Origin of the sequence: Mycobacterium yunnanensis (assembly GCF_025823185.1) — a bacterium.
GTDB lineage: Bacteria > Actinomycetota > Actinomycetes > Mycobacteriales > Mycobacteriaceae > Mycobacterium > Mycobacterium yunnanensis.
In genome coordinates this window covers 785,655-840,304 of sequence record NZ_JACKVK010000008.1, presented here as the reverse complement: position 1 = coordinate 840,304, position 54,650 = coordinate 785,655, and the positions used below count along the sequence as shown (strand labels likewise).

Below are 54,650 nucleotides of genomic sequence, written 5' to 3'. Positions count from 1 at the left end.
GCGTGACGCCGCGGCACCGACGTTGGCCGACGTTCTGGCTGCGGGCCTGCTGCCCACGTGGGACGAGGCGCAAGCCTTCGTGTCGGGTCTGCGCTCGCGTTCCTAGCCCTTTTGCCCGCGTCGAGTGTGCGCACAGATCGCATTCTGTCGCCAGAACGCGATCTCTCAGCGCACGCGACTCCGGCGACCCTTGCGGATGCCCATCCCCATTACTAGGATCTCCTAGTAATCGATTTTCCGTCGGAGGGCAAGGCCATGACCACACAGATTTCGCACTTCGTCGACGGCCGCCGGGTCGACGGCCACTCCGGCCGCACCGCCGACGTGCTCAACCCCAGCACCGGCGAGGTTCAGGCGCAGGTCCCGATGGCCTCGGCCGACGAAGTCGACGCCGCCGTCCAGGTCGCCGTGGCCGCCCAGCGGGAGTGGGCCGCCTGGAACCCACAGCGCCGCGCCCGGGTGATGATGAAGTTCGTCGAGCTGGTCAACGCCAACGCCGACGAACTGGCCGAACTGCTGTCCTTGGAGCACGGCAAGACCGTCGCCGACTCGCGCGGTGACATTCAGCGCGGTGTCGAGGTCATCGAGTTCGCCATCGGCATCCCGCACCTTCTCAAGGGCGAGTACACCGAGGGCGCCGGCGGCGGCATCGACGTCTACTCGTTGCGTCAGCCCCTCGGCGTGGTCGCCGGGATCACGCCGTTCAACTTCCCCGCGATGATCCCGTTGTGGAAGGCCGGTCCGGCGCTGGCCTGTGGCAACGCCTTCATCCTCAAGCCGAGCGAGCGTGATCCGTCGGTGCCGGTGCGCCTGGCCGAGCTGTTCATCGAAGCCGGCCTGCCCGCGGGCGTCTTCCAGGTGGTGCACGGCGACAAGGAGGCCGTCGACGCGATCCTGCACCACCCGGACATTCAGGCCGTCGGCTTCGTCGGCAGCTCCGACATCGCGCAGTACATCTACTCGACCGCCGCGGCCAACGGCAAGCGCGCGCAGTGCTTCGGCGGCGCGAAGAACCACATGATCGTCATGCCCGACGCGGATCTGGACCAAGCCGTCGACGCGCTGATTGGGGCGGGTTACGGCAGCGCGGGCGAACGCTGCATGGCGATCAGCGTCGCGGTGCCCGTCGGCGAAGAGACGGCGAACCGGCTGCGCGCCAGGCTCGTCGAGCGCGTCAACCAACTGCGGGTCGGTCACAGCCTCGACCCGAAGGCCGACTACGGCCCATTGGTCACCGCCGCCGCGCTGGCCCGGGTGAAGGATTACATCACCCAGGGCGTCGACGCCGGTGCCGAGATCGTCGTCGACGGCCGGGAGCGTGCCAGCGACGACCTCACCTTTGGCGACGCCAGCCTGGAGGGCGGCTACTTCATCGGGCCGACGTTGTTCGACCACGTGACGCCCGACATGTCGATCTACACCGACGAGATCTTCGGACCGGTGCTCTGCATCGTGCGCGCCGAGACCTACGAGGAGGCCCTGGCGCTGCCCTCGGAGCACGAGTACGGCAACGGCGTCGCGATCTTCACCCGCGACGGCGACACCGCCCGCGACTTCGTCTCCCGCGTGCAGGTCGGGATGGTCGGCGTCAACGTGCCGATCCCGGTTCCGGTGGCCTACCACACCTTTGGCGGGTGGAAGCGCTCCGGGTTCGGCGACCTCAACCAGCACGGCCCGGCCTCGATCGTCTTCTACACCAAGGTCAAGACCGTCACGCAGCGGTGGCCCTCCGGCATCAAGGATGGCGCCGAGTTCTCCATCCCGACGATGAAGTAGCGCCGCTCGATGGACTACTTCGGTCTCGACGACGACGAACGCGTCATCACCGAGGCGGCCGCGGAATTCGCCGCGAAACGCCTTGCGCCCCATGCCCTCGCCTGGGACGAGGAGAAGCACTTCCCGGTCGACGTCATGCGTGACGCCGCCGAGATGGGCATGGCGGCGGTGTACTGCTCCGAGGACGTCGGCGGCAGCGGGCTGCGCCGAATCGACGGGGTGCGCATCTTCGAGCAGCTCGCGTCGGCCGACCCGACGATCGCCGCCTTCATGTCCATTCACAACATGTGCACGTGGATGGTCGACACCTACGGCACGGCCGAACAACGCAAGTCGCTGGTGCCGCGACTGGCGTCGATGGAGTTGGTCGCCAGCTACTGCCTCACCGAACCCGGTGCGGGATCGGACGCAGCGGCGTTGCGCACCAAGGCAATTCGCGACGGTGACCACTACGTGCTCGACGGGGTCAAGCAGTTCATCTCCGGCGCCGGCGTGTCCGACGTCTACGTCGTGATGGCCCGCACTGGCGGCGAAGGGCCCCGCGGCATCTCGGCGTTCGTGGTCGACAAGGACACCCCTGGCGTCAGCTTTGGTGCCGACGAGGTCAAGATGGGGTGGAACGCCCAGCCCACCGCACAGGTGATATTCGAAGGCGCGCGGGTTCCGGCCACGGCGATGCTCGGCGGCGCCGACGGCGAGGGCACCGGTTTCGGCATCGCGATGAACGGGCTGAACGGCGGCCGCATCAACATCGCCGCCTGCTCGCTCGGCGGCGCACGGACGGCGTACGACAAGGCCATCGCCTACCTGTCCAGCCGCGAGGCATTCGGAATGACCCTGCTCGACGAACCCACGATCCGGTTCACCGTGGCCGACATGGCCACCAAACTGGAGACGTCGCGAAACCTGTTGTGGCGGGCGGCATCCGCGCTGGACGCCGACCACCCGGACAAAGTGGAGCTGTGCGCCATGGCCAAGCTCTACGTCACCGACACCTGCTTCGAGGTGGCCGACCAAGCGTTGCAGTTGCACGGCGGGTACGGATACCTGCGGGAGTACGGCGTCGAGAAGATCGTCCGCGATCTGCGGGTGCACCGGATACTCGAGGGAACCAACGAGATCATGCGTGTGGTGATCGGCAGGGCCGAAGCTGCCAGTCGCCGCGCGTCGTGACCACCAACGGCGACGGGAGACACACGATGGCGACGATCGCGTTCTTGGGACTGGGCAACATGGGTGGCCCCATGGCAGCCAACCTGGTGGCCGCGGGGCACGTCGTCCGCGGCTTCGACCTCGTCGACGCACTGCGTGACGCCGCAGAGGCCTCGGGCGTCACCGTCGTCACGAGCGGCGCAGAGGCGGTCGACGGAGCGGACGTGGTGATCACCTCGCTGCCCAACGGCGCGATCGTCAGGGCTTGCTACGACGACGTGCTCTCGGCCGCCAAGCCCGGCACGCTGTTCGTCGACACGTCGACCATCTCCGTGGACGACGCACGCGCTCTGAACGCCCTGGCCGTGGCGCACGGACACGATCACGTCGACGCGCCCGTCTCCGGCGGGGTCAAGGGTGCGACGGCGGGCACGCTGGCGTTCATGGTCGGCGGCACCGACGCCGCCGTCGAACGCGCCAGGCCCGTCCTGGAACCCATGGCGGGCAAGATCATTCACTGCGGCGGCTCCGGGAACGGCCAGGCCGCCAAGGTGTGCAACAACATGGTGCTGGCCGTGCAGCAGATCGCCGTCGGCGAGGCCTTCGTCCTGGCCGAGAAGCTCGGCCTGTCGGCCCAGTCGCTGTTCGACGTGGTCACCGGGGCGACGGGCAACTGCTGGTCGGTGCACACCAATTGCCCCGTGCCGGGACCGGTTCCGACGTCACCGGCCAACCACGACTTCAAGCCGGGGTTCGCGACCGCGCTGATGAACAAGGACCTGGGGCTGGCGATGGCCGCCGTCGCGTCGACGGGGTCCGCGGCGCCGCTGGGCACGCACGCCGCGCAGATCTACTCGGAGTTCACCGAAGCCAACGCCGACAAGGACTTCAGCGCCGTCATCGAGCTGCTACGCGGCAGCTGACCGACCTCCGCGTACCCACGAGGCGGCGTGCAGGCGCTGACAGTCGGTGATCGTCAGCCCGTCGAAGTCCGCGCGGGCGCCGACGGCCTCGGGGTCGACGAGCACACCGACCGCACCGGCGGCGGCCGCCGCGCGCAGCCCGGCCGGCGATCCGGTGAACACCAGCGCGTCGTGCGGCGGGGCGCCGATCTCGGCGAGAGCCGCCCGCAACCCCGCACCGTGCGACGCGGCGACGGGTAGGTCGTCGGCAGTCACGATCGTCTGGATCAGGCCGTCGCCGACCAGTTGGCGCACCAGTGGGTCGACCCACCGTCGACGGCCCGTGCTGACCACCCCGACGGCGACGCCCGCGGTGAACGCGTCGGTGACCAGGTCGACGAGACCTCGCCGGGCGTCGATGTTGGCGGCCAGGATGACGTCGTCGAGCAGTCGGGCCTTGGTCGCACAGATCCGTTCGACGAGCAGTCGGAGCAGCACGTCGCACTCGGTGGAGATGCCCCGGGCCCGCAGCTCTGCGGCGACGCGCTGCCGTTCGTCGGGCAGCGCGAGCAGCTTGCGGTAGCGAGCCGCCGACCAGGTCAGGCTCAATCCGTGGGCGGCGAAGGCCGCGTTGAACGCCAGCCGGTGGCCTCCGCACTCGACCTCGGCGAGCGAGTCGAGGTCGAAGATCACCGCGCGCACCGGGTGCGCGCCCGACTCGCCCGGACGGGACGAATCCCACCAGAACCGGCCTGCCCGCCACGCGCCCTGCACCGTCTGCACCATGCCACCCAGGGTGGCGCACGTCACACGTCGGGCACCTCCCCCATCCGGGGGATTGAACGGGTCAACATGGGCTGCCTGCCACCGGAGCGGCCCTATGCTTCCTGCCATGCCGCCCGCCGCACGCCCCCCGGTGCGGCTCGTCCTCGTCGACGACCACGAAATGGTCATCGAGGGACTCAAGGCCATGCTGACCGCGTACGTCGACCGCGTAGAGGTCGTCGGCCAGGCCGTCGGCGCCGAACGGGCGATGGCGGTGGTGGCCGAACTCGACCCCGACATCGTGCTGTGCGACGTGCGGATGCAGGGCTCCAGCGGCCTCGACCTGTGCGCCGCCATCAAGGAGCGCGAACCGCACCGCAAGGTGGTCATGCTGTCGGTCTACGACGACGAGCAATACCTCTTCCAGGCGCTCCGGGTCGGAGCGTCGGGTTATCTGTTGAAGAGCATCGGCAGCGACGAGCTGGTCCGCCAGCTCGAGTTCGCCCACACCGGCGAGACCGCCATCGATCCGGGCATGGCGGCACGAGCCGTCGACACGGCCGCCCGGCTGCAACGCGACGAGTTCTGGCCGGGAGCCCGGCAGGGGTTGACCCAACGGGAGAGCGAAATCCTGTCCTACGTCGTCAACGGCCTGTCCAACCGCGGCATCGCGACGAAGCTGGTGATCGGCGAGGAGACCGTGAAGACCCACTTGCGCGCCATCTACCGCAAGCTCGACGTCGCCGATCGCACCGGCGCGGTCGCCACGGCGTTGCGCGAGGGGATCTACCGGTGAGGCCGGGGCGACCGTCGGCCCGGCGCGGCACGAACGCCGTCCACGACCTGGTCGACGCCGACCGCGAGCTGGCCCTGCTGCGTGAACTGATCCAAGCCGCGTCCAGCGGCCCTGGCGTGGAGCCGTTGGCCGAGGCCGCCGCGCGAATGATCACCGCCGCGACGGGCACCGACGTGTGCTTCGTCCACGTGCTCGACGACGCCGAACGGTCCCTGACCCTGACGGGAGCCACCCCGCCCTTCGACGCCGAGGTCGGCAAGATCCGGCTGCCGTTGGGTCACGGCGTCTCGGGGTGGGTGGCCAGCCACCGCGAGCCGGTGGTGATCGTCGACGACAAGGAGTCCGATCCCCGGTATCTCCCGTTCGAATCGTTGCGCGGCTCGGACTTCACCTCGATGGTGTCGGTGCCGATGGAGACCGATCCCGGCGGTCTGGTGGGCGTGTTGAACGTGCACACCGTCACCCGGCGCGACTTCACCGCGCGCGACGTCGAGACGCTCACCGTGATCGGCCGGCTGATCGCCGGTGCGATGCACCAGGCGCGGCTGCACCGGCGACTCGTCGCCCGCGAACGCGCGCACGAGAACTTCGTCGAGCAGGTCATCGAAGCCCAGGAGATGGAGCGCCGCCGCCTCGCCGGTGACATCCACGACGGCATCTCCCAGCGCCTGGTGACGCTGTCCTACCGGTTGGATGCGGCGACGCAGGCGGTGGGCGTGAACGCTGCCGCGGCCGCCGAGCAGCTGGGCATGGCACGCGAGCTGGTGGATCTGACGCTGCAGGAGGCGCGCGCGGCGATCGGCGGGTTGCGGCCGCCCGTGCTCGACGACCTGGGCCTCGCCGGCGGGCTCGCCAGCTTGGCGCGGTCCATCCCGCAGGTGGAGATCGGTGTCGACCTGGCCGACACCCGGCTGCCCGACCACGTCGAGATCGCGATCTACCGAATCGCCCAGGAGTGTCTGCAGAACGTGGTCAAGCACGCCCACGCCGCCCACGCCAGCCTGACCTTCTCGGTCAGTGACGACGTCGCGCGCCTGGAGATCGTCGACGACGGCCGTGGTTTCGACACCTTCGAGAACCCGCTGGGCGGTGACGAGATGGGCGGCTACGGGTTGTTGTCGATGGCCGAGCGCGCCGAGATCGTCGGCGGCCGGTTGCACATCCGGTCGCGGCCCGGCGCCGGTACGGCGGTCACCGCGACCATTCCACTCCCGCCCGCGACCGCGCGGGAGGGCTAGAAGTCCCCGGCCTTGCGGCGCAGCGTCTGGATGGCCGAGGCCAGCGCGGCCGATTCCTCGTCGGACATCCCGATGTCGGCGAACACCTCGTCGTTGAGGGTCCTCGTGGCGTCCTCGACCGTGGAGCGGCCCAAATCGGTGAGCCGGACCAGGGTGGTGCGCCCGTCGGTGGGGTGGGGCGTGCGCTCGACGAGGCCGTCGCCCTCCAACCGCCGGATCGCGTGCGTGACGCTGGTGACGTGGACCTGAAGCCGGTCCGACGCCTTGGTGATGGGCAGCGCGCCGCTGCTGCTGAACGCTAGCAGCCGGAGCAGTTCATAGCGCGAGAAGCTCAGGTCGTAGGGGCGCAGCGCCGCCTCGACGCGGGCCAGCAGGATCTGATGGGCTCGCATCACCGAGGTGACGGCGACCATCCCGTCGGCGACGGCACCCCAGCCCGCGTGCTCCCAGTTCGCGCGGGCCAGCGCAATGGGGTCACGCTGCGTCGGCGGCTCCGTCGGCTGTGAGGACACGCCCCTTCATACCGCACCGACGCCGGGATCTGCTCACGTCCGGCGCTCGAGCAACACCTGACCGGTGTCGACGGAGACCACCTGCACTGACGCGATCTGGTCCTTGGGCATCGGGGTGTTGCCGCTGGGCAGCGCGGTGGCGCCGGACAGACCGAGCCAGGTGGCGACCTGGGTGCGGCTGCCGTCACGACCGACGACGACCATGCCCAGGTTGCTCGGCTTGGTGTCCGGGCTGCCGGACCACTCGCCGTAGAAGCAGGCCATGTCGATGCGGGTGCCCCAGGCGAAGCCCGTCAGCCCGACGGTCGCGGCGTAGGACGTCGGCGCCAGCTTGGTCATCTGCTGCTGGGCGACGGGTTCCTCGGTGTCACTGCTGCGGAGCCCCATCAGATCGGGTCGGACGACGACGACGAGCCCGACGGCGATCAGGGCGGCCGCGACGGCGACCGACGTCGTCGTCAACCATCTGGACCGGCGCCTGCGCCACCGCACCTTGTCGAGCACCGACGCCCGCACCTCCTCGCGCAGCGGCGGCGGCTCGGGTTGATCGCCGTCGAGGCCGCGGACCTCGTCCTCGTCGAGGAGACCGAGCAGGGCGGGCATCCCGCTGAGTTCGGCGACGGCGTCGCGGCATCGGTCACACCGTTGAAGATGAGTCTCGAATTCGCGTCGCTCGGCGCTGGACAGCGCACCAAGCACGTAGGCGGCGTCCCACGTCGAGTAGGAGTCCCCGTCGGCCGAGTCGGGACCGTGGCATCCCGTGCAGTCGATCATCGTGTCACCCCCATCTCTTGCAAGTTGAGCCGCAGCGCTCGCATCGCATAATGCAGCCGGGACTTGACGGTGCCCTCGGCGATGTCCAAGTCGGCGGCGGTCTGCGCCACGCTCCAGCCCTGGTAGTACGCCCGCTGGATCACGGCGCGGTGGTCGTCGGAGAGTTGGCTCAGCGCGGTGCCCAGAAGCAGCTTGTCCAGTGCCGTGTCGACCTCGTCGGGCCCGGCGCGGTCGGCGACGGCCTCCACGTCGGGTGTACCCGCCTCGTGGCGAAATCTCGCGCTGCGGCGTTCGTCGATGACGAGATTGCGCGCGACGGTGAAGAGCCAGGCCCTTGCCGAGCGTTCGGCGTCGTCGGTTACTTCTGGGTGCCGCCACGCGCGCAGCAGTGTTTCCTGGACGACGTCCTCGGCGCGCGCCTGGTCACCGGTCAGGCGCAGGGCATACCGCCACAGCGCAGCGGCGTGCTCGTCGTACAGCACCCGCATCATCGCGGCCTCCGGATCGTCCACGAGCACCTCCACTACTTACACGTAGCGGACGTCCGTCCGGTTCAGAGCGTGAGGATCCGTGGCCCGTCGTCGGTGGCGGCGACCGTGTGTTCCCAGTGTGCGGCGCGGGTGCCGTCGGCGGTGATCACGGTCCACTCGTCCTCCAGCACGACGGTCTTCGTGGTGCCGAGGGTCAGCATCGGTTCGATGGCGAGCACCGAGCCGGCGACGAGGTGGGGACCGCGTCCGGGTGAGCCCTCGTTGGGCAGGAACGGGTCCATGTGCATGCTCCGGCCGATGGCGTGCCCGCCGTAGCCCTCGACGATCCCGTAGGTGCGGTCGTGGCGCGCCTCGGCGGCGTGCGTCCCCACCTCGATGGCGTGGGAGACGTCGGTGAGGCGGTTGCCGGGCACCATGGCGGCGATGCCGGCCTCCATGGCCGAGCGGGTCGCCTCCGAGAGTGCCTCGTCGGCCGGGATGAGGGGGCCCACGCCGAAGGTGACCGCGGAATCGCCGTGCCAGTCGTCGAGGATCGCGCCGCAGTCGATGGACACCAGATCGCCGGCGGCCAGCAGCTCATCGGCCGACGGGATGCCGTGCACGACGCGGTCGTTGACCGACGAGCAGATGCTGCCGGGAAAGCCGTGGTACCCCAGGAACGACGGGATGCCGCCACCGTCGCCGATGACCGCCTCGGCGATGGCGTCCAGTTCGAGGGTGGAGACGCCCGGTTGGGCGGCCTGGCGCACGGCGCGTAGTGCGGCGGCGACCAGCGCCCCGGCCGCGGCCATCGAGTCGAGTTCACCGGCGGTGCGGTGCGGCACGACCTTGCGGCCGCGCAGGCCGGGCAATCCGATCATGGGGCTACTTGCCGAGGGCGCGCAGAGCGCGGGCGAACACCTCGTCGGGATCGCCGACGGCGTCGACGGTCTTGAGCTCGTCGGCGTAGTAGTCGAGCAGTGGCGCCGTCTCGGCCCGGTAGACGTTCATCCGGTTGAGGATGACCTCTTCGGTGTCGTCGGCACGTCCCCGGCTCTTGAGCCGCTTGAGCAGTTCGTCCTCGGAGACCCGGAACTCCAGGACCGCGTCGAGCTGCAGGTCACGCTTGGCCAGCATTTCGCGCAGCGCCTCGGCCTGCTCGACCGACCGGGGAAACCCGTCGAGGATGAAGCCGTCGGCCACGTCCTCGTCGTCGAGTCGGTCGTCGACCAGCGCGTTGGTGAGGGTGGCGGGGACCAGATCGCCGGCGTCGAGGTACTTCTTGGCCTCCACGCCCAGCTCGGTGCCGGTGGTGATGTTGTGCCGGAAGAGGTCGCCGGTGGAGACCTGCGGGATGCCGAGCTTGTCGACCAGCTTCTCGGCTTGCGTGCCCTTGCCTGCGCCGGGGGGTCCAAGCAACACGATTCTCACTTGAGGAACCCTTCGTAGTTGCGCTGCATCAGCTGGCTCTCGATCTGCTTGACGGTGTCCAGACCGACACCGATCATGATCAGAACCGCAGTGCCACCGAAGGGCAGGTTCTGCACGCTACCGGTGTTGCCGATCTCCAAGAACAAGTTGGGCAGAACGGCGATCACACCGAGATAGATCGAGCCGGGCAGGGTGATTCGGCTCAGAACGTATCGCAAGTAGTCGGCCGTCGGTTTGCCAGGTCGGATGCCGGGGATGAAGCCACCGAACTTCTTCATCTCGTCGGCGCGCTCGTCGGGGTTGAACGTGATCGACACGTAGAAGTACGTGAAGAACACGATCAGACCGAAGTAGATGCCGATGTAGACGGGGCTCGCGGGATTGCTCAGGTAGTCCGCGACGAACTTGTCCCACCAGCCGGTGCCGGGGTTCGAACTGCCGCTCTGGACGAGCTGCGTGATCAGGTGCGGGATGTAGATCAGCGACGAGGCGAAGATGACCGGGATGACGCCGGCCTGGTTGACCTTCAGCGGCAGGTACGTCGACGTGCCGCCGTACATCCGCCGCCCGACCATGCGCTTGGCGTACTGGACGGGGATGCGTCGCTGACCCTGTTCGACGAAGACGACGCCCACGATGATGATCAGGGCGGCGATGCAGACCATCGTGAACACGGTCGGTCCGCGACCGTCGAGGATCATCTTGCCCTCCGACGGGATGCGGGCGGCGATGCCCGCGAAGATCAGCAGCGACATGCCGTTGCCGATGCCACGCTCGGTGACCAGCTCGCCCATCCACATGACCAGCGAGGCGCCCGCGGTCAGCACCAGCACGATGACGACGAGGGTGAAGATCGACGAGTTGGAGATGATGTCGAGGCTGCAGCCCTGCAGCAGGCCGCCGTTGGCCGCCAGCGCGACGATCGAGGTGCCCTGCAGCAGCGCCAAGGCCACCGCGAGGTACCGCGTGTACTGCGTCATCTTGGCCTGGCCGGACTGGCCTTCCTTGCGCAGCTGTTCGAACCGCGGAATCACCACGGTGAGCAGCTGCACGATGATGCTGGCGGTGATGTAGGGCATCACGCCGACGGCGAAGACCGACAGCTGAAGCAACGCGCCGCCCGAGAACAGGTTGATCAGCGAGTAGATCTGCGCCGAGTCACCACCCTGAACCTGCTCGATGCACTTCTGCACGTTGGGGTAGTTGACGCCGGGAGACGGCAGCGTGGCGCCGACCCGGTAGAGGATGACGATGCCGAGGGTGAAGAGAATCTTCCGTCGGAGGTCGGCCGTCCGCAGTGACGAGATGAAAGCCGAAAGCACTCTTCCTCCTGCGCAGCCGGACTTCCGTCGCGGCGTGCCGATGGGGCTGGTCCAACCAGCACGTTATGGGTAAGTCCCGAGCGATCCGTCAGGCCGACGCGCAGGCATGCCTGCAGCCAGCGCAATCGCGCGTTGGAACAGTCTACGAGGGTAACAGTTGCCGTCGGTCGGACCCTCATCCGATCGACGTGGCCGCAGCCCGGTGGGCGTATCAGCTTCGAAGCGTACAGTCGGCTCCGGCTCATTACATCAGCTAACTAATCGTTGGAGCACCGATGTCAGATAGCTTGCGTCACGACGGAGACGAATGGGACCTCGCGTCGAGCGTGGGGGCCACGGCCACCATGGTCGCGGCCGCGCGTGCCATCGCCTCGAAGGAATCCGACCCCATCATCGACGACCCCTACGCCGATCCCCTGGTTCGTGCGGTCGGCGTCGACTTCTTCGTCAAACTGGTCGACGGCACCCTTCCACTCGACGACGAGGAAGCCGACGCGGGCAAGATGCTGGCCGACGTGATGGCGGTCCGGACGCGCTTCTTCGACGACTTCTTCCTCGACGCGGGCCGGGCAGGCATACGGCAGGCCGTGATCCTGGCCTCGGGCCTGGACTCGAGGGCCTACCGGCTGCCGTGGCCGACGGGCACGTCGGTGTTCGAGATCGACCAACCCGCGGTGCTCGGCGCGAAGTCCGCGGCGCTGGCCGATCTGGGCGCCACCCCCACCGCCGAGCGGCACGCCGTCGCCGTCGACCTTCGCGACGACTGGCCGGCGGCGCTCGTGGCCGCCGGATTCGACGCCGGGGTGCCGACGGCCTGGAGCGCGGAGGGTCTCCTGGTCTATCTGCCGCCGGAGGCCCAGGACCGCCTCTTCGACGACATCACCGCCGTGTCGGCGCCGGGCAGTCGTCTGGCCACCGAGTACCACCCCGACGGCGGCGCGGCACTGGGCGGCCGTGCGACCGGCCTCGCCGACAAGTGGCGCGCGCACGGCTTCGACGTCGACGTGGCCTCCCTGGCCTACGGCGGCGAGCGCACGCCCGTCGCCGACTACCTCACCGGCAAGGGGTGGCACGTGTCGGCTCGTCCCCGGCCCGACGTCTTCGCCGACTACGGCCGGCAGTTCCCCGACTCCGAGGCCCTCGAAGCCCTGCGCAATTCCCTGTCGGTCATCGCCACCTTCGAAGGAGAACGTTCATGACACGCACTGCCGACGACAGCTGGGACCTGGCCTCCAGCGTCGGCGCCACCGCCACGGCGGTCGCCGCGATGCGAGCCATCGCATCCCAAGGTCCCGACCCCCTCTTGGACGACCCGTGGGCCGAGCCGCTCGTGCGGGCCGTCGGGATGGACGCCTTCGTCAAGGTCGTCGACGGCGAGTCCTTCGGCGCCGACGACGACCCGCTGCTGGGCCGGCGGGCCATCACCGAGCAGATCGCCGTCCGCACCCGGTTCTTCGACGATTTCTTCACCGCGGCCACCGCGGCCGGCATCCGCCAGGCGGTCATCCTGGCCTCGGGTCTGGACACCCGCGCCTACCGACTGGCGTGGCCCGACGGCACCGTGGTCTACGAGATCGACCAGCCTGAGGTGGTCGCGTTCAAGACCCAAACCCTCGCCGATCTGGGTGCCGAACCCGCCGCCCGGCGAAGCGCCGTGGCGATCGACCTGCGCAACGACTGGCCGGCGGCACTGCGAGAGGCCGGGTTCGACGCAGGAGCGCCCACCGCGTGGGCCGCCGAGGGCCTGCTGGTGTACCTGCCCCCCGAGGCTCAGGACCGGTTGTTCGACCACATCACCGAGCTGTCGGCACCGGGCAGCCGCATCGCCACCGAGCACATGGACCTCGCCGCGATGCCCGACGACTGGGCGCAGCGGCTCACCGAGCGCACCAAACGGACGGGGTCCGAGATCGATCTCGCCGACCTGTTCTTCGACGGCGAGCGCAACACCGCGGCGGACTACCTCGCCGGGCTCGGCTGGACCAACGAGATTCGCCCGACCGCAGAGGCCTACGCCGCCAACGGATTCGAGTTGCCCGACGACGACCTGGCGACGTTCGGCGGCACCTCCGGTTACCTGACGTCGACGTTGAAGTAGAGGAGAGATTCCGTGGCGAGAACCGATGGCGATTCGTGGGACCTGGCCTCCAGCGTGGGCGCCACGGCGACGATGGTGGCCGCGCAGCGCGCGCTGGGACACCGCGAGAAGCTGATCGAGGATCCCTACGCCGAACCACTGGTGCGGGCCGTCGGCGTCGACCTCTTCACCCGGATGCTCGACGGCGACGTCGACTTCACCGCCATCGATCCGGCCTACACACCGCGGCGGGCCGCGGAGGGCATGGTGGTCCGCACCCGGTTCTTCGACCAGATGTTCCTCGACGGCGCGGCCGACGGGGTGCGTCAGGCCGTGATCCTGGCCGCCGGCCTCGACGCCCGCGGCTACCGGCTGCCGTGGCCGGACGGCACGGTCGTCTACGAAGTCGACCAGCCCGAGGTGATCGCGTTCAAGACCACGACGCTGGGCGACATCGGCGCCGAGCCGACCGCCACCCACCGGACGGTCGCTGTCGACCTCCGCGACGATTGGCCAAAGGCCTTGCAAGACAATGGCTTCGACTCGACACAGCCGACGTCCTGGAGCGCGGAGGGCCTGCTCATCTACCTGCCGCCCGAGGCGCAGGACAAGCTGTTCGACCACATCACCGCGCTGTCGGCACCGGGGAGCCGGCTGGCCACCGAGCACGTGCCGGATCTCGCGGCGTTCACCGACGACCGCTCACAGGTGCTGCGTGACCGCATCAAGCAGTTGGGCTCCGATCTGGAGATGGCCGATCTGGTCTACCAGGGCGAGCGCAGCGACCCCGTCGACTACCTGACCGAACGGGGTTGGGACGTCACCGTGGCGCCCATCCGAGAGGCGCACGCGGCCAACGACTTCGAGTACCCCGACGACGAGATGTCGCAGATGATGAGCGATCTGCGCTACGTCAGCGCGGTGTTTCGGGGCTGACCCTCGATCAGAAGCGGTGGTCGCCGAGCCACAGCGCGTTGACCCCGGTCACCGACCGCTCCGCCTGCGCCAGGAAGGCCGCCGCCGAACGTCCGACGAGCGAGCCGAAGGCATCGGGCAACGACGCCGCCGCCGGCTGCGACGAGGGCTTCGGCCGAAGCGCGTCCAGCAGTGACGAACCGGGCAGGGCGACGATCTTGGCCTCGACGTCGGCGTCGAAGCCCGCGAGCACCTTGGCGCGACCGACGGCCGTGCGGAGTCCGCCGAGTTCGTCGACCAAGCCCCGCGCCAGGGCGTCGGCGCCGGTCCACACCCGCCCGCGCGCCACGGCGTCGACCTCCTCGACGGTCATGCCCCGACCCTCGGCGACCCGCTGCACGAAGTCGGTGTAGAACAGATCGGCCTCGGCCTCGACGTGCGCCTGCTGCTCGTCGGTGAAGGGCGCGTTGGTCGACCAGGCGTCGGCATTGGCGTTGGTGCGCACCGAATCTGAGCCGATGCCCAGGCGATCCTTGAGATCGCGGGCGACGAGCTTGCCGGTGACCACGCCAATCGAACCGGTCAGCGTTCCCGCATTGGCGACGATCGCGTCGGCCGCCATCGACACGTAGTAACCGCCCGAGGCGGCGACCGCACCCATCGAGGCCACCACGGGCTTGCCTGCGGCGCGCAAACGCACCACCTCGCGCCAGATGGTCTCCGATCCGGTCACCGAACCACCCGGGCTGTCCACCCGCAGCACGACGGCGGAGACGTCGTCGTCGGCACCGGCCTCGCGCAACGCCGCGGCGATGGTGTCACCACCGGCGCTCGAGGTGCCCAGCGGCGAAAGCGTGCGTCCACCACGGCCACTGACGATGGGTCCGGCCAGGGTCACCACGGCGATCGTGGGCTTGGCCTTGCGGCCGGGCAGCGAGGGAACCGACGGTGCCGCGGCCGCCCTGGCGTAACGGGACAGGTACAGCCGGTCCGGCGCCTCGGGATCGTCAGGCGAGACATCCGGTGCGCCAGCCAATTCGGCGATGCGGGCATAGGCCTCGTCACGGAAGCCGATGCGGTCGACGAGACGGCCGGTGACGGCGTCCTCCCGCAACAGCGGGGCCCTGTCTGCCAGCGCGTCCAGGTCGGCGACGTCGACGTGGCGAGACGCGGCCACCGCGGCGAGCACCTGATCGTGCAGGCTCTCGACGAGCCGCCCGTCGGCTTCGCGGTGCGCGTCGGTGTAGCTCTCCTTGGTGAACATGTTGGCCGCCGACTTGTACTCACCGCGGGCGACGAATTGCGCTTGGATGCCTGCCTTTTCGAGGGCGTCGTGCAGGAAGAGCGCGTTGGTGGCGAATCCGACCAGTCCGACGGTGCCGGACGGCTGCATCCAGATCTCCCGGAAGGCCGACGCCAGGTAGTAGGACATCGTGCCCGGGTAGGTCTCGGCCCACGCCAGGGAGGGCTTGACGTCGCTGAACGCGACGATGGCGTCGCGCAGCTCCTGTGCCGGACCCGGAGAGGCGGCGGCCGGTTGCACGCGGGCGATCAGCGCGGCGACGCGATCGTCCTTGGCCGCCCGGTGGATGGCGGCGACCGCCTCGCGCAGCAGCAGCGGTTTGCCGCTGCCGTTCAGCATCGCGAGCGGGTCGAATCCGCCGGTCTCCTGCGGCACCGCCTGCAGGTCGAGTTCGAGGATGCAGCCACGTGGCACGCCGCGGTGGCGGGCGGTGTCGACCTTGCGGACGATGGCGCGCAGTTCGTCGGTGCCGGGAACGTCGGACAGGAAGCTCAACATGTCGACGAGCCTACCGACGGCCGACGGGTGTTCCCGGGGTCGCAGATGGCCGCCGTACCGTGGGGACGATGCGCTACTCCATCTCCCTGCCCCAGCTCGACGTGGACGGCTTCGACGCCGACGGTTTCAAGGCCTACGCGAGACGTGCCGAGGAGCTGGGGTTCGAGGCCGGGTGGACGTTGGAGCAGACGATCGGCGCGGAGCCGTTGATCGCGCCGCTGGAGTTGCTGTCCTACGCAGCGGCGTGCACCACCCGGTTGCGGTTGGGCGTGGCGGTGTTGGTCACCTCCCTGCACGACCCGCTGCAGTTGGCGTCCTCGGCGACGGCGGTGGACCGGCTCAGCCACGGCAGGCTCGACCTCGGGGTGGCTCCGGGAGGCGGCTTTCGGCGCTTCGACGCGTTCGGGGTGGAGCCGAGGACGTTCATCAGCAGCTTCACCGAGGGCCTCGAACTGATGAAGGCGGCATGGTCGGACGACGAGCGGGTGACGTTCCACGGCCGGTTCCGCGACGTCGACGACCTGCCGATCGAGCCAAAGCCCGTGCAGCGGCCGCACCCGCCGATCTGGTTCGGCGGCACGGCCCCTGCCGCACTCGCCCGTGCGGTGCGGCTCGGCGACTCGTTCCTTGGTGCGGGCTCGTCGACCACGGAGACCTTCGCCTCGGTGGCCGCCACCGTGCGACGCGAACTCGACGCCCAGGGCAAGGACGCCGCACGCTTCACCGTCGGCAAGCGGGTGTACTTGATGGTCGACGACGACGCCGGCCGCGCACGGGAGCGCGTCGTCGCCGGCCTGCACCGCAAGTACGGCGGCATGCGCGGCATCGAGGACGTCCCGGTGTCGGGCACGCCCGACGACGTGGCCGCGGGCCTGCGGGCGGTCGTGGCGGCGGGCGCGGAGATGATCCTGCTCAACCCGTTGGGCGACGGCGTCGCCGAGGACCGGGAGCAAATGGAGCGGCTGGCCGCCGAGGTGCTGCCGCAGGTCGGCTGAGCCAGATGACGCAGAAGGCCCCGCACGCAATGCATGCGGGGCCCTCCAACGTAGACGTGCCTACAGCTCGGTGGCCGAACCGCCTGCGGCGTTGATCTTCTCGCGCGCACTGCCACTGAACTTGTGCGCAGTGACGTCGACCTTGACGGAGATCTTGCCGTCGCCGAGGACCTTCACCAGGGTGTTCTTGCGAACCGCCCCGGCGGCGACGAGCTCGTCGACTCCGACGGTGCCACCCTCGGGGAACAACCGGTTCAGGTCGGCGACGTTGACCACTTCGTACTCGGTACGGAAGCGGTTCTTGAAGCCCTTGAGCTTCGGCAGCCGCATGTGGATGGGCATCTGCCCACCCTCGAACGTCACGGGGACGTTCTTGCGGGCCTTGGTGCCCTTGGTGCCGCGGCCCGAGGTCTTACCCTTGGAGCCCTCACCGCGACCGACGCGGGTCTTGGCGGTCTTCGACCCGGGCGCTGGGCGCAGGTCGTGCAACTTGATGGTCATTACGCCTCCTCGACGACGACGAGGTGGTTGACGACGGCGAGCAAGCCACGCGTCTGAGCGTTGTCCTCGCGGACGACGGTCTGACGGATCTTGCGGAGTCCGAGACTCCGCAGGCTCTCGCGCTGCTTCCAACGCGACCCGACGGTGCCACGCACCTGGGTGATCTTTAGTTCAGCCATGACTATGCCGATCCTTCACGCGCTGCCGCTACGGCCAGCGCTTCGCTCTCGCGTCGCGCCTTGAGCATGCTCGGCGGTGCGACGTCCTCGATCGTGAGGCCACGACGTGCGGCGACCTCTTCGGGGCGCTGGATCATCTTCAGCGCGGCAACGGTGGCGTGCACCACGTTGATCGCGTTGTCGCTGCCCAGCGACTTGGCCAGGATGTCGTGCACGCCGGCGCATTCCAGCACCGCGCGGCAGGCGCCACCGGCGATGACGCCGGTACCTGCACTCGCGGGGCGCAGCATGACCACACCCGCGGCCGCCTCACCCTGGACCGGGTGGACGATGGTGCCACCGATCAGCGGCACGCGGAAGAAGCTCTTGCGGGCCTCTTCGACGCCCTTGGCGATCGCGGCGGGAACTTCCTTGGCCTTGCCGTAGCCGACACCGACCATGCCGTTGCCGTCGCCGACGATGACCAGCGCGGTGAAGCTGAAGCGCCGACCACCCTTGACCACCTTCGACACGCGGTTGATGGCGACGACGCGCTCGAGGAAGTTGCTCTTCTCCCCGCCGTCGCGGCCACCACGGCCACCACGGTCGTCACGACGACCGCGTCCGTCGCGGTCTCCACCACCGCCGCCACCCCGCGGGGGGCGGCTGCCGGTGTTTCCGGCGCCGGTTCCGGTTCCTGCTGTTGGCTGATCGGCCATCACGCAGTCCTTCCGTTTCGAGTCTTCATCAGAATTTCAGTCCGCTCTCGCGGGCGGCGTCGGCCAGCGCCGCGATGCGGCCGCCGTAGGTGTAGCCGCCACGGTCGAAGACCACGGTGTCGACGCCAACGGCCTTGGCGCGCTCGGCGATCAGCTGTCCGACGCGGACGCTGTGGGCCTTCTTGTCGCCGTCGACAGCACGCACGTCGGGTTCGATGGACGACGCCGCGGCCACCGTGGTGCCGGACTGGTCGTCGATGAGCTGGACGTGGATGTGGCGCGAGGACCGGTTGACCATCAGGCGGGGACGCTCGGGAGTGCCGGCCACCTTCTTGCGCAACCGCGCGTGACGACGCAGTCGCGACGCCCGACGCGTCTCGGAGACGCTCTGCCCCAAGGGCTTCCGCTTGGGAGCTTCGGTGTTCGTATTGGCCATGAGTTACTTACCCGTCTTTCCGACCTTGCGACGGATCTGCTCGCCTTCGTAGCGAACGCCCTTGCCCTTGTAGGGGTCCGGACGACGCAGGCGGCGGATGTTCGCCGAAATCTGGCCGACTTGCTGCTTGTCGATACCCGTGATCGAGAACTTCGTGGGCGTCTCCACCGCGAAGGTGATGCCCTCGGGGGCCTCGATGACGACCGGGTGGCTGTATCCGAGTGCGAACTCCAGGGTGCTGCCCTTGAGCGCTACGCGGTAGCCGACGCCGAAGATCTCCATCTTGGTGGTGTAGCCCTCGGTCACACCGGTGACGAGGTTGGCGACCAGCGTCCGCGACAGACCGTGCAGCGAACGGCTGCGACGCTCGTCGTCGGGGCGGGTGACCAGGATGGCGCCGTCGTCATCGCGGTCGACGGTGATCGGCTCGGCGACGTCGAGGGTCAGGGTGCCCTTGGGTCCCTTGACCGAGACGTTGCGGCCGTTGATGGTGACGTCGACTCCGGACGGAACCGGAACCGGCTGCTTTCCAATGCGTGACATGTCTTCTTCCCCTACCAGACGTAGGCGAGGACTTCGCCGCCCACGCCTTGTCGAGCTGCCTGACGGTCGGTGAGCAGACCCGAGGACGTGGAGATGATCGCCACGCCCAGGCCACCGAGGACGCGGGGCAAGTTGGTTGACTTCGCGTACACGCGCAGGCCGGGCTTCGAGACTCGCTTGAGGCCCGCAATGCTGCGTTCGCGACTGGGTCCGTACTTGAGTTGCACCACGAGCGCCTTGCCGACCCGAGCATCCTCGGTGCGGAAGTCGGTGATGTAGCCCTGCTCCTTGAGGATCTCGGCGATGTGCACCTTGATCTTGGAGTGAGGCAAGGTCACCTCGTCGTGGTACGCCGAATTGGCGTTGCGCAGACGTGTCAAGAAGTCTGCGATCGGGTCCGTCATGGTCATGACAGCCAGCTCACCTTCCTCGCGGCGGTTCCCGCCGGGTTGATCACCCTTGGGGGCCTACCGCGTGCTTTCCTAGATTGATTGGGGGGGTTACCAGCTGGACTTCTGGACACCGGGCAGTTCGCCGGCATGCGCCATGTCCCGCAGGCAGATGCGGCACAGGCCGAACTTGCGGAACACCGCGTGCGGACGTCCACACTTGTTGCAACGCGTGTAACCGCGCACCTTGAACTTCGGCTTCTTGTTGGCCTTGTTGATCAGCGCCTTCTTTGCCATCTGCTCAGTTCTCCTTGAACGGGAAGCCCAGCGCACGCAGCAGCGCCCGGCCTTCGTCGTCATTGGTCGCCGACGTGACGACGGTGATGTCCATGCCGCGGGGACGGTCGATGCTGTCCACGTCGATCTCGTGGAACACCGACTGCTCGGTCAGACCGAAGGTGTAGTTGCCGCTGCCGTCGAACTGCTTCGACGACAGACCGCGGAAGTCGCGGATACGCGGGAGGCTGATCGAGACCAGCCGGTCGAGGAACTCCCACATGCGGTCGCCGCGCAGCGTCACGCGGGCGCCGATGGGCATTCCCTCGCGGAGCTTGAACTGGGCGATGGACTTGCGGGCCTTGCGGATCTCGGGCTTCTGGCCGGTGATCAGCTGCAGGTCGGTGACGGCGCCGTTGATCAGCTTCGCGTCACGGGCGGCGTCGCCGACGCCCATGTTCACGATGACCTTGACCACGCCGGGGATCTGCATGACGTTGTCGTACTTGAACTGCTCGTTGAGCGATCCCTTGATCTCGTCGAGGTAGCGCTGCTTGAGACGCGGGAGCGTCTTGGTCTCTGCGGTCGTCATCTTCAGATGTCCTTGCCGTTGCGCTTCGACACGCGGACCTTCTTGCCGGTCTCTTCGTCGAAGCGGTAGCCGATGCGGGTGGGGTTGCCATCGGAGTCGACGACCATCACGTTGGAGACGTGGATCGGAGCCTCCTGCGTGACGATGCCGCCCGAGGATGCACCACGCTCGTTCTGAGAGACGGCGGTGTGCTTCTTGATCCGGTTGACGCCCTCGACGAGGACCTTCTCGCGGGTCGGGTAGGCAACCAGGACCTTGCCCTTGGCGCCCTTGTCCTTGCCCGAGATCACCAGGACGGTGTCACCCTTGTGCACCTTCATCTACAACACCTCCGGAGCAAGCGAGACGATCTTCATGAAGCGCTTCTCGCGCAGCTCGCGACCGACCGGCCCGAAGATGCGGGTTCCGCGCGGGTCGTTGTCGGGCTTGATGATGACGGCGGCGTTCTCGTCGAACTTGATGTAGCTGCCGTCGGCACGGCGGCGCTCCTTGACGGTGCGCACGATGACGGCCTTGACGACCTCACCCTTCTTGATGTTGCCACCGGGGATGGCGTCCTTGACGGTCGCCACGATGACATCGCCGATGCCGGCGTAACGCCTACCCGAGCCACCGAGTACGCGGATGCACAAGATCTCCTTGGCGCCCGTGTTGTCGGCGATCTTGAGCCGCGATTCCTGCTGAATCACTAGATCTCCTCGAATCGATTGCACGACGAACAGCACTAAACTGCTCGACGTACGCGGTCTTCGTCACCGAAGGGCACGCAGGGTGTCCGCTTGCTTTCGCACGCGACCACCGAGGTCTGCCCAGGGCAACCCCTACATAGTAGGTGGGCCTGGGCTATGCACCAAATCGTTCGAGTTCGGCGCCGAGGCCGGTTGCCTCGAGGAACGGCACGTGCGGCGCAGCGTCAGCCCATCGGGCCGTCGGGGATCGGTGCATCGCATCGCTCCCGGAAGTCGGCCGCCGGCTGTCGTACACCGGCCAGTTCATCCCTCACCCGAGGATTGGCGTCGAGATAGGCCGTGGTCTCGGCGCGCATCTGCTCGCGGTCCTTGCCCTTGAGGCTGGTGAAGAAGTCGTTGACCTCGGGATGGGTGAACAAGTACGTGGCCATACCGGCGTTCACCCCGGACATGACGCCTGCCAGGTCGCCGGCCGAACAGTTCGGCGGGTCCGCTGCCGCGGTGGCGGCGCCGCCGAGAAGCGTGGCCCCCGCGACGACGCCGGCACCGATCAGACGACTCAACGACATGGCAACTCCTCGTGTACGTGGTGGACGGTGGGCACGGGTCATCACCGCGGCCCGATGCCGGGTCTGCCGGGGCGGCCGAAGTCCGGCGGGGGCAGGATCACGTCGACGCCCCAGCCGTCGTCGCAGTACCAGGGGTCCGCGCAATAGGAGGGGTACGCCGTCGCCGACGGCGGCGTCGGTCCGCCGCCGCGAACGGTGCCCTGGGCGCACACGGTCGCGTATCCGGCATTCGTGCACTCCGCGACTGCCGGTGCCGCCGTACTCACTCCGATCGGCAAGAGCGCGGCGACCGAGACGAGGAATGCGCCATACCGTCGTAGTCGTCGCATCATCTCTCCCTTCGTGCGTGGGGCGGACGCTACACCCGGGGTTCTCGCGAAATGGCCGTTCGGACGATTTTGTGGTCATTAAAAGCCTTTGTTGGCTAAATATTGCGGTAGCTAATCATCGGTTTCTTGCAGAAGCCCGGTCACGAAATTCGGCCCACGTTCATCACGAAACAGACGACCAAGATCGTCGACGGGGAGTAGTGTCCCCCACCGACGAGACGAGGGGGGTGTCATGGCTGGTAGTGAGCCCGATTGGACCAAGCCGGCGGCGATGGCGATACCGCCGGAGGGCTACCTCGAATTGGAGCGCGGCCGGTACGGACCGGTATTTCCTCGCACCCCGGCTTGTTACGGTTTTTCGATCATCGCGAAGGTCAAAGAAGGCCGCGAAGACGTCGTCCGCGCGTACGGCAAGACGATCGAGAAAACCATTGCCACGAGCCCAGAGGCCCTGGCACCCCTGAAATTGCATTACCTGCGGTGGAATCTGTTCGACATTGGATCGGGCCTGCACTTTCAGTACATGGGCATCTTCGACACGGACTTCGACAAGTACACCGAGGACGCCGTCGAATTGTTCAGCGCCACCGGCATCACCACCGTGTTCACCAACCTCGAGGGATTTCCCGAGGATTGGAAGGAGAACCCGAGCGCCTTCGTCCAGTTCGTGCGTGAGCATCAGATGCCGAGCTTCCTCGAGTACGGCGAGTACCCCTATGTGACCGCAGACGAGATCAAGAAGGCTCTGCGGCTCAAGGCTTCCTTCTCCACCATGCTCGACCAGATGCAGTAACGGCAGTGCTCGAGCTCGACGACATCCAGCACATCCTGCTGACCCGCACTCCGGCCATGACCGGCCGATACGAGTTCCTGACCTTCGACACCTCCGACGGCGGCCGCGCCTGGCTGTCGGCGCTGGTCGACAAGACGCAGTCGGCCCAGGACGCCGACGCCACCATGGACGAGTCCGATCGGTGGGTCACGCTGGCCTTCACCTGGACCGGCCTGCGCGCGCTGGGTGTGCCCGAGGAGTCCCTGGCCACGTTTCCCGACGCATTCCGCGAGGGAATGGCGTCGCGGGCCAGCATCCTCGGTGACACCGGCACAAATTCACCGGACCACTGGAGCGGCGGGCTCGCCGGTGACGACCTGCATGCCATTGCAATCCTGTTCTCCCGCAACGACGATCGATGCGCTCGGTCGATTGCCGAGCACGACGCGCTGCTGGCCCGCACCCCGGGCGTACGCAGCCTGTCGCACCTGGATCTCAACGCCAACCCGCCGTTCAACTACGCCCATGACCACTTCGGCTTCCGGGACCGGCTCTCGCAGCCCGTCATGAAGGGCTCGGGTGAGCAACCCACACCGGGGTCCGGCGAGCCCCTGGAACCCGGTGAGTTCATCCTCGGATATCCCGACGAGAACGGTCCCGTCGCCAATCTGCCGCAGCCGGAGGCGTTGTCACGCAACGGAAGTTTCATGGCCTATCGGCGGCTCGCGGAGCACGTGGCGGTGTTTCGGGACTACCTGCGCGAGAACGCCGAGACACCCGAGGACGAGGAATTGCTCGCGGCGAAGTTCATGGGTCGATGGCGCAGCGGCGCACCACTGGTGCTCGCACCCGACGCCGACGATCCCGAGCTGGGTGCCGATCCACTGCGCAACAACGACTTCGGCTACCGGGAGTCCGACCCGTTCGGCTACGCGTGTCCGCTGGGGTCACACGCCCGTCGGCTCAACCCGCGCGACACCGCGCACTACATGAACCGGCGGAGGATGATTCGCCGCGGCGCGACCTATGGTCCGGCCCTACCCGAGGGCGCACCCGACGACGGCGTCGAGCGCGGCATCGCGGCGTTCATCATCTGCGCCGATCTGGTGCGCCAATTCGAATTCGCCCAGAACGTATGGATCAACGACGAGACCTTCCACGAACTCGGCAACGAACACGACCCGATCTGCGGTACGCAGGACGGCACGCGGGACTTCACGGTGCCGAAGCGGCCCATCCGCACGGTGCTCCGCGGCATCCCCTCCTTCACCACCCTCACCGGCGGCGCGTACTTCTTCCTGCCAGGGATCAGCGCGCTACGCCACCTCACCTCACTCGGCGCCTGAGAGGCCAGCATGCGGGCACGCACCTACAACCAGCAGCACGTCGCCCGCCCGCACGACGGGTCACGTCGCGTCAGTATCTACTGGACGTGGAGCTATCCCTGGGAATCGCAACGGGATCCGGCCGGCATCTACAACCGGTTCTCCACCATCACCGAGGTTCGCAACGTCGCGTGGCCGGCCTACGAAACCCCGGAGTACGACGCGGCGAACTTCCTCCAGGGCATCGCCGGCACGTTGGAACTGTTCCATCGATCCACGTTGCCGTTCCAAGCGCTGGTCGAGGAGACGACCGGCCACCCCGTGGCGGTCTTCCAACGCGTGGACCAAGCCGGGTACCGGCAGCCGATCGACGAGCGCATCCTGGCCGACACCGACACCCTCATGGTGTTCGGCCTCGACCACCTGCTGGCCGAGCAAGAGGCCGCGCCCGAGGAGATCGCGACGATCAGGCAATGGCTGACGCGGGAGGGAACCTGCCTGCTGCTGGCTCCCCACCACGACGTCGGATTCACCGACGACGTCGAACAGCGCCAAGTCGAGTACGCGCACCATGGCGACCGCCTGGTTCCCCGTCAGCAGCGCTTCGGCCGCTTCACGCGCTCGCTCATGGACGCCTTGGAGGTACCGGTCCACAACACGTGGGGACTGCGGCCCGCGGTGGTCGAGGGCACCACCGAGATCGCGCCGCTAACCGGGTTTCGGGACCTCGACGACGTCCGTCTGCTCGACGACGTCACGACCCTCAACTTTCACCCGCACCTTCCGCATTACGAACTCACCGCACCGGAGGGCCCCGAACTCCGGGTGCTGGGCCGCCAACGGGTGGATCCACACCGGCCGCACCCGTTCACCGCGCAGGGCAACACCGAATTCAACGCCCTCATTTGGATGCCACCGCGCACCTCGCGCGCCGGTGACATCGTGCTGATCGACTCCACCCACTTCACCACCCTGTTCGGCGGGACCGACAGTCTCGTCAACCTGTGGCGCAACCTCGCGACGATGGCCTGACTGAGGATCAGAGGTCGACGACGCAGCGAAAGCCGATGTGCGTGGTGGCGCTGTCCTGCGATTGCGACGACCGCGCCGCTGGCCGGTAGCGGTGGCAGTACTCCGGGGCGCACAGATGGGATCCGCCCTTGAGGGTCTGGTTGACGCTGGGATCCGCCTCGCGCGACGGCGTGCAACACCCCTTCTCCCCCGCTCCTTCCCGCCGGTGCCTGATGCTGTACCTCGTCGTCGTCCACTCCCACACGTTGCCGATCATGTCGAGCAACCCAAAACCGTTGGGCGGGAACGTACCCACCGGCGAAGTGCCCACCCAACCCAAGGCCCCGTCGTTGCGATACGGGAACCGGCCCTGCCAGGTGTTGGCCATCAGCACACCGCCGGGTGACACCTCCTCACCCCACGGGTAAGTGGTGCCTGCACCGCCGCCTGCGGCGTACTCCCATTCCGCCTCGGTCGGCAGTCGCCGCCCCGCCCATTGCGCGTAGGCGACCGCGTCGGCGTAGCAGACTTGGACGACGGGGTGGTCGGGCCGCCCCTCCAGCGAGCCTGGGTCACCGAACGGCTGCCGCCACCAGGCACCGGGCGCCCAGTCCCACCACTGCCGCCAGTCCCTCAGGTCGACGGGACCGGCGGTGGGCCGAAAGACGAGCCCGCCGGGGATTAGATCCGACGCGGCCACCCCGGGGTACGCCGAGGGGTCAAGCGGTCGCTCGGCCACGGTGACGTACCCGGTGTCCTCGACGAATCGGGCGTACTGCGCGGTGGTGACGGGATGTCGTTCCACCCCCAGGGCGCCGACCGTCGCCGCGTGGACGGGAGTTTCCTCCGGGTAGAAGGCCGCCGACCCCATGTGGAACGTCCCGCCCGGCAGCTCGATCAGCTCCGTCAGCATGCCGTCCAGGGTAGGCGCGGCCAGTTAGTCCTTGGCGAACGCTCGCGCCAGGTCCCTTTCCAGATCCTGATACGGCGTACCCGAGACGTCCACCACGACCTTGGCGATGGACCCGCCCGTGAAGGGGTACGGCGCTCGGTAGCTCGTCGAGACGGCTTGACCCTCGTTGCGGCCCACCGCGAAACCCGCGCCAGAAATACCGAAGGTGCCGGGCTGAGTTCGCACGCCTGAACGGCTGGCGACGACCTCGCCGTCGACGTGAAGCGAGACGTCCCCCAACGGAGTGTGACTCCCCTCGACCACCCCGGTGCGGACGTAGCTCACGCCAAAGACATGCTCTCCCAGAGGAATTGGATCGGCTGCGGCGACGAGCTGTTCCTCCTCCCCCAGGAAGTTGTACACGTACTGCAGCCTGCGGTCCTGGACGAAGAACACGTGACCGCCGTGACCGGCGCCGTGTTTGAAGAGCACGCCCTCGGCGTCGGCAGACTCCACGTCCACCTCGACCATGATGGAGTAGGACTGTCCCTTCAGTTCCACGGCGGCGCCGCTGCCCACCTCCGCGGAGTCCGGATAGTAGGTGAAGCTCTGCCGGTCACCCGTCAGATAGGGGCGAAACCTGGTGATGGTCTCAATGATGTTCAGATCGGACAGCGGGAGCCCGTTGTACTTCTCGGCCTCGGTGAACCACAGCGCCTGGAGTTCGGCGAGCTTGTCGGGGTGCTCGGCTGCAACGTCATGGCACTGGCTGCGGTCGGATTCGATGTGGAAGAGCTCCCACCGATCCTTGGCGAAGTTGGACCAACCGGATGGGGTGGCGGCGTGCAACGTGTTGGCGAACCAGCCGTCGTGCCAGATCCCACGCGTGCCCAGCATCGTGTAGAACTGCGTCCGCTTGCCGGTGTCGGCGGCCGGGTCCGCCAGCGCCGCCTTGAAACTCAGCCCGTCCAGGGGCTTCTGAGCAATTCCGCCGACCTCACCCGGTGGATCGATGTCGAGGAGGTCGTAGATGGTGGGGGTCACGTCGCACACGTTGACGTAGTGGTCGCGCACCTCGCCGTGGGCGTCGATTCCGTTGGGCCAGCTGATGATTGCGGTGTCGGCGATGCCTCCCTCGTGGGAGGCGTAGCGCTTGAACAGCTTGTACGGAGTGTTGAAGGCCATCGCCCAGCCAATGGGATAGTGGTTGAACGTCCTCGGGCTGCCGAGATCGTCGTAGAAGCGCAGGCTCTCCTCGACGGTGTCGATGTAGCCGTTGAAGAACTTGCCCTCGTTCACCGAGCCATTCGGCCCACCTTCGCCGCTGGCGCCGTTGTCGGAGATCACCACGATGATCGTGTCGTCGAGCTGCCCCGACTCCTCCAGATAGTCGAGGATGCGGCCAATCTGGGCGTCGGTGTAGGACAGGAAACCGGCGAACACCTCCGCCATCCGGCTGAACAACCGCTTCTCGTCGTCGTCGAGGGAGTCCCACGGGCGCACCGTGTCCTGGTAGGGCCAGGCCTCGCCGTTGGGCCCGGTCACGTCGAGGTACGGGTTGACGGGCGACAGTTCGGTGTCCGGCGGGACGATGCCCAGCCTCTTCTGGTTCTCCAGGACGATGTCGCGATAGGCCTCGTATCCCATGTCGAAGCGACCGGAATACCGGTCGGCCCATTCCTTGAACACGTGGTGCGGGGCGTGGCCGGCACCGGGGCAGAGGTAGGAGAACCACGGCTTGTCGGGCGCGATGACCTTGGCGTCGCGGATGAACTCGATGGTCTTGTCGGCCAGGTCCTTCGACAGGTGGTAGCCCTCTTCGGGCGTCGCCGGCGGAGCGACGGGGTGGTTGTCGTAGACGAGGTCGGGGTACCACTGGTCGGTCTCGCCGCCCATGAAGCCGTAGAACCGTTCGAAGCCACGGCTGAGCGGCCAATGACGTTTCGCGGCAGCAAGATTCGACTCCTCGAGCGGCGTGAGGTGCCACTTGCCGACGCAGTAGGTGTTGTACCCTCGTTCGGCGAGCACCTCCGACAGCAGCGCGGTGTCCTTGGGGATGCGGCCGTTGCAGTTCGGGAAGCCGTCGGTGAACTCCTCGATGGTCGCCATGCCGACGGTGGTGGCGTTGCGCCCGGTGAGCAGCGACGCCCTGGTTGGCGAGCACAGGGCGGTGGTGTGAAACTGCGAGAGACGGACGCCGCGTTCGGCGATCCGGCTCATCGCGGGCATGTCGACGAGGCCACCGAAGCAGTCCCACGTCGCGATGCCGGTGTCGTCCCAGACCAGGTACAGCACGTTGGGCGATCCCGGCGGTGCCACCGGCGCCTGATAGGGACCCCAGTCGGGTTCGGAATCGCGAATGTCGAGCTCGATCTTGCCCTTGAATTCGGTCATCGCGCCCCGTCCAGGTCGGTCCGTCGCCACGTCTTGACGATGGCCAGGACAGTACACCGGGACTGGCTCGCGGGGACGACTATCGGGCGACGCCGGCGGGGAACCGCGGTGGCCATTCCGTCACCAGAACGCGTTGTGCGACAACGATGCCGACCCTACCGAGGACCCCCCGCGTGGGCGCCCGACGCGGGTGGCGGACCACCGGGTCTGCGGTAGACCCGGCGGCGCCGTTTGGCCTTGGTCGCGTACATCGCCGAGTCCGCGTCACGCAGGATCTCGATGGCGGTGCGCTCGTCGTCGGGGGTGACGACGGTGACGCCGACGCTGCCCTGGGTGCGGACGGTCGCGGCGCCGAGCTTCATCGGTTCGGCGAGGTTGCGCTCCAGACGCGCGACGTAGGAGGCAAGCTGCGCGGGGCTGGCGTCCCCGGCGACCAAGGTGACGAACTCGTCGCCGCCGAGGCGCCCGACGACGTCGTGGGGTCCGACCGACGCGCGCAGGCACTGCGCGACGCTCCGTAGCAGTTCGTCACCGGAGTCGTGGCCAAGTGAGTCGTTGATCGCCTTGAGGTTGTCGAGATCGATGAACAGCACCGCGCCGAGTCGCCGATCACCCTGCGCGCGAAGCGAAGCCGCGATCTGGTTCAGGATCGCCGCACGGTTCGGCAACCCCGTCAGAGCGTCGTGCGTGGCGCGATGGGTCAGCCGCTCGCGGGCGACCTGTTCGGCGGTGATGTCGGAGAACGACACCAGGATCGTGGCGCCGTGGCGGTCGTCGCCGTCGAGCAACCGACAGCTCACCCGGAGCCAGACGCGCCGGCCGTCGGGGCGGTCGATTCCGATGATCGAGCCGTGAACGGGCCTGCCCGTCCGGACGGTCTGGGCGACGGGGCGGTCGTCCTGGTCGACGGGGTGCCGGCTGACGTCGTACATCGGTATCCGGTGCACCGCCCGCCCGTCACCCGCGACCAGGGTGGCCGCAGGCAGGCCGAGGATGCGCTCGGCCGCCGGGTTGACCGACGTGACGCGGCCCGTCGCGTCGACGACGAGGATGCCTTCCTCGAGGGAGTTGACGATCTTGCGCAGAAGTCGTTCACCGCCACGGGAGGCGGTCTCGTCGATGCACGCCAACACGTAGCCGGTGTCCAAGGGCGCGACCGACATTCGGACGATCAGCTGTTGACCGTCGGCCGCGTGGTGGGTGGCGAGCACCGCGCCGCCACCCTCGACGACCGCGGGGAGGTCGAAGGTGGCGCCGACGGCGTCCCCGACCGGCGTCGCCAGCGCGCTGGCCGCGGGTCGTTGATAGATGACCTCGGCGGCCCTGTTCCACTTGGTCACGAGCCCGGTGACAGTCGTCGCGATGATCGCGACGTCGACCCTCTCCACCAGCGCCGCCTGGTAGCGCAGGCTTCGCTGCGCGGTGCGGACGAAGGTCAGATCGCGAAGAGTGACGTGATAGGCCGGTGCGCCCTCCCAGGTTGTCAGCGTGGTGACGGTCTCGACGTCGAGCGTGGTGCCGTCGAGGCGCAGCAGCACTCCCTCCGACGGCCGGGTGACGTCACCCTCGTTGCGCAACGTCGCCATGCGCGCGAGGACGGCTTCGATCGAGTCGGGATGGATGAAGTCGACCAACTGGTGGCCGTGCACCTGATCGGCGTACTGCGCTCCCACCCAGCGCAGTGCCGTCTGATTGGCGTAGACGACGCGGCCCTCCTGGTGCACGGCGATGCCGTCGGGGCTCTTGTCGACGAGCCGTCGAAACGGCGCGTCGCCGAGGGATCCGTCCCCGTGTGCGACGCGCCCATTACGACGGGTCGTTCCGTCGTGGCTGGCGATGAAGTCGGGGTGGGCCATCGTGATCAGCCGTCCGGATGCCCGGGATTTCGTCGGCGCGGCAACCCGGTCGGCGAGGTCGGGGAGATCGCAATGGCCGGTCCGCGGCCGTGGGTGGGGCCGCGGTCGTCGTGTCGACCGAGCAGCGTGCGCCACGCGCTTCTGCCCGTCATCCGATCCGCCCTTCCTTCAAGGGACCACCGAAGAGGTCCGGAAACATTGCAATTTCGCCGCGGCCTCTTGCGTACGGCGGCCTGGCCCGTCTCGATGCGGCAGTCGAACCAGTCGTCAGTTAACCCTCAGGCAACGGCCGCATCGATGCATCATAGCGGCGGGAGATGCAGCGCTGCGTAACGTCGATTCGTTGCCCGCAGTCATCAGTGCTGATGTTATGCCATTGAGCAGGCATTCACTAGGCAGTGGCCGACGTTTGCCGAGCTGGATGCGCAATTGCTCCAGCTCTGGCGGATCCCGCGGCCGATCTCGACCATCAGCTACTGCACCATGACTCCGTCGTGCGGGAGGCCGAGCTCAGACCGGGCTGGTGTCGCCGTAAAGGGCCGACCGCCACTGCGGCGAGGTCTCGCCGTCGTGGCGCCAGGTGGCGCTGATGTACCAGTCCACGGGACCATACGGACCGCCCTGCCAGGCGATGTCGGACGCAGTGGCATCCCGGTCGCTGACGTACGTGACGTCTTCGACTCGCACACCCCGCCCGGCGACACCCTCGGTCGGGTTGCCGCCACCGAATTCGACGGCCCACCAGGTTGACCCTACGTGCGCGTCGGTGATCACCTCGATCTCCTCGACGTCGACGTCGAACACCTGCAGCAGGCGCACGCCGTAACCTGCCCCGCTACCGCGGCCCGGTAGGTACGCACCGATGTGGTCGAACGTCGAATCCGAGACGCGGTAGAGCATCACGGCGCTCGCGTCCGCACCGTAGGAGGCGACGTTCCCAAAGTCGACGCCGGCGATGTCCTGGATGAGGATTCGGCCCGGACCCTGAAGGACGAGGTCGTTCACCTGAAGGTTCGACGACGGCAGATCCTCGGCAGAGATGCCGGAGCGCAGCTGACCCGCGCCAAGCAGGTTGACGTCGCTCGCGTGGTCGGAGACGAGTCGCACATCGTCGATCACCGAATCTCGCAACGACGCGAGCAGGATTCCTCCGTTGCCACCGCCAAACGGACCGTCGGCGGCCATGCTCTCGGCGTGGATGTTCTGCAGCGTGATACCGGCGAACTTGCTGGTCGTGGTCGCGGGGGTTTCCACTGCAATCGACCAGTTCTTGGAGCCGCGGATGGTGACGTCGCTGATCGAGGAACCGGCGAAGTCCCACCACTTGGAGTCCTCGGTGCCGTCGATGTTGTTGGTGCCCAGAACTATTCCCGTTTGCGCACCGTCGACGGTTACGCCCGAGATGTGAATGTTCCGTGAGGCGAGGCTGGTCCAATCGCCAGGCCCGGTGGCCTTCGCAGAGTTGATCTGGACGCCGAACTCCTTGCCACTCACGGTGACGTCGCTGATGGTGATGTCGTAGCCGCCCTGCACCCGGACGCCGCTGGCTCGGCCGCCGGTGACCGAGATGTGCGAGGCCACCGAACCCCCGTTGTTCCACTCCCCAAGCCCCGGCTGATTGAAGGGCCCGTCGGTGGGCCCGTAGGTCCAGGGTTGGGTCGGGTCGTAGTAGGTCACGAAGGCCAAACCGTCGTCGCCGGTGTTCTGGGCGACGAGGCCGTCGACGGTGACTCGCCGATTCGAATTGAAGTGCAAACCGTCGGCCAAGGTGCCGATGGCCGTGAAGTTCGTGACCGTGACGTCGGAGGCACCCATGATGACGGCTCCGGCCTGCGGGGCGTTGACCGTCCGCCCGTTCACGATCGACACGAACTCGACCTTTCCCGTCGAGCCCGTCCACCCGGACGGCGGCGGGGAGTCCGACGGATAACCGAGTACCGAGATCCCGTCGCCGAAGCTTCGCGCGGACGGCCTGACGACCCATTCGATGGTCGGATTCAAAATTGCGACGTGCGAAGCGGTGCCCTCCACGCGAATGCCGTGACTCGTGCCCAAACCGTTCGCATCGAGGTTGTCCATCAGCAGGCGTGCTCCCGGCGCGAACTCCACCGTGACGTCGGAAAGGCCGTTGAGATAGATCGCCGCGTCACCGGCAGGATGTTGCTGGGCGAATCGGTAATCGCCCAACGGTATGTAGAGACGCCCACCAGAGGTCAACGCCGCAACGGCGGCCTTGATGGCCGTCGAGTCGTCGGTCACGCCGTCGCCGATCGCGCCATAGTCCTTGACATCGACGGTTGGCACGGTCGAGGCGGACGTCGCGGACGAGGCGCTCGTGGAGCTGGAGACCACCGCACGTGGCGAATACGCGGCGGCGACGATCGACACCTCGAGCTGGCGTCGCACCCAGGCCAGCACCGTCCACATCGACGGGGGCTCGACGGGTACCGCGGGGGTGTCGACGGCGCCCGGGATGGTGACGACGCTCGTCGGTGGCGTCGCCGCCTGCTGGGCTGGGCTGAAATCGGCGGATGGCGTCGCCGAGGCAGCTCGCACCGGCTGGGCGACCGCGACTGACGACGCCCGATCGTCGACTGCCGCATCCTCGGTCGAGGAGACGGCATCGGCCCGGGCTGGCTTCTCGTCGTGTGCGGCGGGTGCCGTGGACTTCGTAGCCGCTGAGAGCTCGTCGGCATCGGCCCGTCGCGGCACCTTCGCGGAGGCGGGACTAGTAGTCGTCGCGTCGGTCCGACGGTGCCTGACGACGGTGCCGGCTGATTCGGTGGGGTCGTCGTCGGCCGTGGCGTCTGATGTGTCGGCGGTGTTGGTCGACGTGGCGCCCGTACCACCCGCAGCGGAGTGGCCGCCGCCGCCAACCGTGGTCGTGGGCTGGTTACCATCACCGGTGGCGCCAGTGTGCGGACTGCCGCCGGACGGCGACGACGACGACGGACCGTCGGAACTCGACGATGCGGACGCACCCGACGAATCCGACGAATCCGACGCGGATGGTTCCGCGGCCGCTGTCCCGTATCCGGTGGTCAAGGCGAAGCCGACAGAGGCGGCTCCCGCCAACAGCATCATGCTTGCTCGTTCGTACACCGCATCCCCCGAACTAATTATCGCCCGCGTCAACGAGTCTGCACCGTCTTACCCGGAACGACAACATCGCAATCCCACGACGCACGAAGCCCGGTCCGTGAAACGGACCGGGCTTCGTGGCGTAGGGGTTCTACTTGGCGCGCTCGAGCACCTCGACCAGGCGCCAACGCTTGGTCGCCGAGAGCGGCCGGGTCTCCATCAGCGAGACGCGGTCGCCGACGCCGGCGGTCCCGTTCTCGTCGTGGGCCTTGACCTTGGTCGTGGTCCGGATGATCTTGCCGTAGAGCGGATGCTTGGAGCGGTTCTCCAGCTCGACCACGATGGTCTTCTGCATCTTGTCGCTCACCACGTAGCCGATGCGCGTCTTGCGCTGTCCACGTGGCTTCTCGGTGGGCTGTGCGCCCGCCGCTTCTGCTGCGTTCTCTGCCATTACGAATCCTCACCAACGGGTCCGGAGGCCAGACCCAACTCACGTTCACGAAGCACGGTGTACACCCGTGCAATCTCTTGGCGCACCACGCGCAGCCGACGGTTGTTGGCCAGCTGGCCGGTCGCGGTCTGGAACCGGAGGTTGAACAACTCTTCCTTCGATTCGCGCACCCGTGCGGCGAGTTCCTCGTCGGTCAGCTCACGCAGTTCGCCAGGCGAAACTCCCAGTGCCATCAGAACTGCTCCTCTCGGGTGATGATGCGTGCCTTGATCGGCAGCTTGTGGATGGCGCGCGTCAACGCCTCCTTGGCGGTCTTCTCGTCGGGGTAGCTGATCTCGAAGAGAACGCGACCCGGCTTGACGTTGGCGACCCACCATTCCGGCGAGCCCTTGCCGGAACCCATGCGGGTCTCGGCGGGCTTCTTGGTCAGCGGACGGTCGGGGAAGATGTTGATCCACACCTTGCCGCCACGCTTGATGTGCCGGTTGATGGCGATACGAGCGGACTCGATCTGCCGGTTGGTGATGTAGGCGTGCTCCAGTGCCTGGATGCCGTAGTCACCGAAGCTCACCGCGGTGCCGCCACTGGCAATGCCACGCTGGCGCGGGTGGTGCTGCTTGCGGTGCCTTACCTTGCGGGGAATCAGCATGTCTAGTTCTCCGTGCTCTCTGCCGCTGCAGAAGCCGTGGCGGCTTCGGGGGCGGCGGACGTGGTGACGTCCACTGAGGTGTCGGTGGCGGGCGTTTCCTCGCTCGCGGCACGACCGGCCTCGGTGCTCGTCGCCGTGGTGCCCGAGGCGCCACTGCGGCGCGGCCGGGTTCCGGTGGGACGGTCACGACGCGGGCGCTCGGCGCCTGCGGCTGCCGGGGCGGCGAGCTCACGCTTGCCACCGACGACGTCGCCCTTGTAGATCCAGACCTTCACGCCGATGCGGCCGAAGGTGGTCTTCGCCTCGTAGAGGCCGTAGTCGATGTCCGCGCGCAGCGTGTGCAGCGGGACGCGACCTTCGCGGTAGAACTCCGAGCGGCTCATCTCCGCACCGCCGAGGCGGCCCGAGCACTGCACCCGGATGCCCTTGACGTTCGGCTGACGCATGGCGGACTGAATCGCCTTGCGCATCGCGCGACGGAAGGCGACGCGGTTGCTGAGCTGCTCGGCGACACCCTGGGCGACCAGCTGGGCCACCGACTCGGGGCTCTTGACCTCGAGGATGTTCAGCTGAACCTGCTTGCCGGTCAACTTCTCCAGCGTGCCGCGGATGCTGTCGGCCGCCGCACCGCGACGCCCGATGACGATGCCGGGGCGGGCGGTGTGGATGTCCACGCGAACCCGGTCGCGGGTGCGCTCGATCTCGACCTTGGCGACGCCGGCCCGCTCGAGCTCGACGTTGCGCTCACCGGGGATGACGAACGGCGAGAAGAGGCGGCGACGGATCGCGACGTCTTCCTTGACGTAGTCCGAGTACTGCTTGTCTGCGTACCAGCGGGACTTCCAGTCGGTGGTGATGCCGAGGCGGAAGCCGTGGGGATTGATCTTCTGGCCCACTACTCCGAGCCTCCCTTCGAATCAGAAGTCTCGGAAACCGTTTCCGGTGCCGCCTTCGTAGCGGCCTTCTTGGCAGGTGCCTTCTTGGCGGGGGCCGACGTTGCGGCGGCCTTGCTGCCCTGAGCGCGACGCGCCCGAGTCGACGACGCCGACGCGGCGTTCTTGGCGCCCCGCTCGGACCGGCTCGGCCGGCTCTCCACGATCACGGTGATGTGGCTGGTGCGCTTGCGGATTCGGTACGCACGCCCCTGGGCGCGCGGCCGGATGCGCTTGGCAGTCGGGCCCTCGTCGGCGTACACCGACGCCACGACGAGGGTCGCGGGGTCGAGGCCGTCGTTGTTCTGGGCGTTGGCGGCCGCACTGGCGATCACCTTGGCGACGGGCTCGCTGGCAGCCTGGGGCGCCCAGCGGAGGATGTCGAGCGCCTCGGCGACGGACTTGCCGCGCACCAGGTCGATCACCCGGCGGGCCTTGGATGCCGAGACGCGCACGAAGCGCGCCTTGGCAACCGCGGACGGATATTCAGTGATTGTCGTCATGACCTACCGCCGCTTCGCTTTCCGGTCGTCCTTGATGTGACCCTTGAAGGTCCGGGTCGGGGCGAACTCGCCCAGCTTGTGACCGACCATGGCCTCCGAGACGAACACCGGCACGTGCTTGCGACCGTCGTGGACGGCGAAGGTGTGACCGATGAAGTCGGGGATGATGGTCGACCGACGGGACCAGGTCTTGATGACCTGCTTGGTGTTCTTCTCGTTCTGGACGTCGACCTTCTTCAACAGATGGTCGTCGACGAACGGGCCCTTCTTCAGGCTGCGTGGCATCGCTGGATACTCCTAGCGCTTGTTCTTGCCGGTGCGACGGCGGCGGACGATGAGCTTGTCGCTCGGCTTGTTCTTGCGGGTGCGGCCCTCGGGCTTGCCCCACGGGCTGACCGGGTGGCGACCACCGGAGGTCTTGCCCTCACCACCGCCGTGCGGGTGGTCGACCGGGTTCATCACGACACCACGGACGGTCGGGCGCTTGCCCTTCCACCGCATACGTCCGGCCTTGCCCCAGTTGATGTTCGCCTGTTCGGCGTTGCCGACCTCGCCGACGGTGGCGCGGCAGCGCACGTCGACGCGGCGGATCTCGCCGCTGGGCATGCGCAGCGTGGCGTAGCTGCCTTCCTTGCCGAGCAGCTGGATGCTGACACCGGCGGAGCGGCCCATCTTGGCGCCACCGCCCGGGCGCAGCTCCACGGCGTGCACGACGGTGCCGGCGGGGATGTTGCGCAGCGGCAGGCTGTTGCCGGGCTTGATGTCGGCGTTCGGGCCCTGCTCGATGCGGTCACCCTGCGACAGTCCCTGCGGCGCGATGATGTAGCGCTTCTCGCCGTCGACGTAGTGCAGCAGTGCGATGTTCGCGGTGCGGTTGGGGTCGTATTCGATCTGCGCGACCTTGGCGTCGACGCCGTCCTTGTCGTGGCGACGGAAGTCGATGACGCGGTAGGCACGCTTGTGACCGCCACCCTTGTGACGGGTCGTGATGCGGCCGTGCGCGTTACGTCCACCCTTGCCGTGCAGCGGACGGATCAGCGACTTCTCCGGCGTCGAGCGGGTGATCTCGGCGAAGTCGGAGACGCTCGAACCGCGACGACCGGGGGTCGTCGGCTTGTACTTGCGGATTCCCATGTTCTAAGTCCTGTGTCTCTTTTCGGGCGCCGGCTAGGCCGGTGCTCCGAATAGGTCGATGGGCTTGCTGCCCGCGGACAGGGTCACGATCGCGCGCTTGGTGCTCTTGCGCTGGCCGAAGCCGGCACGGGTGCGCTTGCGCTTGCCCTGACGGTTCAGCGTGTTCACCGAGTCGACCTTGACGCTGAAGATCTTCTCGATCGCGATCTTGATCTGCGTCTTGTTCGAGTCCGGGTGCACCACGAACGTGTAGGTGTTGTCCTCGATCAGCCCGTAGGACTTCTCGGAGATGACCGGCGCCAGGATGATGTCGCGGGGGTCGGTGATGGTAGCCACTACGCCGTTACCTCTTCCTTGTCGGCGGTGTGCGCCTGGATGTAGGCGTTCAACGCCTCCACGCTGAACACCAGGTGGTCGGCGTCGAGCACGTCGTAGGTGTTGAGCTGGTCGGGCGAGATGACGCGCACTTCCGGGAGGTTGCGCACGCTCTTGGCGCCGACTTCGTCGCTGCGGCCGATGACGACCAGCACCTTGCGCTGGTCGGTGATCAGTGCCTCGAAGAACGCCTTGACGGCCTTGGTCGACGGCGTCTGGCCGCTGATCAGCTCCGTGACCGCGACGATCCGGTCGTTGCGGGCCCGGTCGGACAGAGCCGACCGCAGTGACGCGGCGATCATCTTCTTCGGGGTCCGCTGGCTGTAGTCGCGCGGCTTGGGGCCGTGCACGATGCCACCGCCGGTGAACTGCGGTGCACGGGTCGAACCCTGACGGGCGCGGCCGGTGCCCTTCTGGCGGTAGGGCTTCTTGCCACCACCGGAGACCTCGGCGCGGGTCTTGGTCGAGTGCGTGCCCTGGCGCTTGGCGGCCAGCTGAGCCGTCACCACCTGGTGCATCAGGGCGATGTTGGGCTCGACGTCGAACAACGCGGCAGGCAGGACGACGCTACCGTCGGTCTTGCCGTCCGGCGTACGGACGTCAATGGTCTTGTCAGCCATTACTTCTCACCTCGTTTGATCGCCGACCGGACTACGACGAGTCCGCCGTTGCGGCCGGGGATGGCGCCCTTGATCAACAGCACACCGTTCTCGGCGTCGACCTTGTGCACCTTCAGGTTCTGGGTGGTGATGCGATCACTGCCCATGCGGCCGGACATGCGAGTGCCCTTGAAGACGCGGCCCGGGGTGGCGCAGCCACCGATCGAGCCGGGCCGGCGGTGCACTGCCTGCGCGCCGTGGCTGGCGCCCTGGCCCTTGAAGCCGTGACGCTTCATGGTGCCTGCGAAGCCCTTGCCCTTCGACGTGCCGGTCACGTCGACGTAGCTGCCGTCGGCGAAGATCTCGGCGGTCAGCTCCTGGCCGACCTCGAAGTCGGCGGTGGTCGCCTCGTCGAACCGGAGTTCGGCCAGGTGCCTGCGGGGGTTGATGCCCGCCGCGGCGTACTGACCGGTGACCGGCTTGTTGACCTTGCGCGGGCTGATCTCGCCGTAGGCGAGTTGGACGGCGCTGTAGCCGTCGCGCTCGGTGGTGCGGATACGGGTCACCACGTTGGGACCGGCCTTGACGACCGTGACTGGGACGACCTTGTTGTTCTCGTCGAACACCTGCGTCATGCCCAGCTTGGTGCCCAGAATGCCTTTGCGTGCCATGGTTTCTGGTCTCTCCTACTGGATGTTGACGTCGACGCTCGCCGGCAGATCGATGCGCATGAGGGCGTCAACGGTCTTCGGCGTCGGGTCGAGGATGTCGATAAGGCGCTTGTGGGTGCGCATCTCGAAGTGCTCCCGCGAGTCCTTGTACTTGTGCGGGGAGCGGATGACGCAGTAGATGTTCTTCTCCGTCGGCAGCGGCACCGGGCCAACGACGCTCGCGCCGGTACGCGTGACCGTCTCGACGATCTTGCGCGCCGAGGCATCGATCGCCTCGTGGTCATAGGCCTTGAGCCTGATGCGGATCTTTTGTCCCGCCACGCTTGTCCTACCTCACTATTAACGGGCCCACCGTGTGGGCCTGGTCTTCACGCGCTCTACCCGTTGGGTAGCGCGCTGGCTATGCCGCCGCTGTTTACCTGTCTCTGGTTCACCGGCCCCCGCGCTCGGGCGTGTCGCCTTCGCGCATACTCGTCGGCGTCGGAATCCGTCGCTGTCGAGGTGGGACCGGACGCGCCGGTCAAGGCGCTGGTCGGTTGCCCAAGCCCGGCACGCTCGAACGACAAGCGCCGTCCCGGCTCAAGGCAACCCGAACAGTATGCCTCAGATCGCCGCGTGCTCCAAATTCCTGGGTGACGGCGAGACAAGCCGTCCTCACTCCCCCGGGCGGCACGCCCGGAAGGTGACTTGCCCGGCGTTGATCCAGGTCGACGAGCACGACGCCGTGACACCACGTGCCCAACGCCTCACTCCAGGTAGGTGCCGTGGCCCTCGCGTACGAGGGCGCCGTCGAAGGTGAGGACCTCGTTGACCAAACCGCCTCGTTCGTTGCGGTAGTTCACCACCAACAGCGATTCGCCCCGGTAGACGCCGACCACCTCGAAGTGCAGGTCGGGAAGCATGCGCAGTGCCGTCGCCCAGTAGTGCCGCAGTGCGTCCTTGCCACGGACCACGCCTGCGGTCTCGGGCAGGAGGCGCGCCGCGACGGGTGAGGTGAAGACGACGTCGTCGTGAAAGTGCGCCAGCACGGCCTCGACGTCGTGGTCGTTCCACGCCCGCACCCACTGTTCGGCGAACGTCGCCGCGTCGGGTGTGGGCATGACCTACTCCTCGAGTCCGGCCCAGAAGGGGCATTGACGTGCTTGGTCGAAGTCGGTCTTCACTCTGCTGCCGTCGGGCCGCAGTGACAACCGCTTTTCCTGCGCGTCGAACGCGGGCCAGTCGTCGCCGGGATGACCGTCGCGGACGAACTGACTCCACGCGTCGATCATCTGATCCGACAGCACCTGCTGATCGGGGTTCAACTTCGGTGCCCCGCCGATGTCGAACAGGTACCGCAATTCCAGCGAGTGGCTGGCGCCCACCGGAAACGGCAAAGACCGCAACGGGTCTGGCGCGGGGGCCCCGCGATCGTCGAACTCGTAGGCGTAGACCGAGTCCTGCTTGGCCAGCCCCTGCGTCATCCTGTCGGCCACGCAGGCGAACACGCCGTCGGTGACGGCCGCGGAGTAGGCGAGCGGCACGCTGCCTGCGTAACGGCTCAGGGGGTAGCGCGCGGCCACCGCGGCAGCGTTGCGGCCGAAGGTCGACGACAGCAATTGCGGATACCGGGCCTCGGTGTAGGGCCCCTTGGACCGCAGGTACTCCAGCGCGACGAACAGCGTGAACTCGTCGTGATTGGTGCCGATGAGCACCGGCACCTTCGCGGCGCGGCCCTCGGAGATCTCCCGCATCGGATCCACGGGCAGCACCTTGGTCCCCGTGACGGGGCCACTCAGGGCGTCGTCGCCAATGCGGTAGAACCAGACCGGCTTTCGCAAACCGTCCGCCGGCAGTGCGCGCAGACACGTGGCGACGGTGCGCGGGTCCGTGCAGCCGGCGTCGCGGGCGTAGTCGACGCTGGCCCGCTGCGCCTCGGGCAGGGCGAGCTGTGCCTGACAGGGCCCGCTCTGGATGACGGCCGCGCGGAAGAGTCCCTCGGAACCGGGGGCGACGAGGTGGTCGCAGACCGACATCCCGCCCGCGGATTCACCGGCGATGGTGACGGCGCCCGGGTCGCCGCCGAAGTTGGCGATGTTGTCGCGCACCCACCGCAGGGCGGCCTGTTGGTCCTGCAGCCCGTAGTTGCCGACGGCACCTGGTGGGCCCAGGGCGGGATGGGCCAGGAAGCCGAGCGCGCCGAGCCGATAGTTCAGCGTGACGACGACGACGTCGCCGCGGGTGGTCAGCCAGCGCGAGTCGTAGATGCCGCTGCTGCCGTTGATGAACGCCCCGCCGTGAATCCACACCATGACCGCGCGCTTGCGTTCCGAGGGCGGCGGGGTCCAGACGTTGAGGGACAAGCAGTCCTCCGAGGTCTGCCGTCCCATCTCCAGATCGCTGCCGTCCTGCAGGCAGCGCGGGCCGGTACGGGTGGCGTCGCGCACCCCCGGCCAGGACGGCGCGGGAGCGGGCGCCTGCCAGCGCAGGGGCCCGACGGGGGGTGCGGCATACGGAATTCCGGCGAAGAGACGGTGGTCGGGAGCGACGACTCCGCGCACGGTGCCGGTCGTGGTCTGGACGAGGGCCGGGTCGGCGGGCGGGGAGGGTGACGACGCGGCCGGGTCGTCGTCGCGGGCGCATCCCGCGAGGAGGACCAGGGCGGCGACGAGGACCGTCACCGCGCGGCGACCAAACGATTCTCGGCGCATCGCGGCCGAGCCTACCGATGGCGGCTCGGTGCGCCGGACGCCCGGGGATGTGACCCAGCACACTGTCGGTCACCTAGACTGTCGCCTTGACACCCGTCAAGTGCCGCCTCGCGTATCAGGAGCCCGGATGACCGCATCGACGCACGACGACCCGACGAAGGTCCTCGCCGACCCGACCGCCTACGCCGACGACGAACGGTTGCACGCGGCGCTCGCCGAGTTGCGCGCCAACAACCCCGTCGCCTGGGTCGACCACGGCCGCTACCGTCCGTTCTGGGCCATCACCAAGCACGCCGACATCATGGCCATCGAGCGCGACAACGACCTCTTCCTCAGCGAACCTCGACCCCTGCTGGCCACCGCGGCCGCCGACGACATGGCCAAGGAACAGCTCGAGGCCGGCATCGGCCTGCGGACCCTGATCCACATGGACGACCCCCACCACCGCAAGGTGCGCCAGATCGGCGCCGATTGGTTCCGGCCCAAGGCCATGCGCGACCTCAAGGTGCGGGTCGACGAGTTGGCCAAGCGATACGTCGACGAGATGGCCGACATTGGTCCCGAATGCGACTTCGTCACCGACATCGCCGTCGACTTCCCCCTATACGTGATCATGTCGCTGCTCGGGCTTCCCGAGTCGGACTTCGGCCGCATGCACTCCCTGACCCAGGAGATGTTCGGCGGCGACGACGACGAGTACAAGCGCGACGGAGGTTCCTTGGAGGACCAATTCGCGGTGCTGCTCGACTTCTTCGACTACTTCTCGAAGTTGACGGCGTCACGCCGAGACCAGCCGACCGGCGACCTCGCCTCGGCGATCGCCAACGGCCGCGTCGACGGGGAGCAGCTCTCCGACGTCGACACCGCGTCGTACTACGTGATCGTCGCCAGTGCGGGCCACGACACCACCAAGGATGCGATCTCGGGCGGGATGCGGGCGCTGATCGACAATCCGGGTGAGCTCGAGCGCTTGCGCGCCGACCCGGGCCTGATGCCGACTGCGGTCGAGGAGATGATCCGATGGTCGACCCCGGTCAAGGAGTTCATGCGGACCGCCGCACGCGACACCACCGTGCGTGGCGTGGACATCGCCGCCGGTGAGTCGGTCTATCTGGCGTACGTCTCGGGCAACCGCGACGAGGAGGTGTTCACCGATCCGTTCCGGTTCGACGTCGGCCGCGATCCGAACAAACACGTCTCGTTCGGGTACGGCGTGCACTTCTGCCTGGGTGCCGCGCTCGCCCGGATGGAGATGAACAGCTTGTTCACCGAGCTGATCCCACGGCTGGAGTCGGTCGAATTGGCCGGCCCACCGGAGCTTTCGGCCACGACGTTCGTCGGTGGTCTCAAGCACCTTCCGATTCGGTACTCGATGCGCTGACCCCGTTGGGCTTCTTGGCGTAGGCGTGCAAGAACCCGTCGACCGCGGCGACGGCCACCTTCTCGTAATCGAAGTCGACGAGTGTGCTGAGCCGCCCGAACGCCAACGGGCCGACCAGCAGCGCGAACGCGACGGTCCGGTCGACCTCGGTCAGTTCGGCGGCGGCCTGCGGGCTGTCGAAGATCACGTCGAAGGGCGCTGAGTACTGCTGGGCGATGCGTTCGCGCAGGGAACGCATCTCCGGGCTGGCGGCCTCGGCGTGCGGCGTCTGCGGCAGCTGGCCCATGTCCGGGCCCAGTGAGAGCCAGGACATCGCGGTCAGGATCGTGGGCGCCTCGGCGATCGACTGCGCCCACGCCACCACGATCGCCAACAGCCGGTCTCGCAGCGAGCCCTGTTCCGGCGGCATCGGCGGCGGGGGGATGAGGCCGGTGAAGCTGGCAGCCAGGAGGTCGTTGGCGCTGGAGAAGTGCCGGTAGAGGGTGGCCCGCGCGACGTTGGCGGTTCGGGTGACGGCGTCCACGGTCACCGCGCTCGGCCCACCGGACCTCAGCAGCACGGTGGCAGCCTCGAGCAACCGGGCCCGCGAACGCGCCGGCCGCGGATCGGAGCGATCGACCGACATCGGGTACCTCGTACATCCTTGGCGACTTCGATTTCTGAGACTATCGGTCTTCCGAGACTGGTAGTCTCGAAACTGTCATGAGTCGGAGGGGTGACGCTGTGGTCGACTCGCTGATGTCGTCAGAACAGGATATCGGCGCAAGGGCCACCGAGCCGTCGTCGCGGGCCCGTGTCTGGTTGCTGGTGGTCGCCTGCCTGGCCGTGTCGATGGTCGTCTCGTCGATGGTGGCCCTGAACACGGCGCTTCCCGACATTGCCGTCCGCACCTCCGCCACCCAGTCCCAGCTCACCTGGGTCGTCGACGGATACACCTTGGTCCTCGCGTGTCTCCTTCTGCCCGCCGGCGCGTTCGGCGACCGCTACGGCAGGCGGGGCGCACTGTTGATCGGCCTTGCCGTGTTCACCGTGGCCTCCGTCGCGCCGATCGTCGTCGACGGACCCGTTGCCCTCATCGCTTCCCGTGCCGTAGCGGGCGCCGGGGCTGCGTTCGTCATGCCTGCCACGCTGTCATTGCTGACCGCGGCTTATCCAAAGTCGCAGCGCAGCAAGGCCGTTGGCATTTGGGCCGGCGTCGTCGGCTCGGGGGCCGTTCTCGGGTTCCTGGTAAGCGGCATTCTGCTGCATTTCTGGGCATGGCAGTCGATCTTCTGGGCCTTCGCAGGGGCCGGAGCGCTCATCACCGCGTTCGCATGCACCGTGCCGTCTTCCCGCGACGAGGACGCCGCGCCGCTGGATTGGCGAGGGGCCGTCCTCATTGGTGCTGCGGTCGCGCTGTTCGTCTTCGGTGTCGTCGAGGCGCCCATCCGAGGCTGGTCGCATCCCCTGGTATGGGGCTTCATGGCGGCAGGAGTGGCAAGCTCGGTGGCGTTCGCCGCCCTGCAGTTACGGCTCCCCGCCCCCCTGCTCGACGTGCGCCTGTTCGCCAGGCCCGACTTCGCCACCGGCGCGCTAGGCATCACCATCCTGTTCTTCGCCAACTTCGGCTTCTTCTTCATTGCCATGCAGTACATCCAGTTGGTGATGGGCTACAGCCCGCTCGGCACCGCATTCGCTCTGGCGCCGCTGATGGTGCCGGTCTTCGTCCTCAGCATCGCCACCGGTTGGTACCTGCCGAGGGTCGGGCTCCGCGCTGCGGTGACGGTCGGTCTGGTCCTGATCGCTACGGGCCTGTCGTGCTTGCGCCTACTCGACCTGGACTCGTCCTACCTGGACCTGGCGTGGCCCTTGATCGTCATGAGCACCGGCATCGGCTTGTGCACGGCGCCGACGACGTCGGCCATCATGGGCGCGGTGCCCGACGAAAAGCAGGGGGTGGCCTCGGCAGTCAACGACGCCACGCGCGAGATTGGGGCGGCGCTGGGCATCGCCGTTGCGGGTTCCATCCTCGCCGGGCGCTACACCAGCGAGCTCCGCCCCGACCTCGCGCGCTTTCCCGAACCCGTCCGTGAGCGCGCCATTGGCTCGCTCGCCGAGGCACTCGCAGTGGCCGACCGGATGGGACCGCAGGGTGCGCCGCTCGCCGAACTAGCCAAGTCCGCTTTCCTGCACGCGATGGACTCCTCGGTTCTCGTGCTCGCCTCGGTGATCGCGGTGGCAGCGCTGTTCGTGGCAATCTGGGCCCCCGGCCGCGACGGCCGCCAGTCGCGTCTCGTGCGCCGGCCCGCTGGTGGGCGGCACCGGGGCTGACTCCCGCTTACGCTGGTGGCGTGCGTCTGCTGCTCGTCAACCCGAACACCACCGCCTCCATGACGGCCGCCATCGAATCCTCGGCGCGCTCGGTCGCGGGGCCGGCCACCAAGGTCATGGCCGTCAACCCGGCCGAGGGCCCCGCGAGCATCGAGAACGACGACGACGAAGAACGCTGCATCCCACATCTTCTCGACGTGGTGGCCCGTGCCCAAGCAGGACCCGACCGTCCCGACGCCTACGTGATCGCCTGCTTCGGCGATCCGGGGCTCGAACAGGTCCGTACGACGGTCGACGTTCCGGTTCTGGGCATCGCGCAGGCCGCGATGCACGCCGCCGCCCTGAGCGCCGGAAGCTTCTCGGTGGTCACGTCCATGTCGGCGACGGTGCCGACCGCGTGGACCCTGGCCAAGACCTACACGCCAAGCCAGTGCCTCGGCGTCTACGCCACCGACATCCCGGTGCTGCGGATCGATTCCGATCCCACCACCGTCGGGCCGATCGGCGACCTCTGCGAGACGGCCCTGGCTCAGGACGCCAGCGGATCGATCGTGCTGGGCTGCGCGGCGATGGCCCCGTTCGCCGCGCCGCTCGCCGAGCGGCTCGGCGTCCCCGTCGTCGACGGCGTGGTCGCCGCGACGCTGCTGGCCGAGGCCCTCGTCAGGATGGGGCAGGTCACCCGATGAAGTCGGCTGCCCGGTGACCGATCATCACGATGGTGGCGTGCGGCCCACGGCTGGTGATCTCGGGCAGGATCGATCCGTCGACCACCCATAGCCCCTCGACGCCACGCACGCGGCATCGCTCGTCCAACGGCGCCTCGCCGTCGCGACCCATCGGGACGGTGCCACACAGGTGTTGCGACGTCGACCAGGACGATTCACGGGCGTGATACCCCGACCCTGCGAGATCGTGTGCCAGGTCTGCGCCGTCCGCCAGGGCGATGACGTCGGATTGCTCACTGTCGTAACGGTGTTCGATCAGAGGCGACACGGCCGGATCGGCCGAGGTCAAGCGCAGCCGCCCGCGGGACCGGGGCCGCATCAGGGTGACGCCGAGGTGGGGCCGGTCCGACGGGTCGTGCGCCGATCCGGTCATGGTGGCGAAACCGGTTGTGTAGCAGCGAATCTCCAGACCGTCGGCGGTGGTCAGCAGCGTCTCTAGCGGAGGCCGGCCGGGCGCTGCGGGCCAGTCGACGGGGAGCACCCATTCGGGATGATCGACGCAGCGGGTTCCCACCGGGAGATCAGCCACCACGGGGACCCCCATCGCGGCCAGCTGCTCTGCCGGGCCGATGCCCGAGAGCAGCAGCAGGTGCGCCGACCCGATGGCGCCAGCCGAGAGCACCACGTGGTCGGCGGTCAGCTCACCGGACCCGAGACACTGCACGCCGACGGCGCGGCTCCCGGCGAACCGGATCCGCCGCACCCTACGGTCGTGCAGCACCGTCACGTTCGGTCGCCCAACCGCAGGGCCGAGGAAGGCCTCACCGGGTCCGACCCTGGTGCCGCGCTCGACGTTGAGCGGCACCGGGCCGACACCCGGCCGCCCCCCGTCGTTGCCGTTGAGATCCTCGACCCACTCGAAGCCACGCCCACGTGCCGCGGCGTCGAAGGCGGCTGCACCCTCGTCGAAATCGGCGACACGTGCGATGCGCATGGGTCCGGCGGAGCCGTGGAGCGGTCCGGTGAAGTCCAGGTCGGTCTCGATGTCGAGGAAGTGCGGTAGTACGTCGTCCCACGACCAACCGGGGATCCCCCAACCGTCGAAGTCGGCGGGCAGGCCACGGCAGAAGTAGCCGCCGTTGACGGCCCCCGACCCCCCGACGACCTCCCCGCGCATGATCGACGCCGTGCGCCGCGGACGGTCGGTCAGCGTCGTCTCGTAGCGCCGGACCACCGAACTGCCCGCGCCGATCGGCAACCGAAGCCCGTCTGCGATCTGGGCCGCCACCGGGGGTTCCGACGCCCCCGGCCCGGCTTCGACGACGGTGACCGAACGGCCCGGGTCGCGTGAAAGCCTTTCGGCCAGAACGCAACCGGCGCTGCCCGCACCGACGATCAGAACATCGGAGTGCAACGGTACGGGTCAGCTTCGGATCTGCGGCTTGAGCGCGCCGAGGTGACGTTCGCGCACGACGCCCTTCCACAGGCCCAGGCCGTAGGCGATGTCGTCGAGCCGTCTGAGCAGGACGTAGGAGAACAGTCCGACGCGCTTGGCGTCGTCGTCGGCGGTGGCGCTGCGGCTGGCCCAGTCGACCACCCCGTCCACGACGGCGGCCACCAGCACCACCTGACGGCATCGCGGGAAGCAGACCGCGGCGACGAGTGCGACGGGCCAGTAGTGCCGACAGATCGCCGAGGCCAGCTGTAGCGCCGCCGACCAGAGACCCTGGGCGGCCACCGCCGCCACCTCTCGGGGTTCGGTGTCGACCGCGCCGAGTACCTTCGCGATCTTCCGTCCGATGATTGCGGCCACCACCGTCGAGGCGACGTACCCAACCCCTGAGCCCATGGCCAGCAGCACCCACACCAGCAGGGTCCAACCCGACAACACGAGCGGTGCGGTCTTGCCAGGGTGACGGACGGCCAGCGGCGCAGCCGAAGAACCGTAGAAGGCCTTGCGCGCGAACCACTCTCGAAGCTTGGTGCGATGGTCGTGACCGACGAGCGCGATGGGCTCGTAGCGCAACCGCGCGCCCGCCTCGATGAAGCGCCAACACAGATCCACGTCTTCGCCCGAATGCATGGTCTCGTCGAATCCGCCGACGTCGACCAGAGCGCTACGACGGCAGATGATGGCCGCGCTGGGCACGTAGGAGACGGTGCCGTAGGGCACCACGGGCGCTTCACGTTGCCCCAGGTCGAGTGAGGACCGCACTGCCTCGTAGCGTGCCACGACGTTGCGTGGCTCGTTCAACCCCACGATTCGTGGTGCCACCAATGCGACGGCGGGATCGCAGAAGTGCCCGAGGAGCGCCTCGAGCCAGCCCCGGCGTGGCACCACGTCGGAATCGAGGAACGCGACGAAGTCGGTCTGACACATGGCCAGACCGGTGTTGCGCGCCGCCGCCGGCCCCTTGCTGGTGTCATGCCGCAGCACCCGCACCTCGCAGTGCAGGCCCGCGAAGTCGTCCATCCGAACCGGTCGCGACGAGCCGTCGTCGACCACGATCACGCACAGGCCACGCAGCGTCGACACCAAGCGCCTGAGGCCAATCGCGTTGTCCAACACCGGAATGACGATGGTGACGTCACGATGGGAGGGGCCGCTGGCCGGCCGTGGATGCGCCACGGTGGCGTCGAGCAGCGTGCGCGCAAGCTGCGCGCTCTGGGCGTCGTGCACCTCGAGGCGGCCGCCGTCGAGCATCGTCTGGGCAGCCGGCGCGAGCCGCAACAATCGGGTCGGCGAGCCGCCGAGAAGAGCCGAGCCCTCTCCGAGCACCCTGACTCGTCTGTCCACCTGCACGGCGAAGCCGTCGGGCAGTCGTGGTCCCGTCACTGCAAGAGTCCCCCGGCGCCGGGGAGCCACGTCGCCACGCGGCGGGTGCAGGAGTCGACCATTGCAGCAAAGATACGCGACCCCTCGACCGCCGATGCGGTGGTGGGGTTGCCGAGGACACCGACGGCGCTGACTGCGGCGACGCCGCCTTCGCGCAGCCGGGGCATGAGCTCCGCCAGCGGTGCTTCGTTGCCGACCACCCATTCCTGCTGGCGAACCACGCCGGGCGAAATATGTAGCAATACAGACGTTTCGGTGTGACCCGCGTGCGCGTCGGCCCCGGGCACACTGCACGGGCACCAGGCAACGTCGCGGCCTTCGCTGCGGAGCAGACCGACCGCGGCGGCGACCGCGGCGACGTTGCCGCCATGGCCGTTGACGAATACCAACCGCGAGGCCCACTCGAAGGCCGATCGGCCGTATTCGACCAGCAGGAGCTGCAGCGCCGCGGTGCCGATGGACACCGTGCCCGGGAACCCCTGATGCTCACCGCTGGCGCCATAGGCGATTGCCGGGGCCAGCAGCCACGGGTCGCCGAGGCGATTGGCCATCCCCCGACTGACGGCGTTGGCGATCCGGGTGTCGGTGTCGACGGGCAGATGTGGCCCATGCTGCTCGGTTGAGCCCAGCGGGACGATCAACGCCGGGGACAGATCATCGAGCTGCCGTGCCGTTGAGTTCCCAAGCTCGTTGGGGAAGGCCACCCGCCGATCCTAGGACGAATTCACCTGGTGTGCGCCGAATGTTGGCGTTTGTGCGGCACGAGATTCAACCAGGGTCGACACCGACACCGGCGGGCCTCCCCGTCCGCCACGTCAGCACCGCCCGCCACACCGGGACCAGCGGCGACGGCGTCGAGGTGCGGTGGAGGGTTAGGGATTTTCGGCGCTGGGCATCCCCAGTGCGCGGGTGAACCCCGTGGGCGTCAACACGTCCTCGGCGACGAGGTCGTGAATCGAGGCCTTGCCGAGTCCCATCAGAGCGGAGTCGACGCCGCTGCGCATGATGTCGAGAACGTTCTCCACGCCCGGTTGTCCCTCGGCGGCTAGCCCCCACAGGTAGGCCCGGCCCAGCATGACCGCGCGGGCCCCCAACGCCAGCGCCTTGACGACGTCGCTGCCGCGGCGGATGCCACCGTCGAGGAGTACTTCGACGTCGCCGCCCACCGCGGCGGCGACGGCCGGCAACGCCCGGATCGACGCCGGCGTTCCGTCCAGATTGTTGCCGCCGTGGTTGGAGACCGAGATTGCCGAGACACCCGCGTCGACAGCGCGTTTCGCGTCGTCGACCCGCATGACACCCTTGAGCATCACCGGTCCACCCCACAGCTCGACCAACCAGGCGATGTCCTCCCACGTCGGCGGCGGGGTGCCCATCCACTCGCCGTACGCGGCGAAGAACGGCGGGCCGGCCTCACCGCGGTTGCCCTGGTTGGGCACGCGCAGGTTCGGCGGACGCATGGTCTTGGCCCACTGCAGCAACCAACTCGGCCGGGTGAGGCCCTCGGGCATCATCTTGACGGTGGTGCGGAGGTTCATCTCCTCCGGTATCACCGGGCTGCCCCAGTCGCGGCCGTGGGAGAAGCTCCAGTCGGTGGTGATGATGATGCCGACCGCACCAGCGGCCCTGGCGCGTTCCACGCGCGCGGCGATGGCGTCTCGCCCGCCGAGCCAGTACACCTGGAAGAACAGCTTCGGGTTGGCGGCGATGACCTCTTCGATCGGCTTGCTGGCAAACGAGGACAGGCCCATCGCGGTGCCGCGCGCCGCGGCGGCCCGCGCCACGGCGACCTCACCGTCGGGATGTACGGCCTGCACGCCCGTCGGGGAGATGATCACCGGCAGCGAGATCTCTTGTCCCATCACCGTTGTGGCCAGATCACGCTTCTCCAGCGCGCCGATCACGTGGGGTGCGAAGCCCAGTTCACCGAACGCGTCCACGTTGTCGGCCACGGTGATGCCGCGCTCACTGGCCGCGATCAGCGAGCTGTAGACGGACTTCGGCAGCCGCTTCTTGGCGCGCTGCTGGGCGATGGCGACGGTTTCGAACCACTTGTCTCGAGCCATGGTCTATACGGGACTTTCGTTGCAGAATTTCTTCGGAGCCGGGCCGCCGGCGACCAGGCCCTGCGGTGGACGGGTGAGGAGGGTCAGCGGGATCGGCGCCGTGCGGCCGCCGGACCGGGAGTGGTCGCCGCTGGGCTTGGGCTTGTCGCGCTCGCGGGCCAGGGCGGGTTCGCCGTAGCCCTGCACGCATTCGGGGTCGGGTCCGTCCAACGGCAGACCGGTGAAGAACTTCGCCGCCATGCACCCACCACGGCATCCGTCGTAATGATCGCAACTGCCGCACGCCCCCGCCGACTGCGGCTCACGCAGCTCGGCGAACAGCTTCGAGTTCTGCCAGACGTTCTGGAAGCCGCTGTCGGACAGGATGTTTCCCGCGAGGAACCGGTCGTGGATGGCGAACGGGCAGGCGTAGACGTCCCCCACCGGGTCGATGAGGCACACCACCCGCCCGGCACCGCAGAGGTTCAGCCCAGCCAACGCGCCGGGCTGTCCCAGCCCCGAGAGGTGGAAGAACGAATCCCCGGTCAACACACCCTCGCCGTGGGCCACCAACCAGTCGTAGAGCTCGCGTTGCTGAGCCGCCGTCGGATGCAGCTCGTCCCACACGTCGGCACCCCGACCCGACGGACGCAGCCGCGTGATCCGCAACGTCGCACCGTACCGATCGGCCAGGGCCTTGAACTCGTCGAGCTGCCCGACGTTGTGGCGGGTCACCACCACCGAGATCTTCGCGTCCTGAAAGCCCGCCGCCGACAAATTCTCCAACGCCCGGATCGCCATCGCGAACGACCCCGGACCACGCACCGCGTCGTTGACCTCCGCAGTCGCCCCGTCCAACGAGATCTGCACGTCGACGTAATCGCTGGCCGCCAATCTCGCGGCCACCTTCTCGTCGATGCGGACCCCGTTGGTGGAGAACTTCACCCCCACCTGATGTGCGGTGGCGTAGTCCACCAACTCCCAAAAGTCCGATCGCACCGTCGGCTCACCACCACCGATGTTGACGTAGAACACCTGCATGCGTTGCAACTCGTCGATGACGTCCATGCACTGCCGGGTGCTCAGCTCCCGCGGATCGCGCTTACCCGAGGACGACAAGCAATGCACACACGACAGATTGCACGCGTAGGTCAACTCCCACGTCAAACAAATCGGCGCATCCAAACCCCGCTCGAACTGCTCGACCAGGCGCGGGACCGGTGCCGGGGACATGGTGGTCGTCATGGGTTCTCCTCGCGGACCAGCATCTTGGAGGTGACCAGCACGCCGAGCGCGTGCAGGTAGGGCGCCAACCCGGCGTCGTCGACGCCAGCCGCGCGAAGGGCCGACCTGACGTCGGGGTGATCGGCCAGCGACGTGACCACCTCGACGATCGTGGTGTTCTTCAGGAACGAGAGTTTGCGTGTGCCAAAGTGATACAGCAGGGCGCCGAACGGCTCCGGCCGCACTGCCACCTGCGGATGCAGCCGCCAGCGGACGTCCGGATCGAAGGCCTGGGCGTCCACTGTCGGCTGCGGGGAGGCGACCACGGTCAGTAGACGCCGCACATGCCGTCGATGGACACCTCTTCGACGAGGCTCTCGGTGACGAGTTCGGATTCGGTCTCGGACTGCTGAGTCGGCTCCATGGTTTCGCCTTTCGGTGGAGGAAGATGTCGACGAGTGTGATGCAGATCGCAACAATATGGCATCGAGTGCCGAAACGGAAGGGCGGATGTCGATGAGTCGCGAACCTGCCGCCCGAGTGGGCAGACGGAGGTCCACCACCGGGGACCACATCACCAGCGTGGCGCTCGAACTGTTTGCCGCCCGCGGCTTCGACGACGTGAGCGTCGACGACGTGGCCCGCGCCGCCGGCATCGCCCGGCGGACGCTGTTCCGCTACTACCCGTCCAAGAACGCCATTCCGTGGGGTGACTTCGATGCACATCTCGCCTACATGCGCGAGTTGCTCGACGCCGTGCCCGCCGACGTGCCGACCACCGCGGCGCTGCGGTCTACGCTGTTGGCGTTCAACAGCTTCGACGACGCGGAGACCGCCCACCACCGCCAGCGCATGCGCGTGATCCTCGAGACCGACGCGCTGCAGGCGCACTCCATGACGATGTACGCGGGATGGCGGGCGGTCATCGCGCAATTCGTCGCCCGGCGACTGCATCTGCAGGCGGCCGACCTGGTCCCCCAGACCACGGCGTGGTCGATGCTCGGCGTCGCACTCTCGGCCTACGAACACTGGCTGGCCGACCCCTCGGTGTCCCTACCGCGGGCACTCGGCGAGGCGTTCGACACCGTCAGCGCCGGTCTGGGCGCCCTCGACCCCTAGCGCCCCGGCGATTCGTGCACGGTTGACCGCGCTCACCGCGGCTACGGGTGCACGAATCGCGAGAATGGGCGTCGGAGTTCGGAGCCCAGCGGCGACGATGAGGGTGTGGAAGCCGAATCGTCCGCTCCGGACGCGCCCCACGTGCTGCTCACGCTGTACGACGAGGCGCTACCCGTCGTGTACGGGTACTTCGTCCGGCGCTGCGGCGACCGCGGCGTTGCCGAGGACCTGACGTCGGAGACCTTCCTGGCCGCGATGGACGCGGCCAGACGCGACGTGCCACCGCCGATGACGGTCGCGTGGCTGATCGGCGTCGCCCGGCACAAGCTGGCCGACCATTATCGCCGACGACACGACCGGTTCACCGTCCCGGTGGCCGAGGTGCCCGAACCCGTCGACCCCGCCGACGACTGGGACGCCGAACTCGACCGCATCGTCGCCGAGGGTGTCCTGGCGCGACTGCCCGAACACCATCGGGTGGTGCTGGCCCTGCGCTACCTGGACGACCGGTCCGTGCCCGAGTGCGCCGAACTGATCGGCCGCACGGTGCACGCCACCGAAGCGCTGTTGGTGCGGGCCCGCCGAGCCTTCAAGTCGAGCTATCCGGAGGGCGGTGCGTCATGACCGAACCCGATCCGCTGACCGTGCTGCGCGGCGACGACCTTCCGGTGAACCCCGACCCGCAGTTCGCCGCCCGTCTGAGAGCCCGGCTCGAATCCGCCGTCTCGCTACCCCGAGGAGCCACCGTGAGCGACACCGATCTCGCCGTCACCGAACTTAGCGCGCTTGCGCCCGCACCACCCCGGCCCGCGGCGCTGCCCTACCTCGCCGTCGCCGGCGCCCGCGACGCCATCGCGTGGTACGTCACCGCCTTCGGCGCCGTCGTGCTGGGCGATCCGATCGAGATGGACGACGGCCGCATCGGCCACGCCGAGCTGTCGATCGGCGGCGGCGTGCTCTACCTTGCCGACGAGTTTCCCGAAGTTGGCTTGAGGGCCCCTGCCCCACAGTCGGTTTCGGTGAGCCTGATGCTGCACGTCGCCGACACCGACGAGGCACTCGGGCGCGCCCGCGCTCGTGGCGCCCGCGTCGAGCGTGACATCTATGAGGCCCACGGCTCCCGCAGCGCCAGCGTGATCGACCCGTTCGGCCACCGGTGGATGCTGAACGGACCGCTCAGCGGAACGGTCGGTCCGATCCGTCATGGCGACATCGCCTACGTGTCGGTGTGGACGCGCGATCCCGATCGATCGGCGGCCTTCTACGGCCGCGTGCTGGGCTGGCAATTCGACGCCGACTCCCGTCGGGTCACCAACACCGATCGGCCCGTCGGCGTGGTCGCCATGGCCGGGACGCCCACGTTGTTCTGCTGCTACGCCGTGTCCGACGTGGCGGCGGCCCGGCAGTCGATCCTGGCGGCAGGCGGCCAGGCCGGCGACGTCGTGCAGACCCCGCACGGTCCGACGGTCGACGCGACCGATCCCGCGGGCACCGCGTTCGCGGTCTACCAACCCACCGGGGACGACCCTCGGCCCGCGCTCAACGGCACGGGGCCCGGCGAACTCTCCTACGTCACCTTCGAGGTGGCCGACTCGTCGAGCTTCCGCC

The 54,650-nt window shown here is 68.1% G+C and carries 65 protein-coding genes (2 of these 65 cut by a window edge); 19 read left to right on the top strand and 46 right to left on the bottom strand.

Annotated features, from left to right (window positions below; genetic code table 11):
- The 4 genes from rfbC to mmsB all read left to right on the top strand — a co-directional run.
- Positions 1-106, top strand: the 3' portion of a protein-coding gene (rfbC, locus tag H7K45_RS14050; protein ID WP_263996409.1) for a dTDP-4-dehydrorhamnose 3,5-epimerase. 506 nt of this gene lie to the left of the window's left edge; the window shows 106 of its 612 coding nt (coding positions 507-612); the start codon falls outside the window, past its left edge; its stop codon occupies positions 104-106.
- Between the two features lie 149 nt (positions 107-255).
- Positions 256-1,776, top strand: coding sequence for a CoA-acylating methylmalonate-semialdehyde dehydrogenase (locus H7K45_RS14045; RefSeq protein ID WP_263996408.1), 1,521 nt, complete (start codon positions 256-258; stop codon positions 1,774-1,776).
- Between the two features lie 9 nt (positions 1,777-1,785).
- Positions 1,786-2,949: an acyl-CoA dehydrogenase family protein gene (locus H7K45_RS14040; protein ID WP_263996407.1), complete on the top strand. Its 1,164-nt coding sequence runs from the start codon at positions 1,786-1,788 to the stop codon at positions 2,947-2,949.
- Positions 2,950-2,975: 26 nt separating this feature from the next.
- Entirely contained in the window at positions 2,976-3,851 is an 876-nt protein-coding gene (mmsB, locus tag H7K45_RS14035; protein WP_263996406.1) for a 3-hydroxyisobutyrate dehydrogenase, read from the top strand.
- Here mmsB and H7K45_RS14030 read toward each other — a convergent pair.
- Positions 3,837-4,616: an HAD family hydrolase gene (locus H7K45_RS14030; protein WP_263996405.1), complete on the bottom strand. Its 780-nt coding sequence runs from the start codon at positions 4,614-4,616 to the stop codon at positions 3,837-3,839. The genes mmsB and H7K45_RS14030 overlap by 15 nt on opposite strands.
- 106 nt (positions 4,617-4,722) lie before the next feature.
- Here H7K45_RS14030 and H7K45_RS14025 point away from each other — a divergent pair, with 106 nt between their 5' ends.
- Together H7K45_RS14025 and H7K45_RS14020 are read left to right on the top strand one after the other, a co-directional pair.
- Positions 4,723-5,391, top strand: coding sequence for a response regulator (locus H7K45_RS14025; RefSeq protein WP_263996404.1), 669 nt, complete (start codon positions 4,723-4,725; stop codon positions 5,389-5,391).
- Complete coding sequence (locus tag H7K45_RS14020; protein ID WP_263996403.1) at positions 5,388-6,629, top strand: GAF domain-containing sensor histidine kinase; 1,242 nt, start codon at positions 5,388-5,390, stop codon at positions 6,627-6,629. The genes H7K45_RS14025 and H7K45_RS14020 overlap by 4 nt, the downstream gene beginning before the upstream one ends.
- On the opposite strand, the gene H7K45_RS14015 is transcribed toward H7K45_RS14020, so the two are convergent.
- The 6 genes from H7K45_RS14015 to secY are packed head-to-tail and all read right to left on the bottom strand — an operon-like array spanning position 6,626 to position 11,138.
- Positions 6,626-7,141 carry a MarR family transcriptional regulator gene (locus H7K45_RS14015; RefSeq protein ID WP_263996402.1) on the bottom strand — a complete coding sequence of 172 codons (516 nt, stop codon included), beginning with the start codon at positions 7,139-7,141 and terminating at the stop codon, positions 6,626-6,628. The genes H7K45_RS14020 and H7K45_RS14015 overlap by 4 nt on opposite strands.
- Positions 7,142-7,174: 33 nt before the next feature.
- Complete coding sequence (locus tag H7K45_RS14010) at positions 7,175-7,915, bottom strand: anti-sigma factor family protein (protein ID WP_263996401.1); 741 nt, start codon at positions 7,913-7,915, stop codon at positions 7,175-7,177.
- Positions 7,912-8,427: a sigma-70 family RNA polymerase sigma factor gene (locus H7K45_RS14005; RefSeq protein ID WP_308206407.1), complete on the bottom strand. Its 516-nt coding sequence runs from the start codon at positions 8,425-8,427 to the stop codon at positions 7,912-7,914. The genes H7K45_RS14010 and H7K45_RS14005 overlap by 4 nt, the downstream gene beginning before the upstream one ends.
- Positions 8,428-8,468: 41 nt before the next feature.
- A complete protein-coding gene (gene map / locus H7K45_RS14000) occupies positions 8,469-9,266 on the bottom strand; it encodes a type I methionyl aminopeptidase (RefSeq protein WP_263996400.1) in 798 nt (265 codons plus the stop codon).
- 4 nt (positions 9,267-9,270) lie between these two features.
- Positions 9,271-9,816: an adenylate kinase gene (locus H7K45_RS13995; protein WP_263996399.1), complete on the bottom strand. Its 546-nt coding sequence runs from the start codon at positions 9,814-9,816 to the stop codon at positions 9,271-9,273.
- Positions 9,813-11,138, bottom strand: a complete 1,326-nt coding sequence (gene secY / locus H7K45_RS13990) for a preprotein translocase subunit SecY (RefSeq protein WP_263996398.1) — start codon at positions 11,136-11,138, stop codon at positions 9,813-9,815. The genes H7K45_RS13995 and secY overlap by 4 nt, the downstream gene beginning before the upstream one ends.
- Positions 11,139-11,413: 275 nt before the next feature.
- Between secY and H7K45_RS13985 the strand changes: the two genes are divergently transcribed.
- Genes H7K45_RS13985 through H7K45_RS13975 form a run of 3 tightly spaced genes read left to right on the top strand, consistent with a single transcriptional unit; the run spans position 11,414 to position 14,151 of the window.
- Positions 11,414-12,337: a class I SAM-dependent methyltransferase gene (locus H7K45_RS13985; protein WP_263996397.1), complete on the top strand. Its 924-nt coding sequence runs from the start codon at positions 11,414-11,416 to the stop codon at positions 12,335-12,337.
- Positions 12,334-13,236 (top strand): class I SAM-dependent methyltransferase, encoded by a 903-nt coding sequence (locus tag H7K45_RS13980; protein ID WP_263996396.1) that lies wholly within the window; start codon positions 12,334-12,336, stop codon positions 13,234-13,236. Before H7K45_RS13985 ends, H7K45_RS13980 begins: the two co-directional genes overlap by 4 nt.
- A gap of 12 nt (positions 13,237-13,248) precedes the next feature.
- Positions 13,249-14,151: a class I SAM-dependent methyltransferase gene (locus H7K45_RS13975; RefSeq protein ID WP_263996395.1), complete on the top strand. Its 903-nt coding sequence runs from the start codon at positions 13,249-13,251 to the stop codon at positions 14,149-14,151.
- Positions 14,152-14,158: 7 nt separating this feature from the next.
- Here H7K45_RS13975 and sppA read toward each other — a convergent pair whose 3' ends face one another.
- Entirely contained in the window at positions 14,159-15,931 is a 1,773-nt protein-coding gene (sppA, locus tag H7K45_RS13970; RefSeq protein WP_263996394.1) for a signal peptide peptidase SppA, read from the bottom strand.
- A 68-nt stretch (positions 15,932-15,999) separates the two neighbouring features.
- Between sppA and H7K45_RS13965 the strand changes: the two genes are divergently transcribed.
- Positions 16,000-16,926, top strand: coding sequence for an LLM class flavin-dependent oxidoreductase (locus H7K45_RS13965; RefSeq protein ID WP_263996393.1), 927 nt, complete (start codon positions 16,000-16,002; stop codon positions 16,924-16,926).
- Between the two features lie 60 nt (positions 16,927-16,986).
- Here the strand turns inward: H7K45_RS13965 and rplO are convergent, their stop codons facing one another.
- The 12 genes from rplO to H7K45_RS13905 all read right to left on the bottom strand — a co-directional run bounded on the left by rplO (position 16,987) and on the right by H7K45_RS13905 (position 22,127).
- Positions 16,987-17,427: a 50S ribosomal protein L15 gene (gene rplO / locus H7K45_RS13960; protein ID WP_263996392.1), complete on the bottom strand. Its 441-nt coding sequence runs from the start codon at positions 17,425-17,427 to the stop codon at positions 16,987-16,989.
- On the bottom strand, positions 17,427-17,606 hold the full coding sequence (rpmD, locus tag H7K45_RS13955; RefSeq protein ID WP_263996391.1) for a 50S ribosomal protein L30: 180 nt from the start codon (positions 17,604-17,606) through the stop codon (positions 17,427-17,429). The genes rplO and rpmD overlap by 1 nt, the downstream gene beginning before the upstream one ends.
- 2 nt (positions 17,607-17,608) lie before the next feature.
- The gene (gene rpsE / locus H7K45_RS13950; RefSeq protein WP_263996390.1) at positions 17,609-18,304 is read right to left on the bottom strand and encodes a 30S ribosomal protein S5; all 696 of its coding nucleotides are present in this window, start codon (positions 18,302-18,304) and stop codon (positions 17,609-17,611) included.
- A gap of 28 nt (positions 18,305-18,332) precedes the next feature.
- Positions 18,333-18,701 (bottom strand): 50S ribosomal protein L18, encoded by a 369-nt coding sequence (rplR, locus tag H7K45_RS13945; RefSeq protein WP_263997002.1) that lies wholly within the window; start codon positions 18,699-18,701, stop codon positions 18,333-18,335.
- Positions 18,702-18,743: 42 nt separating this feature from the next.
- On the bottom strand, positions 18,744-19,283 hold the full coding sequence (gene rplF, locus H7K45_RS13940) for a 50S ribosomal protein L6 (protein WP_263996389.1): 540 nt from the start codon (positions 19,281-19,283) through the stop codon (positions 18,744-18,746).
- A gap of 11 nt (positions 19,284-19,294) precedes the next feature.
- Complete coding sequence (gene rpsH / locus H7K45_RS13935; RefSeq protein WP_140690905.1) at positions 19,295-19,693, bottom strand: 30S ribosomal protein S8; 399 nt, start codon at positions 19,691-19,693, stop codon at positions 19,295-19,297.
- A 90-nt stretch (positions 19,694-19,783) separates the two neighbouring features.
- Positions 19,784-19,969, bottom strand: a complete 186-nt coding sequence (locus H7K45_RS13930; RefSeq protein ID WP_263996388.1) for a type Z 30S ribosomal protein S14 — start codon at positions 19,967-19,969, stop codon at positions 19,784-19,786.
- 4 nt (positions 19,970-19,973) lie between these two features.
- A complete protein-coding gene (gene rplE, locus H7K45_RS13925) occupies positions 19,974-20,540 on the bottom strand; it encodes a 50S ribosomal protein L5 (RefSeq protein ID WP_263996387.1) in 567 nt (188 codons plus the stop codon).
- A 2-nt stretch (positions 20,541-20,542) separates the two neighbouring features.
- Positions 20,543-20,860: a 50S ribosomal protein L24 gene (gene rplX, locus H7K45_RS13920; RefSeq protein ID WP_263996386.1), complete on the bottom strand. Its 318-nt coding sequence runs from the start codon at positions 20,858-20,860 to the stop codon at positions 20,543-20,545.
- Positions 20,861-21,229, bottom strand: coding sequence for a 50S ribosomal protein L14 (gene rplN, locus H7K45_RS13915; protein WP_149480276.1), 369 nt, complete (start codon positions 21,227-21,229; stop codon positions 20,861-20,863).
- Between the two features lie 224 nt (positions 21,230-21,453).
- Complete coding sequence (locus tag H7K45_RS13910) at positions 21,454-21,798, bottom strand: heme-binding protein (protein WP_263996385.1); 345 nt, start codon at positions 21,796-21,798, stop codon at positions 21,454-21,456.
- A 41-nt stretch (positions 21,799-21,839) separates the two neighbouring features.
- Positions 21,840-22,127: a hypothetical protein gene (locus H7K45_RS13905; RefSeq protein ID WP_263996384.1), complete on the bottom strand. Its 288-nt coding sequence runs from the start codon at positions 22,125-22,127 to the stop codon at positions 21,840-21,842.
- Positions 22,128-22,359: 232 nt separating this feature from the next.
- On the opposite strand from H7K45_RS13905, the gene H7K45_RS13900 reads away from it, so the two are divergent.
- The 3 genes from H7K45_RS13900 to H7K45_RS13890 are packed head-to-tail and all read left to right on the top strand — an operon-like array spanning position 22,360 to position 25,256.
- On the top strand, positions 22,360-22,920 hold the full coding sequence (locus tag H7K45_RS13900) for a hypothetical protein (RefSeq protein WP_263996383.1): 561 nt from the start codon (positions 22,360-22,362) through the stop codon (positions 22,918-22,920).
- Between the two features lie 5 nt (positions 22,921-22,925).
- The gene (locus H7K45_RS13895; RefSeq protein WP_263996382.1) at positions 22,926-24,245 is read left to right on the top strand and encodes a Dyp-type peroxidase; all 1,320 of its coding nucleotides are present in this window, start codon (positions 22,926-22,928) and stop codon (positions 24,243-24,245) included.
- Positions 24,246-24,254: 9 nt separating this feature from the next.
- Positions 24,255-25,256: a hypothetical protein gene (locus tag H7K45_RS13890; protein WP_263996381.1), complete on the top strand. Its 1,002-nt coding sequence runs from the start codon at positions 24,255-24,257 to the stop codon at positions 25,254-25,256.
- 7 nt (positions 25,257-25,263) lie between these two features.
- On the opposite strand, the gene H7K45_RS13885 is transcribed toward H7K45_RS13890, so the two are convergent.
- From H7K45_RS13885 to H7K45_RS13800, 18 genes are all read right to left on the bottom strand, one after another.
- Positions 25,264-26,148 (bottom strand): formylglycine-generating enzyme family protein, encoded by an 885-nt coding sequence (locus H7K45_RS13885; RefSeq protein WP_263996380.1) that lies wholly within the window; start codon positions 26,146-26,148, stop codon positions 25,264-25,266.
- Positions 26,149-26,172: 24 nt separating this feature from the next.
- On the bottom strand, positions 26,173-28,521 hold the full coding sequence (locus tag H7K45_RS13880) for an arylsulfatase (protein WP_263996379.1): 2,349 nt from the start codon (positions 28,519-28,521) through the stop codon (positions 26,173-26,175).
- A gap of 155 nt (positions 28,522-28,676) precedes the next feature.
- A complete protein-coding gene (locus H7K45_RS13875; RefSeq protein WP_263996378.1) occupies positions 28,677-30,377 on the bottom strand; it encodes a diguanylate cyclase domain-containing protein in 1,701 nt (566 codons plus the stop codon).
- A gap of 5 nt (positions 30,378-30,382) precedes the next feature.
- Complete coding sequence (locus tag H7K45_RS13870) at positions 30,383-30,529, bottom strand: hypothetical protein (protein ID WP_263996377.1); 147 nt, start codon at positions 30,527-30,529, stop codon at positions 30,383-30,385.
- Positions 30,530-30,887: 358 nt separating this feature from the next.
- Positions 30,888-33,461 (bottom strand): glycosyl hydrolase family 28-related protein, encoded by a 2,574-nt coding sequence (locus H7K45_RS13865; protein ID WP_263996375.1) that lies wholly within the window; start codon positions 33,459-33,461, stop codon positions 30,888-30,890.
- Positions 33,462-33,609: 148 nt separating this feature from the next.
- The gene (gene rpsQ, locus H7K45_RS13860) at positions 33,610-33,909 is read right to left on the bottom strand and encodes a 30S ribosomal protein S17 (RefSeq protein ID WP_263996374.1); all 300 of its coding nucleotides are present in this window, start codon (positions 33,907-33,909) and stop codon (positions 33,610-33,612) included.
- Positions 33,909-34,142, bottom strand: coding sequence for a 50S ribosomal protein L29 (gene rpmC, locus H7K45_RS13855; RefSeq protein WP_263996372.1), 234 nt, complete (start codon positions 34,140-34,142; stop codon positions 33,909-33,911). The genes rpsQ and rpmC overlap by 1 nt, the downstream gene beginning before the upstream one ends.
- Complete coding sequence (gene rplP, locus H7K45_RS13850) at positions 34,142-34,558, bottom strand: 50S ribosomal protein L16 (RefSeq protein ID WP_263996371.1); 417 nt, start codon at positions 34,556-34,558, stop codon at positions 34,142-34,144. Before rplP ends, rpmC begins: the two co-directional genes overlap by 1 nt.
- Positions 34,559-34,560: 2 nt before the next feature.
- The gene (gene rpsC / locus H7K45_RS13845) at positions 34,561-35,454 is read right to left on the bottom strand and encodes a 30S ribosomal protein S3 (protein WP_263996370.1); all 894 of its coding nucleotides are present in this window, start codon (positions 35,452-35,454) and stop codon (positions 34,561-34,563) included.
- Positions 35,454-35,993 (bottom strand): 50S ribosomal protein L22, encoded by a 540-nt coding sequence (rplV, locus tag H7K45_RS13840; RefSeq protein ID WP_263996369.1) that lies wholly within the window; start codon positions 35,991-35,993, stop codon positions 35,454-35,456. Before rplV ends, rpsC begins: the two co-directional genes overlap by 1 nt.
- Before the next feature lie 3 nt (positions 35,994-35,996).
- Entirely contained in the window at positions 35,997-36,278 is a 282-nt protein-coding gene (rpsS, locus tag H7K45_RS13835; RefSeq protein ID WP_057167020.1) for a 30S ribosomal protein S19, read from the bottom strand.
- 12 nt (positions 36,279-36,290) lie between these two features.
- The gene (gene rplB / locus H7K45_RS13830) at positions 36,291-37,127 is read right to left on the bottom strand and encodes a 50S ribosomal protein L2 (protein ID WP_263996368.1); all 837 of its coding nucleotides are present in this window, start codon (positions 37,125-37,127) and stop codon (positions 36,291-36,293) included.
- 33 nt (positions 37,128-37,160) lie between these two features.
- Positions 37,161-37,463: a 50S ribosomal protein L23 gene (gene rplW / locus H7K45_RS13825; RefSeq protein WP_056557250.1), complete on the bottom strand. Its 303-nt coding sequence runs from the start codon at positions 37,461-37,463 to the stop codon at positions 37,161-37,163.
- The gene (gene rplD, locus H7K45_RS13820; protein WP_263996367.1) at positions 37,463-38,122 is read right to left on the bottom strand and encodes a 50S ribosomal protein L4; all 660 of its coding nucleotides are present in this window, start codon (positions 38,120-38,122) and stop codon (positions 37,463-37,465) included. The genes rplW and rplD overlap by 1 nt, the downstream gene beginning before the upstream one ends.
- Complete coding sequence (gene rplC / locus H7K45_RS13815; RefSeq protein ID WP_263996366.1) at positions 38,122-38,772, bottom strand: 50S ribosomal protein L3; 651 nt, start codon at positions 38,770-38,772, stop codon at positions 38,122-38,124. Before rplC ends, rplD begins: the two co-directional genes overlap by 1 nt.
- A gap of 15 nt (positions 38,773-38,787) precedes the next feature.
- Positions 38,788-39,093, bottom strand: a complete 306-nt coding sequence (gene rpsJ / locus H7K45_RS13810) for a 30S ribosomal protein S10 (RefSeq protein ID WP_003925843.1) — start codon at positions 39,091-39,093, stop codon at positions 38,788-38,790.
- A 425-nt stretch (positions 39,094-39,518) separates the two neighbouring features.
- Positions 39,519-39,872, bottom strand: a complete 354-nt coding sequence (locus tag H7K45_RS13805) for a nuclear transport factor 2 family protein (protein ID WP_263996365.1) — start codon at positions 39,870-39,872, stop codon at positions 39,519-39,521.
- A 3-nt stretch (positions 39,873-39,875) separates the two neighbouring features.
- The gene (locus H7K45_RS13800) at positions 39,876-41,462 is read right to left on the bottom strand and encodes a carboxylesterase/lipase family protein (RefSeq protein ID WP_263996364.1); all 1,587 of its coding nucleotides are present in this window, start codon (positions 41,460-41,462) and stop codon (positions 39,876-39,878) included.
- A 127-nt stretch (positions 41,463-41,589) separates the two neighbouring features.
- Here H7K45_RS13800 and H7K45_RS13795 point away from each other — a divergent pair, with 127 nt between their 5' ends.
- Positions 41,590-42,843 carry a cytochrome P450 gene (locus H7K45_RS13795; protein ID WP_263996363.1) on the top strand — a complete coding sequence of 418 codons (1,254 nt, stop codon included), beginning with the start codon at positions 41,590-41,592 and terminating at the stop codon, positions 42,841-42,843.
- Here the strand turns inward: H7K45_RS13795 and H7K45_RS13790 are convergent.
- A complete protein-coding gene (locus tag H7K45_RS13790) occupies positions 42,809-43,468 on the bottom strand; it encodes a TetR/AcrR family transcriptional regulator (RefSeq protein ID WP_263996362.1) in 660 nt (219 codons plus the stop codon). The two genes, H7K45_RS13795 and H7K45_RS13790, sit on opposite strands and share 35 nt — an antisense overlap.
- A gap of 98 nt (positions 43,469-43,566) precedes the next feature.
- Here H7K45_RS13790 and H7K45_RS13785 point away from each other — a divergent pair, with 98 nt between their 5' ends.
- Both H7K45_RS13785 and H7K45_RS13780 read left to right on the top strand, forming a co-directional pair.
- Entirely contained in the window at positions 43,567-45,153 is a 1,587-nt protein-coding gene (locus tag H7K45_RS13785; RefSeq protein WP_263996361.1) for an MFS transporter, read from the top strand.
- A 20-nt stretch (positions 45,154-45,173) separates the two neighbouring features.
- Positions 45,174-45,839: an aspartate/glutamate racemase family protein gene (locus H7K45_RS13780; protein ID WP_263996360.1), complete on the top strand. Its 666-nt coding sequence runs from the start codon at positions 45,174-45,176 to the stop codon at positions 45,837-45,839.
- Here the strand turns inward: H7K45_RS13780 and mftG are convergent.
- From mftG to mftA, 7 genes are all read right to left on the bottom strand, one after another.
- Positions 45,829-47,232: a mycofactocin dehydrogenase MftG gene (gene mftG / locus H7K45_RS13775; protein WP_263996359.1), complete on the bottom strand. Its 1,404-nt coding sequence runs from the start codon at positions 47,230-47,232 to the stop codon at positions 45,829-45,831. The two genes, H7K45_RS13780 and mftG, sit on opposite strands and share 11 nt — an antisense overlap.
- Positions 47,233-47,241: 9 nt before the next feature.
- Entirely contained in the window at positions 47,242-48,654 is a 1,413-nt protein-coding gene (mftF, locus tag H7K45_RS13770; protein ID WP_263996358.1) for a mycofactocin biosynthesis glycosyltransferase MftF, read from the bottom strand.
- Complete coding sequence (mftE, locus tag H7K45_RS13765) at positions 48,651-49,358, bottom strand: mycofactocin biosynthesis peptidyl-dipeptidase MftE (RefSeq protein ID WP_263996357.1); 708 nt, start codon at positions 49,356-49,358, stop codon at positions 48,651-48,653. The genes mftF and mftE overlap by 4 nt, the downstream gene beginning before the upstream one ends.
- A gap of 168 nt (positions 49,359-49,526) precedes the next feature.
- Positions 49,527-50,720 carry a pre-mycofactocin synthase MftD gene (gene mftD, locus H7K45_RS13760; protein WP_263996356.1) on the bottom strand — a complete coding sequence of 398 codons (1,194 nt, stop codon included), beginning with the start codon at positions 50,718-50,720 and terminating at the stop codon, positions 49,527-49,529.
- Positions 50,721-50,723: 3 nt separating this feature from the next.
- Entirely contained in the window at positions 50,724-51,932 is a 1,209-nt protein-coding gene (gene mftC, locus H7K45_RS13755; RefSeq protein WP_263997001.1) for a mycofactocin radical SAM maturase, read from the bottom strand.
- Between the two features lie 8 nt (positions 51,933-51,940).
- Positions 51,941-52,267 (bottom strand): mycofactocin biosynthesis chaperone MftB, encoded by a 327-nt coding sequence (gene mftB / locus H7K45_RS13750; protein WP_372512538.1) that lies wholly within the window; start codon positions 52,265-52,267, stop codon positions 51,941-51,943.
- Positions 52,252-52,347 (bottom strand): mycofactocin precursor MftA, encoded by a 96-nt coding sequence (gene mftA, locus H7K45_RS13745; RefSeq protein WP_263996355.1) that lies wholly within the window; start codon positions 52,345-52,347, stop codon positions 52,252-52,254. The genes mftB and mftA overlap by 16 nt, the downstream gene beginning before the upstream one ends.
- 92 nt (positions 52,348-52,439) lie before the next feature.
- On the opposite strand from mftA, the gene mftR reads away from it, so the two are divergent.
- The 3 genes from mftR to H7K45_RS13730 form a co-directional block, all read left to right on the top strand.
- Complete coding sequence (mftR, locus tag H7K45_RS13740) at positions 52,440-53,042, top strand: mycofactocin system transcriptional regulator MftR (RefSeq protein ID WP_263996354.1); 603 nt, start codon at positions 52,440-52,442, stop codon at positions 53,040-53,042.
- 105 nt (positions 53,043-53,147) lie between these two features.
- Positions 53,148-53,666, top strand: coding sequence for an RNA polymerase sigma factor (locus H7K45_RS13735; RefSeq protein ID WP_263996353.1), 519 nt, complete (start codon positions 53,148-53,150; stop codon positions 53,664-53,666).
- Positions 53,663-54,650 carry the 5' portion of a VOC family protein gene (locus H7K45_RS13730; RefSeq protein WP_263996352.1) on the top strand. 275 nt of this gene lie beyond the right edge of the window, so the window shows 988 of its 1,263 coding nt (coding positions 1-988); the start codon lies at positions 53,663-53,665; its stop codon lies off the right edge, out of view. Before H7K45_RS13735 ends, H7K45_RS13730 begins: the two co-directional genes overlap by 4 nt.

Excerpts from the sequence above, each read along its gene's own strand:
- H7K45_RS14045 (WP_263996408.1), top strand. The coding sequence starts at position 256 with ATGACCACACAGATTTCGCACTTCGTCGACGGCCGCCGGGTCGACGGC.
- H7K45_RS14040 (WP_263996407.1), top strand. The coding sequence starts at position 1,786 with ATGGACTACTTCGGTCTCGACGACGACGAACGCGTCATCACCGAGGCG.
- mmsB (WP_263996406.1), top strand. The coding sequence starts at position 2,976 with ATGGCGACGATCGCGTTCTTGGGACTGGGCAACATGGGTGGCCCCATG.
- H7K45_RS14030 (WP_263996405.1), bottom strand. The coding sequence starts at position 4,616 with ATGGTGCAGACGGTGCAGGGCGCGTGGCGGGCAGGCCGGTTCTGGTGG.
- H7K45_RS14025 (WP_263996404.1), top strand. The coding sequence starts at position 4,723 with ATGCCGCCCGCCGCACGCCCCCCGGTGCGGCTCGTCCTCGTCGACGAC.
- H7K45_RS14010 (WP_263996401.1), bottom strand. The coding sequence starts at position 7,915 with ATGATCGACTGCACGGGATGCCACGGTCCCGACTCGGCCGACGGGGAC.
- map (WP_263996400.1), bottom strand. The coding sequence starts at position 9,266 with ATGATCGGATTGCCCGGCCTGCGCGGCCGCAAGGTCGTGCCGCACCGC.
- H7K45_RS13985 (WP_263996397.1), top strand. The coding sequence starts at position 11,414 with ATGTCAGATAGCTTGCGTCACGACGGAGACGAATGGGACCTCGCGTCG.
- H7K45_RS13980 (WP_263996396.1), top strand. The coding sequence starts at position 12,334 with ATGACACGCACTGCCGACGACAGCTGGGACCTGGCCTCCAGCGTCGGC.
- sppA (WP_263996394.1), bottom strand. The coding sequence starts at position 15,931 with ATGTTGAGCTTCCTGTCCGACGTTCCCGGCACCGACGAACTGCGCGCC.
- H7K45_RS13965 (WP_263996393.1), top strand. The coding sequence starts at position 16,000 with ATGCGCTACTCCATCTCCCTGCCCCAGCTCGACGTGGACGGCTTCGAC.
- rplO (WP_263996392.1), bottom strand. The coding sequence starts at position 17,427 with ATGACCATCAAGTTGCACGACCTGCGCCCAGCGCCCGGGTCGAAGACC.
- rpmD (WP_263996391.1), bottom strand. The coding sequence starts at position 17,606 with ATGGCTGAACTAAAGATCACCCAGGTGCGTGGCACCGTCGGGTCGCGT.
- rpsE (WP_263996390.1), bottom strand. The coding sequence starts at position 18,304 with ATGGCCGATCAGCCAACAGCAGGAACCGGAACCGGCGCCGGAAACACC.
- rplF (WP_263996389.1), bottom strand. The coding sequence starts at position 19,283 with ATGTCACGCATTGGAAAGCAGCCGGTTCCGGTTCCGTCCGGAGTCGAC.
- rpsH (WP_140690905.1), bottom strand. The coding sequence starts at position 19,693 with ATGACCATGACGGACCCGATCGCAGACTTCTTGACACGTCTGCGCAAC.
- H7K45_RS13930 (WP_263996388.1), bottom strand. The coding sequence starts at position 19,969 with ATGGCAAAGAAGGCGCTGATCAACAAGGCCAACAAGAAGCCGAAGTTC.
- rplE (WP_263996387.1), bottom strand. The coding sequence starts at position 20,540 with ATGACGACCGCAGAGACCAAGACGCTCCCGCGTCTCAAGCAGCGCTAC.
- rplX (WP_263996386.1), bottom strand. The coding sequence starts at position 20,860 with ATGAAGGTGCACAAGGGTGACACCGTCCTGGTGATCTCGGGCAAGGAC.
- H7K45_RS13910 (WP_263996385.1), bottom strand. The coding sequence starts at position 21,798 with ATGTCGTTGAGTCGTCTGATCGGTGCCGGCGTCGTCGCGGGGGCCACG.
- H7K45_RS13905 (WP_263996384.1), bottom strand. The coding sequence starts at position 22,127 with ATGCGACGACTACGACGGTATGGCGCATTCCTCGTCTCGGTCGCCGCG.
- H7K45_RS13900 (WP_263996383.1), top strand. The coding sequence starts at position 22,360 with ATGGCTGGTAGTGAGCCCGATTGGACCAAGCCGGCGGCGATGGCGATA.
- H7K45_RS13890 (WP_263996381.1), top strand. The coding sequence starts at position 24,255 with ATGCGGGCACGCACCTACAACCAGCAGCACGTCGCCCGCCCGCACGAC.
- H7K45_RS13885 (WP_263996380.1), bottom strand. The coding sequence starts at position 26,148 with ATGCTGACGGAGCTGATCGAGCTGCCGGGCGGGACGTTCCACATGGGG.
- H7K45_RS13880 (WP_263996379.1), bottom strand. The coding sequence starts at position 28,521 with ATGACCGAATTCAAGGGCAAGATCGAGCTCGACATTCGCGATTCCGAA.
- H7K45_RS13875 (WP_263996378.1), bottom strand. The coding sequence starts at position 30,377 with ATGGCCCACCCCGACTTCATCGCCAGCCACGACGGAACGACCCGTCGT.
- H7K45_RS13870 (WP_263996377.1), bottom strand. The coding sequence starts at position 30,529 with ATGACGGGCAGAAGCGCGTGGCGCACGCTGCTCGGTCGACACGACGAC.
- H7K45_RS13865 (WP_263996375.1), bottom strand. The coding sequence starts at position 33,461 with ATGATGCTGTTGGCGGGAGCCGCCTCTGTCGGCTTCGCCTTGACCACC.
- rpsQ (WP_263996374.1), bottom strand. The coding sequence starts at position 33,909 with ATGGCAGAGAACGCAGCAGAAGCGGCGGGCGCACAGCCCACCGAGAAG.
- rpmC (WP_263996372.1), bottom strand. The coding sequence starts at position 34,142 with ATGGCACTGGGAGTTTCGCCTGGCGAACTGCGTGAGCTGACCGACGAG.
- rplP (WP_263996371.1), bottom strand. The coding sequence starts at position 34,558 with ATGCTGATTCCCCGCAAGGTAAGGCACCGCAAGCAGCACCACCCGCGC.
- rplV (WP_263996369.1), bottom strand. The coding sequence starts at position 35,993 with ATGACGACAATCACTGAATATCCGTCCGCGGTTGCCAAGGCGCGCTTC.
- rpsS (WP_057167020.1), bottom strand. The coding sequence starts at position 36,278 with ATGCCACGCAGCCTGAAGAAGGGCCCGTTCGTCGACGACCATCTGTTG.
- rplB (WP_263996368.1), bottom strand. The coding sequence starts at position 37,127 with ATGGGAATCCGCAAGTACAAGCCGACGACCCCCGGTCGTCGCGGTTCG.
- rplD (WP_263996367.1), bottom strand. The coding sequence starts at position 38,122 with ATGGCTGACAAGACCATTGACGTCCGTACGCCGGACGGCAAGACCGAC.
- rplC (WP_263996366.1), bottom strand. The coding sequence starts at position 38,772 with ATGGCACGCAAAGGCATTCTGGGCACCAAGCTGGGCATGACGCAGGTG.
- H7K45_RS13805 (WP_263996365.1), bottom strand. The coding sequence starts at position 39,872 with ATGCCCACACCCGACGCGGCGACGTTCGCCGAACAGTGGGTGCGGGCG.
- H7K45_RS13800 (WP_263996364.1), bottom strand. The coding sequence starts at position 41,462 with ATGCGCCGAGAATCGTTTGGTCGCCGCGCGGTGACGGTCCTCGTCGCC.
- H7K45_RS13795 (WP_263996363.1), top strand. The coding sequence starts at position 41,590 with ATGACCGCATCGACGCACGACGACCCGACGAAGGTCCTCGCCGACCCG.
- H7K45_RS13790 (WP_263996362.1), bottom strand. The coding sequence starts at position 43,468 with ATGTCGGTCGATCGCTCCGATCCGCGGCCGGCGCGTTCGCGGGCCCGG.
- mftD (WP_263996356.1), bottom strand. The coding sequence starts at position 50,720 with ATGGCTCGAGACAAGTGGTTCGAAACCGTCGCCATCGCCCAGCAGCGC.
- mftC (WP_263997001.1), bottom strand. The coding sequence starts at position 51,932 with ATGTCCCCGGCACCGGTCCCGCGCCTGGTCGAGCAGTTCGAGCGGGGT.
- mftA (WP_263996355.1), bottom strand. The coding sequence starts at position 52,347 with ATGGAGCCGACTCAGCAGTCCGAGACCGAATCCGAACTCGTCACCGAG.
- mftR (WP_263996354.1), top strand. The coding sequence starts at position 52,440 with ATGAGTCGCGAACCTGCCGCCCGAGTGGGCAGACGGAGGTCCACCACC.